Genomic DNA, 56,620 nt, shown 5'->3' on the forward strand with positions numbered 1-56,620 from the left:
TAAGAGTCAACAGGATAAAAAAATTGCCGTATATGATCTGGGTGGGGGAACCTTTGATATTTCAATTTTAGAACTTGGCGAAGGGGTGTTCGAGGTACTTTCTACCAACGGAGATACCAAACTTGGCGGAGATGACTTTGATGATATTCTCGTTAACTTCTTAGCCGAAGGTTTTCAATCCGAAGAAGGAATTAATCTTAGGAAAGATCCTATGGCTCATCAACGCCTGAGAGAAGCAGCGGAAAAAGCCAAGATAGAACTCTCTTCAAGTGCGCAAACTGAGGTAAACCTCCCTTATATCACAGCTATAGATTCAGTTCCCAAACATTTGGTAAAAACCATTACACGCACAAAATTTGAGCAACTTTCAAGTGAGCTCATTCGTCGTTCTATGGAACCCTGTAGAAAAGCGCTGGAAGCTGCCGGGTTAAGCGCCAAAGACATCGATGAAGTAATTTTAGTAGGAGGCTCTACACGTATTCCTAAGATACAGGAAGAAGTAGAAAAATTCTTCGGAAAGAAGCCCTCCAAAGGAGTAAATCCTGATGAAGTTGTTGCCATAGGTGCAGCTATTCAAGGAGGTGTACTCACCGGTGATATCAAAGATGTGCTTTTACTCGATGTTACCCCTTTATCTTTAGGTATAGAAACCTTAGGTGGAGTTTTCACTAAACTCATTGAATCGAACACCACCATTCCAACTAAAAAATCTGAAACTTTTTCTACCGCTGCAGATAATCAGCCTGCCGTAACCATACGCGTAGGACAGGGCGAACGCCCCATGTTTAACGACAATAAAGAAATCGGACGTTTTGATTTAATCGATATCCCACCTTCTCCCAGAGGCACACCGCAAATCGAAGTGACCTTTGATATTGATGCTAATGGTATTTTAAGCGTATCTGCCAAAGATAAAGACACGGGTAAGGAACAATCTATTCGCATCGAAGCTTCTTCAGGTTTAAGTTCAGAAGAAATCGAAAAGATGAAACGCGAAGCGCAAGAAAATGCTGATAAAGATCAAAAATCTAAGGAGGAAATTAATAAACTCAATGCAGCGGATGCCCTTATATTCCAGACTGAAAAACAGCTTAAGGATTATGGAGATAAACTCTCTGAAGGCAACAAGACAAAAATAGAAGGTGCTTTAAAAGAGTTAAAATCTGCGCATGCTTCCAAGAATTTTATAGAAATTGATCGTGGTACAAAATCGCTTAATGAGGTTTGGGCTGGCGCTTCGCAAGAACTATATAGCGCTCAGCGAAGTAGCGGAAATGTTCCAAATATGGAAAATCCATCTGGAAAAGGATCTAAAAACACGAGCGGAGCTGATCAGAGTGGCGAAAATGTACAAGATGTAGATTTTGAGGAAGTGAAATAAAATACTTTTGGCAAAAGATTAAAAATCCGTCCAATTACAATAGACGGATTTTTTTATAACTTAAGTCAAGTTTTAAGTTTTTTATATGCAAAAATAACTAGATTCGTCATTCGTTGTTTTATATGCATAGCTATTGAATCTAAAAATCACCTGCAATAGCTGACTTTACAAAGTCTGTATTTATCAAAAAAGCAAAAATTCTGCTCTAAGACATCCTCCGAGAGAAAACCTTAAAGGAGAATTGGCCCAATTGATGAAACTATCAGAAAAGCTGGCACAAGAAAACTGGCAACAAAATCAAGTCTGGACTACTGCTTCCTCAGAAGGGAAAATGGAAAGTTGCCATATCAATCAACGGCGAAGTTTACAAAGGACTTCAGGCGGAAACACTTGAGAAGAATGCTCAAAATTATTTACAAAAGCATATGTATATTCTATCGGGACTCTATGACTTACTAAGGCCTTATAACCTGATCATGCCCTACCGACTGATGATAAGCACTCCTTTTTTTAGTGAATTAACAGCAAAATCTTTATGAATACTGGCAAGAGCTCATTACAGAACATCTTAACGGAGCAACTCGAAACCAATAAAATACTAATCGATCTAGCTAGTGAAGAATATATAGAAGTTATTAATCATAAAAAGTTTAAGGGAAAGATCATACGTTATTTTTTTAAAGATTATAAAAATGATACACTAAAAAGTATTATGATATATGCGAAAAAAGCACGAGGACTTATGGCGCGTTTTACGGCAGTAAATGACATCCGTACTATAGAAAATCTTAAAATTTTTGACAAAGAAGATCATCGTTTCGATGGTCAAATCTCTGACAAGTGTACTCTTATTTTTACATACTAAGTTTTACATAAAAGTTAGGTAAAATTCCTTTTACGTATAAAAAATTAAATCTTATTTTCCTAAAAAAAAACTCTTAATTCTGTCATTAGCATGCTAAAAAAATAACTGAAAAAGCTTTTGAAAATGAAGAAAATGTACTTGAAAATACAACTGCAGAACAAAAATGGTAAGGATATTCAATTGCTTTATAAATTGAATCTTACACGCAGTTATCCTCTAATAAATAAGTAATGTTCAAAAACATAAGCAAACGATAAACAATAAAAAAGAAATTATAAAACAAAGCATAAGATTTGAATTATTTTTACACCTAAAAAAGAAAAACCTAATCACTTATATTTGTCAAATGCAGTACAAAAACATCCACACCAAAGCAAGTAAATGGAAAGGATACATGTTATCGTAAATACTGCCGATAAAAATCCTGATGATTAAAGAGGGCTCTTTCGGGATATGATGAGAGCTATCCTTGGTAAGAACCTGAAAGTACAGTTGGATAAAAACGGAGAAGTATTGATCGTAAAAGGATTTGATCAAATCATACAGTCATAAAAAAAGAGTTGATAGCTAAAAAAATGCCTTCACAATCTATAGAAGGTATTACAAATGTATTGCAGCAAAATTTTAGCGATCAGTTCTTTAAGAAAACCTACGAACAGCTTCCCCTGCGTTTTCCATCGAAAAAAATCACTATAGGAAAATCTTGGCAAGAAAAAATAGATAGCTTCTCCCAAAGAGAAGAAAAAAAGTCGGATGTTAAAAATTATACCCTTATATTGATTAAAGATAATAATGCTCAAATAAAGATAGACGTTATAATAGATAGGATCAGTAGTTCTATAAAAAACGCGCAAGGCAGCGAGCGTTTTTCTTTAAGCGGCAAAGGTGAAGCCAACATAGACCTTGAAATCGGATGGCTTAAAGAAGCCAAAATTACACAAGATATGAAGGGGAGGAAGCATTAAAGAAAATTACGGAAAAAATCATTTGACAATTCCGATTAGTATTCATGGGGAATTATCAAGAAAAGATCTGTGGCGCCCGGAGAAAAAATCTATTTATTCAATATTTCCTCTAAAGGATAATTTCCCTTGTTACCGCCGGGATTTTGAGTGCAAGAAAGGAACAGGAGCGCAAGGCTGAACAAGATGAGAATCCACTGGTTTTTCATGATCTTTTGTGGTTTATTTTATCGGTTTATCTGAAAGAGTAGCTAGAATGGTTTGTCCCCCTATGACTTTATCCTCAAGCGCTGCCTTAACTTTAGTGCCCAGGGGTAAAAAAACATCCAAACGTGAACCAAATTTAATAAATCCGAATTCTTTTCCTGCCTCAGCCTGTGCTCCTATGCGCGCATAGAGCACAATTCGCCGGGCTAGAAAGCCTGCAATCTGCCGAAATAGCACTTGTTGTTTAGAAACTGTTTCTACCACCACACTGGTGCGTTCATTTTTAGTAGAGGACTTGGGGTGCCAGGCTACGAGATATTTTCCCGAATGGTATTTAGAATAGATTATCTTTCCCGATACCGGATAACGCGTTACGTGCACATTTAAAGGAGACATAAAGATAGAAAGCTGCAAAACGCATTGCTTTAGAAATTCAGGTTCGAAAATCTCCTCTAAGACTACTATCTTGCCGTCCACGGGAGCCACCACCTCATTGAGCTTCACATTAGATTTCCGCTGAGGATTTCTAAAGAACCACAGCAGAAAAACATAGAGGAGAAAAACAGGTAAAACCACTAAAGCAGCTGCCCTGGCAGAGAAAAAATAAGACACTCCTACAATAATAATGACAAATAACGCCAAAGCGCTCAATAAAATTGTATATCCTTCTTTGTGAATCATCATAAATTTTAATAAAATAAAGTGATGTAAATCATTACAACAGGCATAACAAATATAAAACTGTCCAGCCGATCAAGAAATCCACCGTGTCCGGGAAACCAGTTGCTTGAATCTTTTACCCGACAGGCACGTTTAATGAGTGATTCCACCAGATCCCCTAGTGTACCAAAAATTCCTACAATGAGTCCTATGCCGAGCCAATAGCTTTGTGACCATACATAGTAAAAAACGACCGCAGTGACCATACAAAATGTTACTCCCCCTAAAAAGCCTTCCATGGTTTTTCCAGGAGAAATATCTGAGGTCAACTTACGCTTACCCCAGCACTTTCCTGTCAGATAAGCGAAGGTATCATTAATCCATATAAGTAAAAATATCCCCAAAAGCAACTTCTTGCCTTTCAGCAAATAAAGCTGACAGGCCAATGTAAAGGGAATGAAAATATAAAACAACGCGAAAATAACATACGCTATACGACGAAGTTTCTCTTCGGAGGAAGCATCAGAAAAAAATTCAAAAGCGATAAGCGCAGGGAAAAGAAACATCAATAAAATCACCGGATTCCTTATAATACCGCCATGAGGTAAGAAAAAATCAATGAGCATCCCTATAATGAGAGTGCTCAAAAGAATACCTGATAATTGCACACTCAAAGTTGTAATAATAAAAAACTCTCTTAAGCATAAAAGCGAGAAGATAAGCATAAGTGCTTTAAAGAAAGCAAAACCTAAAATGATGCAAATTAGCACCGTCATTACATATAAAGCTCCCCAAAGAGCTCTCAGAGAAGATTCGCTTTTAAGCATCATCAGTAAGTAGTAAATAAATATTTTTCTTCTGAGATTCTGAATAAAAAACCCCTGGCTCATTACCCCTTATAGTGGTAATGTTGGTGGGGATACGATTGCCCTTAAAAGCTTTTATACGTCGCAGGGCATCATCAATAGTACTCACGATCTGACGACTCGAAGCTAATATTATAAAATGACTGGAAAGCTCAAAAAGCTTCCAACCGCCCATCTGATCTGACGAGAGCATTACACTCCCGTCCTTAGCGATAAGGTATTCGCAGAATATCAGATTAAAATATTCTTTCTCAGGAGTTTTATCAAAAGCTGTAGAAAGAGATCTAAGGTAGATTTGCAAACGAGTATCGGGACACCAAAATCGTTCAATGCTATTTTCTTTAATGATTTCTTTCAAAAAATTCAGTGCTTGCTCTGAAGATTCACAATACAAAAAACGCCCTCCACAAAAGGAAAATTTTCTGGCAAAGTGCACCTCCTGGCTCTCTTCTTTTATACGTGAGAGAGAATGTGGGATATAGGTCTTTTGATCAGGTACTTTCCTCGGAAAAATAGAAGATATTTTCTTTAAAAAATCAAGCACAGAATGTAAATTAATAAAACCCCTTCAAAAGAAGGTTATTCTCTATGAGTGCTCTTTTTCAAGAGGTGGATTCAAAACTTTTAGTATATCACCTACTTCATCAGCAAAGGCTCTTTTTCCAAATATTTTTTCGAGATCTTCTCCGAAGATAACCTCTTTTTCAAGTAATTTACTGGCTAATTCTATAAGCTTAATATTATTATCTCTAAGCAATTGACAAGCGCGCTGGTATTGTTCCTCGATAATTTTAGATATTTCCTCGTCGATGATGCGCGCGGTATTTTCACTATAAGGCTTGTTAAAAGCATACTCACTCTGCCCTGTGGAATCGTAGTACGAAATATTTCCGATACGCTTGTTCAATCCAAAAATAGCCACCATAGATTGCGCTTGCTTTGTCACTCGTTCCAGATCATTTAATGCCCCTGTAGAGACATTTCCAAATATGACTTGTTCAGCAGCACGCCCTCCCAAAAGGGCGCAGATTTCGTCGAGCATCTGCTCAAAGGTAGTTAATTGACGCTCTTCCGGAAGATACCAAGCAGCTCCCAAAGAGCGTCCACGCGGCACTATGGTAACCTTTATGAGCGGAGCAGCGTGTTCTATAAGCCAGCTCACCGTAGCATGTCCCGCTTCATGATAAGCGATACGCTTTTTTTCATTCGGCTTAATAATCTTATTCTTCTTTTCCAGACCTCCTATGATACGGTCTATAGCATCCAAAAAATCCTGATGCTCTATTTCGGTTTTGTCTTTACGCGCTGCTATAAGCGCCGATTCGTTACAAACATTCGCAATATCCGCACCGCTAAATCCGGGGGTCTGACGAGCGAGAAAATCAATATCTACTTTCTTTGCAAGCGTAAGTTTCTGAAGATGGACTCGAAAAATTTCTTTTCTCTCATTCAATTCAGGTAAATCAACGAAAATAGTGCGATCAAAACGTCCAGGACGTAATAAAGCTTTATCGAGAATATCCGAACGATTGGTAGCCGCCATAACGATGACATTCGTATTCGTTCCAAAACCATCCATTTCAGTAAGAAGCTGATTTAGGGTATTTTCACGTTCATCATTAGCCCCGGTAATATTATTTTTTCCACGGGCGCGACCTATAGCATCGATTTCATCGATAAAAATTATGGAAGGAGATTTGTCTTTGGCCTGTTTAAAGAGATCTCTTACCCGCGAAGCGCCTACGCCTACAAACATTTCAACGAAATCAGAGCCGGAAAGAGAGAAGAAAGGTACTTTTGCCTCACCTGCAACCGCCCTGGCTAAAAGTGTTTTTCCGGTTCCCGGAGGACCTACCAAAAGAGCACCTTTAGGAATTTTTCCTCCAAGCTTGGTGTACTTATCCGGACTTCTAAGAAACTCTACGATTTCCTGCACTTCCTCTTTAGCTCCCTCAAGGCCCGCCACATCCTGAAAGGTAGTTTTCACATTATCATTTTCATCAAATAACTTAGCTCTGGATTTTCCAATATTAAAGATTTGACCTCCAGGGCCCCCACCTGCTCCGATACGACGGAAAATAAATACCCAAAATACGATAAGCAACAAAAAGAATAATCCGTATTCAGCAAAAAATTTTCCAATACTATATTCTTGTTCATTTTTAAAATCGATGACCGCATCTAACTGATAGAGTTGTTTGTGCTCCTGAAATTTTTGCTGGAAAAGCTGAAGGTCTCCTATTTCAAACTCGTATTGGGCCACATTAGCTAAAGGAAGGTTCTTTCCAGAGAGATAAGAATTATTATTTTCTTCAGTGGACTTTTTAAGAAATTCTTTTTTCACCCAGACACTCGCAGACTCACGATGTCTGATCAATACCTTCTGAACTTCACCCTTAGAGAGCATTTCAAAAAACACTTCCTGATTGATTCGCTTAACTCCCGAAAAAGAAGATTGAAAGAAAAATATACCCAGAAAAACGAGCAATATAAATGTATATACCCAAAAAAAGTTGTTTTTATTTTTTAATTTTTTATCCATTATCTTGTTTTCTTCATTTGATCATTTTCTCTCCATAAAGGTTTTCTATATCGTAATATTCTCTTATCGATCTTTGAAAGATATGTACAATCACAACATCATAATCTATTAACACCCAATGCACATTGGTAAGTCCATCAGTTCTCGAGTATTTCTAAATACCTGCTCTTCCAGTGAAGCGGCGATAGCAGAAATTTGTGTCGAAGAGCTTCCACTGTAAACGGAAGAATAACCAAAAATAATGTTTTCTATTTGTGTAAGATCTAAGATAGTACTATCCTCACCTTTGATTTGCCGAATTCCTTTGATAATCGTTTCAAGCAGAGTAGAAATTATTACCTCTAATAACATAAATATTTCAGGCATATATCTTTACCAAGTGCAAAAGTAAATAAATAAGATTTTCTTACGTCAGCTGATAATAGATATATTTCAAATATGCATTCATTTTTATATCCAGTATACCTAACTGAATTAGATACGATTGATTCTACTCAGGACTATCTGAAAAAATCACAACTTCATAACTCCCCATATGAATGGACCGTTGCATGGGCACTCAAGCAGACTAAAGGCCGTGGGACCTATGGCAACCACTGGCAAGGAGAAAAAGCTAAAAATCTAACTTTCAGTTTTTCATTCCGAACTCATCTCTCGGCGAGAAAAAATTTTCTACTAAATATATGTATCTCTAACGGGCTTCATAAAAGACTCTCTCTTGAAGGAGAGGGCTTTTCGATCAAATGGCCCAATGACTTACTTTTAAATGGACGGAAAATAGCAGGTATTCTCATCGAGAATCAAATAAGTAAAGGGTATATTCAGCACTCGGTCATAGGTACCGGGTTAAACGTTCATCAGGAAAAATTTGAAACGCTCAGCAAGGCTTCTTCACTAAAAAATATATTGAATAAAACCTTTATTCTTAAAGAACTTCTTATAAGCTTATTGAAGAATCTACAAAAAGAATACCGGAAGCTCATTCAAGGAGAAGAGCAAAGTCTTAAAAATTACTACCTGTTGCATCTTTTTGGAAAAAATCAAAAAAACTACTTTAAGATAGATCACTCAATTTATGAGGGCGAAATTCAAGGAATTGATAAAGACGGCCGTTTAGTGGTTTCCTTAGCAAAAGGGACGCAAGAGTATTTCTTTCCTAAAGAAATCGATATGATATATTAAAGATTAATTCTTACTTTGATTTTTCTTTAAAGATTGTTGTTTTTGAGCTTCTTTCATCATTTTTTGCAGTCGCTCCTGCCATAGACTCTTTTTTTTAGGCTTAGATTTATTCTCCTGTATTCTCTTATGAATGCTCTTTTCGTCAAGTATGTAGCGCTTAATAATAAAGATAAGCGCGATATTAAGGGTGTTTGATACAAAGTAATATAATGAAAGACCTGAGGCGTAACTGTTGATAAACAAAAGCATCATAAGGGGCATTAAATATATCATAAATCTTATATCAGGCATCCCTTCTTGTCCAGGCTGGCTCATATTGCCGCTTCCGCTTATTTTAGTGTAGACTAACAAAGCTCCGGCATAGAGCAAGGTGAATAAACTCACATGATCTCCGTAAAGAGGCACAGAAAAAGGCAGATGGTAAATCGAATCATAAGAGGTCAGATCATCAGCCCAAAGGAAAGGTCGCCCGCGCAAATTAATAACGGTCGGGAAAAATTTAAAAAGCGCGTAAAAAATAGGAATCTGTAAAAGCGCCGGTAAACAGCCCGACATGGGATTGACGCCAGTTTTTCGATAAAGTTCTATGGTGGCCTGTTGTTTTTTTAACGGGTTCGCTCCCTTAAGTTTTGCATTGAGCTCCTCTATCTCGGGACGGATGACTTTCATCATCGCACTAAGCCTATACTGCCGATATGTAATGGGCGAGAGAATAAGTTTCACCACAATAGTCATCAGAATTATGATAATACCGTAGTTAAGTTGTGTTTTTTCGAGAAGCTGGAAGATCACCAGGAAAAAATACTTGTTTAACCATTTGAGAATACCCCAGCCAAAGGGAATGACATCTTCAAAATTCTGACCGTAAGCCTTGAGTAAATCGTAATTAAGAGGGGCAAAATACCACTCTCCTTTATAATCAAGCTCATTAGAAACTAACTCTAGAGGAGCCGATACCTGAAACCATTTAAGATCGGATTTAGAATGAAGTGTTTTTGATTGGATTTTCACCTCTTTAAAAGCTTGCTCTGAAGAAAGTATGCTGGTGAAAAATTGCTGTTTATTGGCGAGCCAGTTAGCTCCTCGCACCTCTTCCTCATCCTGACCGGTTTCACTTAGATATTTTACTTTTTCTCTGTTTCTATAGGCATAATACATCTGAGTGTAATTATTTTCCCAATTAGAGCTCTTTTCAAAGCTCATTGCCTTTTGTTTCCAGTTTAGGGAAACAGAATCGGCCAGAGCAAAAGAAAGAATACCGCGAGTCCTTATGTTAAAATCTAATTTATAAGCTTCTTTTTTAGGCAATACATAAGTATAATTCAATTCTCCTCCGGAAGGCAAGAGCGCTCTCATCGTCAATTTGTAATGAGTATAGGTTTCCTTCAAATCAGGTGTAAAAAACAAAGACCGGCTTGATATCTTTTCCTTTTGCAAATTTTGCAAGTTCAGCCCAAAAGAAAAAGTACCCGGTTTTACCAAATAAAGATCCGTGGGGTGATCAGCATTTTTATGATCATAAGCATTATACTGCTTCAGTAATACTTCGTTGATTTCTCCACCTAAGTTAGAGACCTTTACACGTAAGACATCATTTTCCAGAATGCTCTCGCCAGTTTTACCCGTATTAAGAGGATGAGCAAGAGGTTTTTCAAGAGCTTCCACTGGAGTGAAAGATTTGCTTAAAGAAGATGTCTTATCATTAATTGTCTGCTGCTCAAAAGGCTTATTAAAATAGATAAATCCAATCAAAATAAGAGAGATCAAAACGGAACCTATTAAAGAGTTGTAATCGATTTTTCTAACTTGCATATATGGTGATTTATTTAGATAAAAAAGCTTCCGCAGCTTTTACAAAATGTATAAATAGTGGATGTGGGTTAGCTACCATACTTTTATATTCAGGATGGTATTGAACTCCTATAAAAAAAGGATGTCCTTTAAGTTCTATCGCTTCAATCAGACCTGTTTCGGGATTGACACCTGAAAACTTCATGCCTGCTCTAGAAAAGACCTCTAGATAATCGGAATTAAATTCATAACGATGCCTGTGACGCTCACTTATTTCTTCCTTGGCATAAATATCCCAGAGAAGAGAATTCTTTTCAACACTACAACTCCAGGCGCCTAAACGCATGGTTCCGCCCTTTTGGGTCAATACTTTCTGAGCTTCCATCAGATCGATAACAGGATGTTCTGCATTTGGATAAATTTCCGCGCTTTGCGCATCTATACCTAAAACATTTCTTGCAAATTCAACAGCTGCTATTTGCATACCTAAACAAATACCCAAGAATGGAATTTTATGATTCCTGGCATACTCTACAGCTAGTATTTTTCCGTTAATCCCACGTTTTCCAAAACCAGGAGCTACAATAATACCTAAGGTATCTTTGAAAGATTTAGATATATTTTTTTCATTAATACCGCCGGAGTATATCCAACGAATTTTTACACGTACTTCATTATAAGCTCCTGCATGTATTAGCGCTTCATTAATAGATTTATAAGCGTCATGAAGGTTTATATATTTACCAACAAGCGCAATAGTGATCTCTTTTTTGGGATTTTTATACTTTCTTAGAAAATTTTGCCAGATTGATAAATCAGGTAAGACAGCATGAGAAAGGTCTAAATCGCTCAACACTGACTGGTCAAAGCCTTGCGCAAATAATAACTCTGGAACATCATAGATCGTATCGGCGTCTATAGACTCGAATACCCTTCCGGACCTGACGTTACAAAAAAGAGCCAGCTTATCACGAAGCTCTCCAGAAACAGCTTCCTGGCTACGGCATACCAAAAGATCCGCCTGTATGCCGCTCTCCATGAGATAACGCACTGAATGCTGGGTAGGCTTGGTTTTAAGCTCACCGGTAGTATTTAGAAAGGGTAATAAGGTTAAATGAATAACCAAACTATTGGCAGGGCCAAGCTCCCATTTGAGCTGACGCACCGCTTCTATATAAGGCAGGCATTCGATGTCTCCGACGGTTCCGCCGATTTCGGTGATAATAATGTCGTATTGATTCGAACTACCCAGTAATTGAATTCGTCGTTTGATCTCATCGGTAATATGTGGTATGACCTGTACGGTTTTTCCTAAATATTCCCCACGGCGTTCTTTTTCGATAACGGTTTGATAAATGCCTCCTGAGGTCACATTATTGGCCTGCGAAGTAAAATCATTAAGGAAACGCTCGTAGTGTCCTAAATCCATATCGGTTTCAGCGCCATCTTCCGTGACAAAGCACTCGCCATGCTCATAAGGATTGAGTGTACCCGGATCTATATTGATATATGGATCGAGTTTTTGAATAGTTACCTTATAGCCACGCGCTTGTAGTAACATTCCTAAAGAGGCCGAAACGATGCCCTTACCTAAGGAAGAAGTTACCCCTCCAGTGACGAAAATATATTTGACCTGTGACATAGTAAAAAATCCTGAGATCGCTGCAAAACTACAAACAAAATTTCAAGGAATCCTTTTAGTAGTAATGAGAAAGCTTTTTCAATGAGTAAGAGCCATTGCCTTTATTGATTGTTTTCTTTGCTCAGAATATTCAGATCTGTTGCTTTATACTCAGGTTATTCTCTCATGGCTTTAAGCAATACCATTCTATAGCTGAGAGAAGATTTAGCTTTTACTCATCGCTGAGAAGTAGGGAACTCTTGTGTTCTAAATATGTATTTAGCTTATCGATCCTTATCTTGAGCTTCTCTTTAGCTAAGGATCTATATACCTTCCCTTGACATTATGCTTGATTAAGAACTTTAGCATCTATTACGCTGATCGATACAGAAAAAGGGTAGCTCAATTCCAGAGATTGAGCCAAGCGGTATTTATATTTCTTCTCTATAGTGAGCTTTTTAAAAGCTACGCTCATTTCTATGGCTTCCGTAAGTTTTTCAAGAATATACGATACTATCTATTAGAGCTTTAAACTCTCGCTTTCTTTCATGATGTTTGTATGGTTTTAGCTAAAAGGCTCGACAAGAGCCTTGAGGGCTTTTGAAACCTTTGGTTTATATTGTTTAAATAAGAGATTTTGAAATAAGAGACGTCAACATTTATGTGTCGCTAAGCGAAGCTATCCTTAGATTACTATGGGAATAGCCAGACCGGATAACTTATGCTAAGTATATAGCTATGATCTGAAAACGCTAAGTTTTTTCTTTATAGATTATAAGGGTTGATGGTCTCATGGAAATAAATGTATGATACTATTATTCAAATAAGCAATACAATGAAGATTATATTGCATAATACTATATACAGACTTAAACAATTTATTGATTATAATTCTATTAGTATTCGTGAATTTCTCAAAAGAGCTGGTATATCTCATGGCTTGCTTCGACAAGTGAGAACTATAGGTTCAGATAAGTTGAAAAACATATTGTCCACATATACTGAACTTAACCCCGAATGGTTCCTGACGGGTCATGGCGAAATGCTTAAAAACGAAACTGCAGAAACTACTTCCGATAAAGCCTCCGTATCCTCAACTGAAATGAATCGTGATTGCAAAATCAAAATACTCAAAAAAAGACTTGACGATAAAATTACTCAAGATTTAGAAAATCAATTAACCTTAAAAGGACGCATTATAGAAACGAAAGATGAGTTTATCAAAAGAACTTAAAAACAAGAAAAATATTTCTTATTAAGCAGGTTTACTACTTATTTTTTACTTTATTTACATAAATAAATCTTCTGTTTATTAAATTTCTTTTCTCTAGTTTATAATGAAGCGTTTTAAGCCTTCACTTTGTTAAGAAAGCAGAGAAGTTTTGTGAAGGGGATTATATACTTGCTCTTGAGAGGATTCTAAACACATATAATTAAAGTATTCTATAATTATTTTTATTTGTTCATTAGACTATATTTAAAAAAAGTTTTTATGTGGTAAGCAACCAGGGTGGTTAAGCTAAAAAAAGTGCATATAATTAACATAAAAGACTTCTCTAAGAAAAACGCATTTCTAAAACACAAAGCTTTATATGATAATATTCCTACTAACAATAAATGAAAAGATGATCTCTACCTTAGTAGGTATACACATGTGGAAATATATATTTTCAGTCCTGTTGTTGATTTTCATAGAGCGAAACGGGCAATAAATAGCGATAATGGGAGTGGAAAATTGGACCTTCCCGCGCCCTTTCCACAATACGGAACCTCGAGAAGGCTAGTAAGGGGCTCGATAAGAAAATATTTAAGATCCTTCTATCGCATGATCCCAGCTATTTCAATGCGAAGGTAAAGAAATTCCCTAAAAACATTCACCTTATTCTTGCGTGCCACACCCACGGTATACAATTCGAAATTGAAATACCAAGCTAGATCAAATGGAGCCCCATAAAATATCGTTATCCTAAATGGGAAGGGCTTTATGAAGAAAACGATCGGTACTTATATGTCAATAGCGTATTCGGTTATTTGACCTTTCCGGGCAGAGTAGGAATATGGCTGGTAATCACGGTTTGACGCTCAAAAGTCAATTAAGCGTTTAGTAAGGGTTTTGTGTAAGAAATTAACTTTTAAAGTTTCAATTCATCAATAATATCTTGAATTTTATCATTAAGCTTTTTTTTCACCCGAGGGTAATCTTCCACACTGGACAAGGGGGATTTTACACAGAAATAAAATTTGATTTTAGGTTCCGTTCCTGACGGTCGCAAAGCAATCTTTGTATCGTCCTGAGTATAATAGATCAACATATTAGAAGGGGGAAAACGCAAAGCAATCTCTTGCTTATCGGGAAATATTTTTCTTGTAGAATTTTGATAATCTTCAACGGCGATCACTCGAGAGCCTCCGATGCTTTGCAGCGGGTTTATACGCCAGCTTTTCATGATCTCAGCGATTTCCTTAGCTCCCGAGGCGCCTTTACGCGTGAGCGTAATAAGTTTTTCTTCATGGCAATCCAGATGTACGTAAATTTCTAGTAATTTTCGATAAGCACTGGATCCTTCGGCTTTGGCAGCGGAAGCTAAATCAGCCATAAGCAACATAGAGGTAATAGAGTCTTTATCACGCACAAAATCTCCTACCATGAAACCGTAACTCTCTTCCCCTCCCCCTATAAATAAGGCTTGTCCTTCACGTTCACGAATTAATTTTGAGATCCATTTAAATCCTGTAAACACTTTCTCATAATCGACACCGTATTTACCGGCCAATGCTGAAAAAATATCTGAACTTACCAAAGTAGAGGCTATAAACGAAGGTTGATTCAGACGGCCTTTGATTTTCAATTGTTTTAACAGGTAGTCTATCAACAGAGTGTTGGTTTGATTGCCGCTAAGCAATACAAACTCTCCCTGTTCATCGCGAAGAGCTACTCCCAGACGATCGGCATCCGGATCCGTAGTAAAAACAAGATCTGCCTGCTGCGCCCTTGCTTGCTCAATGGCCATAAAAAAGGCAGAGGGTTCTTCGGGATTAGGTGAGCTTAACGTAGAGAAATTCCCATCGGGAATTGCTTGCTTCTCTACCACAGAAAAGCTTTCAAAGCCGGCGCGACGAAAGGCCTCCGGGGCTATGGCGATAGCAGTTCCATGTAATGGACTAAGCACAATGCGCAAATCTTTCTTTCCCAAAGCACTGAATGAGGAGTTATTTATAGCCGTTTTTATAAAAGCTTCATCCATAGCAGTACCTAGACTATGAATAAGAGAAGAATTGCCTTTAAAATCGATATCTTCAACAGAGATTTCTTGAATTTCCTTTAAAATATATTGATCATAAGGAGATACCAGCTGCGCCCCGTCTTCGCCATACACTTTATAACCATTATATTCAGGTGGATTGTGCGAGGCGGTAATCATAATGCCGGCAAAGCACTGTAATTGCCGAACTGCATAAGACAACTCCGGAGTAGGGCGAAATCCTTCGAATAAAAAAACTTTTACTCCCTGAGCTGAAAGAACCGAAGCGGCGCTTTGGGCAAAAAAATCACTGTTTTTGCGCACATCGCACGCAATAGCCACACGGAGTTCCTTTTTGTCGGAAAAACGTTTTTTAAGATACCGAAACAAACCCAGGGCAGTGGCTCCTACCGTGTAACAATTTATACGATTAGTACCCACTCCCATAATGCCTCTTATGCCACCGGTACCAAATTCCAGGTCTTTATAAAAAGCTTCCACAAGTTCTTGAGGTTGACTTTCAATAAGTTCCCTTACCCTCTGGCGTGTAGTTGAATCATAAGATTGTGAAAGCCACCTCCGGGCCCTTTTAAGTATATCTGGGTTCATAAATATGCTATTATATTTTTCAAATAACTTTCAATGCAATAAATTGAATTTTATATAGTAAAATTTACTTTTTAGAGGCTCTTAAAAAGTAAAGCACTTCATCAAACTTACTAATGGTTTCTTTATCAGTTTTTTTTACTTAAAGGACTTACTGTAATAATTACTAAAGAAGCCGATAAAATCCGGGAATAATCTCATAAAGCATATCCTTAAAAAGACGGAATATTAAGCCAAAATAAAACGGTGAGGACTCCCGTGACCATTCCGAATAAAATGCCTAAACCGCTTGTTCTCTTCCAATATAAAGAAAACAACACCACAAAAGGTCCGAACGTCACGATAAAACCTACCCAAGCATGGGCCACCAAACTTAAAAAATTCTCATTGGTGCGCAGGGAAAGTAAAATAGCGATGATCGCCACAAGCAGAACTGCCATACGACCTATTAACACAAGTTCTTTATCAGAGGTCTCTCAACGAAAAAAGGATTTGTAAAAATCTTCCGTGATAACCTTTAGGTTACCAATAGTTGCGAGGAAATTCTGCTCATAACCGCTGCCAAAATAGCTGAGAGTAGAAAACCTCCGATAAACGGCTGAAACAGCCATTGTGAAAAATGAATAAATAATCTCCGGATTGTTCAGGGTAAATTTATATCTATCCACGTAGGCAATTCCTATAAGTCGGACACATACTTCCAACTACAGAAAATATCATCCAAGAAATACCGATTCTACGGGCTGAGGTCATTTGCTTAACAAAGTGAATGGCCGTAAAACGCACAAACAATGATATAAGGTTGTCCAAAATAACACAATCTCCAGGGTTGTCAAAGAAACAATAGCCAAAAGATTTTTTTACCTAAAAAACTGAGCAGATCAGCATTGAACTCTTTTATAATTTGCATTGAAGGGACAATACCTCCGATATCCGTAAGGGCAATGATGGGAACAATAACCACTGCAAGAACCAATAAGAGATCCCTGAATAACATCAGTTAAGCTAACAGCAAGAAAACCCCCTAAGAAAGTGTAAAAAAACTACCACACCTGCTGTTAAAAACAAACCCATATGGTAGCTCAATCCAAAGACTGATTCGAAGAGGATGTCTCCCGCTACCATACCGGAAGAGGTATAAAGAGTAAAAAAAAAGAAAATAATAGAAGCCGATGTCAAACGCAACCATCGACCGTAGTTTTGAAAGCGATTTTTGGAAAAAATCTGGTATAGTAATGGAATTACTGGCTAACTCTGTATATACAAGAAGTCTGAGTACTACAAGAAGATAGTTAAAATAGGTACCTATAAGTCCTACGGAAATCCACATAGCCGGGAGACCCGATACGTATATCGCACCGGGAAAATCCATTAACAACCAGTTGCTCATATCGGAAACCCCTACTGAAATCTTCGTTACCAGTAGACTCAAAGAGCGCCCGCCCAACATATCTTCTGAAAGATTAGCTGTAGATTTTTTATAAGTGTAGTAACCTACCGAGATCATAATCATGTAAAGACTTATAGAGAGGGATTCATAAGACATTTGTTAAAATATTTTTAGATGAATTATACGGATAATTTGTTCTGCTTGAGCTTTTTCAAAGCTATAGCTCTTATTAAAAAATTTGATATCGCTCGCTTTTGTGTACTAGTAAGAAAAATATCATGAGATTTTAAAATTAATTATGTTAATTCTCGAGGCTATCGGGCACGTAAGGTAGAAGAAAATTCAGATAGAATATCAATAAATATCTCTCTCTAATTTACTTGGCTTAATAAAATGAAAATAACCTCTATTTAAATTGCATGGAAAAGCATTCTTATATTTGCAAAAACTCTCAATGAGAAAACATCTGTCCAATTTGCTTACACTAGCGAACCTATTTTGTGGATGTATAGCTGTAGTTCTTTTGTTGCGAAGACCTGATTATGAGAAAGTTGCCTTATTAAGTTTTGTATCATTAATTCTAGATTTTTTTGACGGATTCTTGGCGCGCTTGCTCAATGAAAAAAGCCAACTTGGAGGAGAACTCGATTCACTGGCAGATCTGGTTTCTTTCGGATTAGTGCCCGCGCTTATCGTTTTTAATTTTTTAGAAGAATCCACTTTTATATATCCTTCCTTTTCGTTGTGTAAATGGAGCGCTTTCGCTATTGTATTATGCTCGGCGTGGCGTCTGGCGAATTTTAATCTAGATAAGACTCAGAGGCATGATTTTAAAGGATTAGCTACTCCTGCTAATGCGCTTTTTTTTACCGGAATATCTATAGTAACACCTGAACACATAGGTTATAACTGCTGGAAATTTATTCTCAGCTCACCTGTCTTGTTATTTCTCATGTTATTTTTCTCATGCATACTTCTCGTTTCAAAATTTCCGATGTTTTCTTTAAAGTTTTCATCTACTCTCTGGAGCGAAAATTTCCCACGTTATATATTTTTAACATTAGCTTCTTTGCTTTTTATCAGCCTTCGCCTAGCAGCGATTCCCTGGGTGATAGTTCTATATATATTATTATCATTACTTTATAAAAAACATTTGTTTACTCACTTATGAATCTGCATCTGCATCGCCCTATTTGTTTTTTTGACATAGAAGCAACAGGCATCAATTTGGTCAAAGACCGTATTGTAGAGATATCTATTATTAAAATCTACCGGGAAGGTGTACAAGAGGAAAAAACTTGGCGCATCAATCCCGAATACCCTATTTCAGCCGAAGCGAAATCTATTCATGGTATTACAAATGAAGATTTAGCCGATAAGCCAATTTTTAAGGACATTGCTCCACAAATCTGCAAAATGATTGAAGGAGCTGATTTGGCTGGATACAATTCGAATCGGTTTGACATTCCTCTCCTGGCTGAAGAGCTTTTACGGGCAAGCTACCCCTTTGAGAGCGAAAAACATAAGAGTATCGATGTGCAAGTGATCTTTCATAAGATGGAACCGCGTACTTTATCAGCCGCCTATAAATACTACTGTGATAAAGACTTAAAGAACGCACATAATGCCAGTGCTGATGCCTTAGCTACCTATGAAATTCTGGAAGCACAGCTGAAAAAATATTCTGAACTTGATAAAGACGTAAAAAAGCTGAGTGAGTTTTCCCGTCAGAAAAATACAGCTGACCTGGCTGGGTTCATCGGCTTCAGTCAAGATGGGAAAGAAATCTTTACTTTCGGTAAATATAAAGGGCAAAAAGTGCTTGAAGTGTTTAAAAAAGACCCTCATTACTATAACTGGCTCCAAAAATCAGACTTTCCCCTATATACTAAAAAAGTCCTGACTCTTTTAAAGCTCAAGGATTTCTAAATATAGAGTTTGTCTTTTTTATACAACTATATAATAAAAGTTGTCAACATACTATTCAATGGTTGACCTGCAGTGAGCGATATTTATTTTCTTTGTCAGGAGTAAAGAAAATCCTTCATACATCCCTTAAGTTATTCAACAGAGTAAAATTCTGTGCTACCGTTATTGTGAACATTCTTATCAGTCTCGAAATACTAGGATAATAAAAAGCAAGACGTGAGAAATATAGCTCAGGTTTTTTGATAAGGATATGATCAACGCTAATTTTGAAAAACTTTCAGCTTATCTTTTTTAAGTTCGTGAATGAGGGTCATATAAAAAGATATGTTATCAATCTGGATAATAGGTAAAAGAACGTTAGCCGAACTATACGATGGATCTTGAGAGGAACAAAATCATCTCTATGAAAAGGTAGATATAAGAATTTATAGAGAAAACTCTCAATTTAATTGAAGAATTATAACGAAATTCTCATTTCTCAAAGCTATAGAAAGCTATAAAACAACTACCTTGGACGAGCTTAAAACTTTTTAAGGATATGAGACACCAGGTCGAAAATCACTGATATAAACCTTTCCTTTCATAAATAATTTATAGAACAAAGGCTTTATAAGAAAAGTTTATATAAAGCTATTATTATATTATATCACTTAGTAAAACCTCAAATTCTTTACCATCATATATTTACTAAAAAAGAGTGATTAAAAAAATCAAGCAAAAAATGTCTGGTTTTTAATTTGCACCTCTTTATCTTTTAAAGATATCAAATCGAGCACTTGAAAAAAAATAAAGCAGACTTAAACTTATTTAAGAAAGCAGGTGGAACCTGACAAAGAATTATCACTTAAAAACCCTGTATGTTTAAAAAGAAAAGTCCTATATATTAAGCCAAAAAATGATCTTATAGAAAAAATATAAGCGACATTTATATAAATTGCATTAAGTCATGACACTTAATTATGTTTGAATCTTAAAAAGAAACATATACCTTTTTGGTATATTCTTATTGTTTTTTTACACCTCCTCAATGGCTGACAAAAGTAAACCAATTAGTGATTACCAAGCTGTTTTTATACCCATGTATAAAATGAGCTTCATTACTTGCTGGTTGATCCGAAAACTTTTTTGACAGAAACAGATAAAGCAATAAAATTCAGATCCCGAAGGTTATCGAAACCTAAGACCCCAGAGTATTTTACTCCCAAAGAACTGAAAATACACCGTATTTAATAGCGTTAAAATATTTTTCTTCTCCTTATATTCTACAGAATTATCGATTGACTCAGGCTGAGCATGATATTGACGGGATGTTTCTTATCGTAGATTTATTCCCTTCTGTCAAAAAAATTGAAACCAACTTTTTTGATAAGATAGCTATGCAGTCCAATAAAAAAGAACAACCTCTTCCCGTAGCGATATACATAAGTGGTTTATGGCTAGGTAATCACCCACGAGAATTTAGCTTACTGGGGGATCAGAAAAACAAATTAAATATTACTTGGTTAAACCATTCTTTTAGTCATCCTTATTACAAAGGACGTCCACTTGAACATAACTTTTTAAACTCCTGGGACGATGATGAAAAATGAAGTTTTCATGACGGAAAAACTTTTATTGAAAAGAAATGAAATTTCTTCAGTTCTTTTTCGATTTCCTGGGTTGGTTTTGAATGAAAAGACAGTGAAAGAATTAAATGAATTGGGATTGATCTCTGTTGGTAGCAACGCCTGGCTTGCAAAGGGAGAAAAAGCCAAAACAGGAAGCATAGTTTTGATTCACGGTAACAGTAATGAACCTAAAGGTGTAGAAGAAACCTTGAGGCTAATAAAAAATGATATTCGCTGGCTACCGTTAAATAAAGCGCTCCAATTCATGAATCTCAGAGTTTGTATTTAGGCAACAACAGAGTAAATATACTTTTTTTAGTTGCTACTCGGCCGTTTGCTGACATTCATCCAGCAATACAATCGCCCCTATCGGGTCGACACAAATGTTTGTTTAATTTCTTGCCTCAGTTCGCTGCTTGCCAGGTTAATTACCTTGGTTGTTGAATCCTCATGTTAAATTCTTTCTCCGGGTCTTTAATACAATACCGTCTATTAATCCCACTGGGAATGAAAACAAGGTTGTGAAAATTTCTCTGACCGTTGTGAGTCAGATCAAAAATTTTCACGTCCGTGTCCCCCGGCATGATTTCTGACCTTGTGAGAAGATACGAAACGGGAAGAGAGCTCTTTAGTACTTAAATAAAAAGACTTTAACTAAAAAAGTCTCGCCACAAAGCCAAAGCTACCAAATAAAATGGTCTCTGTTCAATTCTTGCTGGAGGTAGGCATAAAGAACTCGTATAAACCCGTACCTATTAATCATATAAGATTATAAATGGAAAGACCAATAAAAGATAAACTCTTACAGAAATAGATTAAAAGTTTCTAAAGAGACTCAAAAGAAGTTATGTAAAGAGATCATAGATAAAAATAACAGTAGAACAGAATAAGTTTTTATTTATTGGGCTAATTTTATGTTTAATTTAACAAGGAGTTAAAAAAGAAATATTGAGTTCTGTACTGTACAGATATCTGTATATATTTATTTTTAAAATTTTATAAATAAATCTGATACAATTAACATATTTCTATTCATGAAAATTCTTTGCGTTGCAAAAAAATTATATTGGCCATATGCAGGAAACAGATAAAAGGATTTAAAAAAAGAAGTACCTGAAGAACCTATATTCTTTCTCAAACCTGATACAGCTTTACCCCGCAAAGGGGAAGAATTTATCATTCCAAGATTTACCAATGAAATAGATCACGAAATAGAAATCGCCCTAAAAATGAGCAAATCGGGTAAATATATTTAGAAAACCTTTGTTCATCGTTATTACAACGAGATAAGTGTAAGAATAGATTTTACTGCTTGTGATCTTCAAAAGACGTTCAAGGAAAAAGGCTTTCCCTGGAAAAATTAAAGACTTTTGATCAATCAGCTGTCGTAGGAAAATGGGTTCCTAAGGAAAAATTTGATGATAATATTTTTGATTTTTCCCTGAAAAAAAACGATGAAGTCGTACAAAGAAGTAAAACCAAGGACATCATTTTTTCATTCGATGTATTGATTCCAGAGTTCTCAAAGTATTTCTAACTAAAAATAGGTAATTTAATTTTTACCGGCCCGCTTTTGGGCGTAGGAGTTGTAAAAGAAAATGATGTATTAAAAGGTTTTTTTAGAAAAAATTCTGCATCTACAAATCGCATAAATTTTAGAAGAAGGCATTTGCCAAAGAGAAAAAATATACGTTAATTCGCCTTTCCATTTGTTAAAACGGAAAAATGTCAAGAATATGCCAAATCACAGGCAAAAGACCTATGGTAGGAAACAAAGTTTCTCATGCGAATAACAAAACCAAGCGCCGTTTTCATATTAATCTGATGAAAAAGCGTTTCTATCTTCCCAAAGAAGATCGCTGGATTACGCTAAAAATAACTGCAGCGGGTATTAAAACCGTGAATTCTATAGGAATCGAAAAAGCGCTTAAGCAAGCTCAGAAAAAAGGCCTGATTAAATAGTGGGAGAAAATGGCAAAGAAAGGAAATAGAGTACAGGTCATTTTAGAATGTACTGAGCATAAAGAAAGTGGCAAACCAGGTACCTCTCGTTACATAAGTACAAAAAACAAAAGAAATACACCTGATAGAATAGAATTAAGAAAATACAACCCGATTCTCAGGAGATATACTCTTCACAAAGAGATTAAGTAAAAACTTATCACATGGCAAAAAAAACTGTAGCAACTTTACAGACAGGTGCTTCAAAAAAGACAACCAAGGTAATACGCATGGTTAAATCACAAAAATCCAAGGCTTACGTTTTTGAAGAGAAAATCGTAAACGCCGAAGAGGTAAATGATTTTTTAACGAGACGTTAAACGATCTTCACATATCATTTTTCGATGCTACCGCCTGTGGAATGGTAGCTTTTTATTTTTTACCCGATGAGTTGGTTTAAAAAAATATTTTCCAGCGAAAAAAAAGAAATCCTCGACAAAGGCCTGCAAAGAACCAAAAACTCTTTTTTCTCAAAAATCGGACGGGCTATTGCAGGGAAAACAAAAGTGGATGAAGAAGTTCTCGATCGACTTGAAGAGGTGCTTATCTCTTCTGATGTTGGAGTGAATACTACCTTAAAAATTATTAATCAAATTGAGGAACGAGTAGCACGGGATAAGTACATGAACGTGCAAGAGCTTCATTCTATACTTCGTGAGGAAATTGGGGTGCTCCTAAAGGAACCAAAGGAAGAAATGCAATCGGTACAACCCTGGGTGATCATGGTCGTGGGTGTTAATGGTGTGGGAAAAACAACCACTATAGGTAAACTAGCTCATCGATTCGAAAACTCTGGGAAAAAAGTCACCATCGGAGCAGCCGATACTTTTCGCGCAGCAGCAGTAGAGCAGCTCAGTCGTTGGGCTGAAAAATCCAATGCAGAACTTATAAAACAAGGTCAGGGGGCAGATCCGGCTTCTGTAGCTTTTGATGCATTACAAGCTGCTATTGCCAGACAATCCGACGTGGTATTAATAGATACTGCCGGACGTTTGCACAATAAAATTAATTTGATGAATGAGCTCTCAAAAATTCAACGGGTTATGAAAAAGCTCATCCCTGAAGCTCCTCATGAGGTTCTTCTGATATTGGACGGTTCTACAGGACAGAATGCTTTTGAACAAGCCCGGGCCTTTAAATTCGCTACACGAATTAGCGGACTTACCGTTACAAAACTCGATGGCACAGCCAAAGGTGGTATGGTGATAGGTATTTCGGATCAGTTTCAAATTCCAGTCAAATATATTGGTTTAGGAGAAGGTATTGAGGATTTACTACCCTTTGATAAAGATGCTTTTATAGCATCTTTCTTCGACAATTCCTCTATAGCATAATAAATAATCTATAGTTCTTGCTATCATCTTATATGATAAAAAATTCATTAAATCACTTACTTAGTTAAATTTATTGTGTGCATATAAGTAGAATTATAGGCATATTGCGTTGTGCAAAGCAAGTTGTTCACAAACAAAGACAATTTCTTTTTATTTTCTGTAGCAAATTCATTCTTTCATCTATCTCAGGTCTTGTAAAAGTAGAATCCCAGATGTTACTTTAAAGATAAAATCCTATGTCAATCCTAAACACTCTGACCAACGTATTAGCTTAAGGGGAATATTTAAAATATGACCTATCAAATATTTTGAGATGAATATATGTATAAGCAAATAAAAATATATACATTGTGTATAACAATTTATAATTATATTATTAATATAAATAATTACAAATTATCTAAACATAGATATTTATAATTAATGTATTTTTATTTGTAATAAAAATGTAGAGATCTCTATGAACTCTATATCCTCTGAAGGAAATGCGTAAAAAAGAAGAGTATATTTTTATATAAATAAGATTTACCTAAAAAGCATATCCTATACGAAAAGACCCCCACTGGTGTTTTTTTGCCCAGCTCTCCAACTCCTTGGTATTAAAAACCATCGTGACTTCAAATGTCCAGGGACCGTAAGAAGAGCCGAGGCCATAATTCTGAGAAAAAACAAAAGGTTTCGCTTCGAATACTACAGGTCCTTTATCTTTTCTAAACAAGCCCCCTTGTATAGTGGCGTCATAAGCTACATACTTAAGTATAGGTTTAACAAAAAAATAAAACTCTTGCTTTCCAGGCGATACCTCAAGTGAGTTGAAATAACCTATTCTGCTAGCGTTAATCAAGGAATTGTATAAAGGAGAGAGCCATCCTACACGGATTAAACAGGCCAGGTCAGCCCCTGAAAACGTAGTACCCAGATTTAAAACACCTACTGCTGCAAAGTCAACAAGTTTTTTTCTAAAAATCAGCTTGGTACAAGCGGCTGAAAGATTAAGGCCCCACTCGCTTTTTAACTGGTATTTCCAGCCATTAACGTCGTAGAATTGAAAAAACCGATGAAAACTGCTCTGTACCTCTTCACCCAATGCATCGGGGCCTATGGCACCTACCTCGGAGGAATACTTTACAAAAGCTTCATCTTTATAAAATATTGAAATAGAAGTCTGAGCGTATAAATAAGCTGTGAAGGGCCTGTCTACATATTTCTGTGCAGGTATAGCCCCCGATTGAGGGGTATAAAGACGTTGCCCTATTTCAAAAGCAAGGATTTTTTTTACAATTGAGGAACTTTTTAAGTTTTTGTGGTCAAGCGTATACCGAAATGCTAAAAAAAAGCCATTAGTGTAATAACGATCCGAATACTTCCATAAATAAGAATCATTATCTGTTCGTAATTCAAATTCATAGAGACGTATTTTTTTTTGAGCAAAAAGCTGTGAAAAACAGCCAAATATCATTAAAAAAAATATCGACCGGATATGCATAAATTACACATTAAAGCGAAAATACATAATGTCTCCATCTTGCACTAAGTATCCCTTACCTTCCACAGACATATGTCCAGCTTCACGAGCTTTACTCTCAGAGCCAAAATTAATAAAATCATTATAGTGTATAACTTCAGCCCGAATAAAGCCCTTCTCAAAATCACTATGGATGACCGAAGCCGCCTGAAGAGCTGTCCAACCTCTTTGAATAGTCCAGGAACGTACTTCTTTCACGTCTGCTGTGAAATAGGTTTGAAGATTAAGCAAATGATATACTTTACGAATCAATTTGTTTACGCCAGGTTGTTGTAAGCCTAAATCTTTCAGAAACAGCGCTCGTTCTTCATAAGTAGTTAACTCAGCAATATCAGCCTCAGTTTGCGCGGAAAGCATTAAAATTTCAGCCTTCTCCGCAGCTGCCATGGATTTTACCTTATCAGTATAAATGTTTCCATCTTTTAAGCTTTTTTCATCGACATTACATAGATAAATTACGGGTTTAGCGGTCAGGAGTTGTAAATTTTTCAGTTGTACTTCTTCTTCTGTAGAAAAAGAAAGGCCTCGTATATTTTCTCCATTATTAAGCGTTTTAGAAACACGCTCAAGGAATGCTAAGGATTTCATTGCCTGTTTATTTCCAGATTTGGTTAACTTTTTTGCTTTTTCCAGATACCTGGTAATGGTGTCCAAATCTTTAAGTTGCAATTCAGTATCTACAATCTCTTTATCACGAAAAGGATCAATACCTCCCTCTACATGTATAATATTAGAATTTTCAAAACAGCGCAACACATGGACAATTGCATGAGTCTCACGAATATTAGCTAGAAATTTATTTCCCAGACCTTCACCTTTATGAGCTCCTTTAACAAGACCGGCAATATCCAGAATTTCTACCTCAGCAGGTATTATGCGCTTCGATAGAAGTAATTCCTGAAGTTTTGTAAGACGCTCATCCGGGACTTGAACAGAGCCTACATTGGGCTCTATAGTGCAAAAGGGAAAATTGGCCGACTGAGCCTTAGCGCTTGATAGACAATTAAAAAGAGTAGACTTGCCCACATTAGGTAATCCAACAATACCACACTTCATAAAATTCCTGCTTATCTAAATTAATATCTTTATAATGGATGAAAAAACACGGTAATGAAAAATAGACCTAATTGGCTATTTCACTAATAAAATGTATGCGCAAAAGACGCATTTCTTCTTCTGTATATTCTTGATCAAAAGCAGCTAATGCATCGCTTATTTTATCTGATCGGGCATTCATAAAATATTCAAAAATTTCATCAATATGTTCCTGATCAAAATTTTCATCGAGTTGGTACGCAATATTCAAACGCGTTCCCTGATAAACAATGCTTTCCATCTCGGAGATAAGCTCTTGCATATTTAACCCTCTAGCCTTAGCAATATCTTCTAAATGCAGTTTTCGATCTACATTTTGAATGATAAAAACTTTATGTGTAGATTTATTAGGCAATTGTTTCACCACAAGGTCTTCTGGACGAATGATCTGATTTTCTTCTACATACTTGGAGATAAGATCGAGAAATTCCTTACCCCATTTCCTGACTTTTCCCTTGCCCACCCCATAGATTTGCTGTAGCTCTGAGAGAGTGATAGGATATTGCGTAACCATATCGTTAAGGCTTGATTCCTGAAAAACGGCAAAAGGAGGAATTTTATTTCTACGTGCAATTTCTTGTGTAAGCTCTTTTAAAAGTCTTAAAAGTTCCACATCGAAAACCTGGTTAGCCGTTGCAGGATTTGTTTCAATTATTTTCTGAGTCTTGCTATAATCATGATCTTTAAATATCTCAAAAAAACAAGGAGAACTAAGGAATTCTTGACCTTTAAGTGTCATTTTTAAAACGCCATAACTCTCTATCTCTTTCTTTAAAAAATTATGTACAATAGCTTGTCGAATCAATGCTTTCCAAAAAACCTCACCTTTATTTGCGCCTGCACCAAAAAAATCTCTTTCAAATAACTTATGCGTCTTAATCATCACATTAGATTTTCCGAGAAGCACTTGAATTAAATCTTTTGTTTTAAGTCTTTGGTGAGTTTTTTCAACTATATCGAGCAATTGGGAAAGTTCTTTAGTGGCCTGGATCTTTTCGTTTGGATAACGAACGTTGTCATCCATATCTGAGCATACACCTGTGCTCATATCAAAATCTTCACCAAAATAATGCAATAAATATTTGCGCCTGGAAATGCCTGTCTCAGCATAAGCTACCACCTCTTCAAGCAGTTGCATTCCGATTTCGCGTTCAGCCATATTTTTATTGGACATAAATTTTTTTAGCCTTTCAATATCTTTATAATCATAAAAGGCAACACACTCACCTATACCTCCATCCCTGCCGGAACGACCTGTTTCTTGATAGTAACTTTCAAGACTTTTAGACATATCATAATGAATTACAAAACGTACGTTGGACTTATCAATACCCATTCCAAAGGCTATAGTAGCTACTATAATCTGCGCTTCTTCAGCTAAGAATATATCCTGACGCTTAGCACGAAGTTTTGCATCTAAACCAGCGTGGTAAGAAAGCGCATTGATTCCGTTGATGCACAAAAGCTGAGTGAATTCTTCTACTTTTTTTCGGCTAAGGCAATAAATAATACCTGAAGCCCCTGGACGATCTTTGATATACTTAATAATTTGTTTATCTACATCTATCTTAGATCGTACTTCATAGTAAAGGTTTGGACGATTGAAAGAGCTTCTGTATACTTTTGCCTGACCCATTCCTAAATTTTTCTGTATATCTTCCTGAACCTTCGGTGTAGCAGTAGCTGTAAGTCCTATAATAGGCGCTCTTCCCACTCGTTCAATTATAGCGCGTAAATTACGATACTCGGGACGAAAGTCATGTCCCCATTCAGAAATACAATGAGATTCGTCTATAGCAAAAAAAGAAACACAAATATCTTTAAGAAGATGCAGATATTCTTCTTTAGCGAGGGTTTCAGGCGCCATATAGAGTAACTTGGTAGTTCCAGAACGCACATCGCCAACGACTTCCTTAATTTCAGATTTGTTTAAAGAAGAATTTAGTACATGTGCCACACCCTTGTCAATAGAGATGCCTCGTATAGCATCCACCTGATTTTTCATCAGTGCAATCAATGGAGAAATTACAATAGCCGTTCCCTTGCTAATAAGCGCAGGCAATTGATAACATAAAGATTTTCCTGCCCCTGTAGGCATGATGACAAATACATTTTCTCCCTGCAATAAACTATTAATGATTTTCTCTTGATCACCTTTAAAATTTTCAAAGCCAAAATATTGTTTAAGGGCTGATCTTAAATCTCTTTTATCAGACATGCATACAAATGTACTTATAAAACTATCTTTAAATTTGTTGAAAGCAAAAATAATGTCACAGTATTTAAAAATACTATACTCAGCAAAAAAAAACCTTGAAAAGGAAGTAAATGCACTGAAAATCACGGCAGAAAACTTAAATGATCAATTTACTCAGGCAGTACTAAATATTAATAAATGTGAAGGAAAAATCATATGGACTACTATAGGAAAAAGTGCTTATATCGCTCAAAAATGGTAATCTCTTTTCATTCAATAGGTCTGGCTTCACAATTTCTGCACGCTTCCGAAGCTCTGCATGGTGATATAGGAATGCTCAATCAAAAAGACATCGTAATCTGCCTTTCCAAAAATGGAAGCTCGACAGAAATACATGCTTTGATTCCTCCTGTCAGAAAAAAAGAAGCTTACTTTATCGCAATTACCGCAGAGAAACAAAGTGAACTGGCCAAAAAATACGATAGTATTTTACTTATTTCTGAAAAAAACGAAGCTGATAAACAAAATCTAATCCCTACAATAAGTACTACTTCTCAACTGGCCTTAGGAGATGCACTTTTAATTGCCCTTACAGAGCTCAAAAAAAATTCCAGAGAGGATTTTTCGCACGCTATCATCCCGGAGGAGCTTTAGGGAAAAAATTACTTTGGACAGTAGATGATATTATGAAATGTAGCGAAAAACCTTCGGTAAATCCTGAGGTTCCTATTAAAAAAGTTATTATATATCTCAAAAGGACAATTGGGAATGACGACAGTAATAAAATAAAATCACGTTATCCGGAGTAATTACCGACGGTGATTTGCGTAGAATGCTTGAAAAAAATATCGATTTTTCTCATTTGAGCGCCCAGGATATCATGTCACAAGAGCCTAAATCTGTTCAAAGGAAATCCTTAGTCATAAAGGCAGCCGAACTTATACAATTGCATAATATTGAACATCTCATTGTTATGGAACGAAAAAATTATTATGGAATCATTAATTTTCATGACTTGCTAAAAGCAGGAATACATTTATGAATAACCTATCCTCAAAAAAGGAAATGCCTTTTTTAGCGCATCTCGAAGAACTTCGAAATCATCTTTTACGAGCTTTTCTCAGTATTGCTATAGGAACTGGACTTATGATGATCAATCGAACGCTGGTATTCGATTATATCTTATTTGCACCAGCCAAATCGGATTTTATTACCTATCGTTTATTCAACTTTTTTGGACATTTTTTTCATCGAGAAGATTTAATCATTTTGCCTAGTGATCTGCATATTCAAAATCGACAACTTTTGGGTCAGTTCAACACTTACATATGGGTAAGTTTACTAGGAGGAATTATACTAGCATTCCCTTATATATTTTATGAATTATGGAGCTTTATCCGTCCGGGACTTTCGGCAAAAGAACGAAATTATTCGCGAGGCGTTGTATTAGGAGCCACCGTTTTATTTACCTGTGGACTCCTTTTCGGATATTTTGTGTTATGCCCTATGGCCATACAATTCAGTTATAGCTTTCGCATCAGCGATTTGCCCGAAAATATATTTGATTTAACTGACTATATATCTATAGTAACGCACTCTACATTGTCCATGGGTTTGGTCTTTCTATTTCCGTTGGCAGTATTTTTTCTAACCAAGATAGGTCTAATTAGCCCTAAATTTTTATGCACCTATAGAAAGCATGCCTTATTAATTATGCTGGTAGTAGCAGCGGCTATCACACCCTCAGACTTATTAAGCATGATCATCGCTACTATTCCGCTCATTGCTCTTTATGAACTTAGTATAGTAACCTGCATCATTGTTTCAAAAAAAAGAGTACATAGATGAAGTAGATTTATGAAAACCACCACTTTTAAAATTGGGGAACGTGTATCAGTAATCGATGAAAATCTTACAGGTTTAGTGGTTAAAATTTTAGGATCAAAAGTTTGGATATCAACTAATTTTGGATTTGAATACTGCTATGAAGCCAAAGAATTAATACGGGTTTACGGCAATTTTTTTAACGATAAATCTGTCGATCTACTTCTAGAAGCTAAAGAGAGAAAAAAAAGAAAAGAATTGCTTATCAAGAAAGTTAAAAAACTTAAGCATAAGGGGATTTTGGAGATAGATCTGCATATAGAAAAACTGCTTGACTTTCGCGGAAAATATACTCAAAGAGAGTGGTTATCTATTCAGCTAATTGAAGCGCACAAAGCAATCAGAAGTTGTATGAAAAAAAATCGAAAACAACTGATTTTTATCCACGGACAAGGAGAGGGTATTCTTAAAAAAGCATTACATGAATTACTAGATGAATATCCTAATATAGAATATTTTGATGCATCTTATAGGAAATATGGAACAGGCGCTACGGAAATTTATATTCATTATCGCTTATAAACAATATAATAGTATATAATTAAAAGGCCTCAAAAATGAGGCCTTTTAATTATAAAGTTAAGCTTATTTTATTTTTTTGATAACTTCCTTTTTAGGAAATACCTTAGCTTTATCAACTCTCTTCTTTGAATAATGCTTTACTTTAGATTTCTTCGGACGATAAGTAGTCACCTTGGTGGCATTACTTGGGGTTCTGCAATCACCATCACGAATTTGAATCTCAACACGTCTGTTTTTCTCCTGACCTTCTTTAGTATTGTTAGGAGCAACAGGATTTTCAGGTCCTAGTCCCTCAACTGCCAAACGACTCACATCAACACCTTTGTTAATTAAAGCCACTCTGACCGCATGAGCACGCCGTTTAGAGAGTTCATAATTGTAGGCAGGCGTTCCTGTTGCGCTGTCTGTATAACCATATATACAGAAGTTATGAGATTTCATTCCTTCTTGATTCATAAGCTCAACAGCATGCTCTATATGCTTATCGGATTGAGGACAAATTGTAGCTTTATTTAAGTCAAAGAAGACATCTTTAAAGTCATGGTTCACCTTAGCCACCACTTCTTTTTGAGGTTCAACCACAGGAGGAGGCGTAGGTTCAACCACAGGAGGAGGCGTAGGTTCAACCATAGGAGGTTCAACAATTAGGGGAAGAGGTATGACAACAGGCTCTTTTTTCTTACCAAATCGGAATACCAAACCAGCGCTATGTTGGAAAAAGTTCAAATAGTCTTTTTTCCCTTGTGGAATCCAGTTGTAATTACTCTCTATGTTAAGGCCAAAATTTTCAGCAAGCCATATATTAAAACCTAATCCACCATCAGCCACAAAGAAATCTTTCTTTTTAGTTCTGTATACACCATCTTTTTTAGTGGTAAGAGTTTTACCATTATAACTGAATTTATTGTAATTGGTGCCTGCGCGCAAATATGGATCAAACCAAGCATTTCGGGCGAAAGGATAAAATCGAAGCCCCAAACCGGTCTTCAGAAAAAATTCATCCTTGAAATTCCATCTGGAATTATCGATTGCACCAACGCTGGCTGTCATATCTACTGCCAGATTATCTGAAATACTGTGCCCAACTGTTAATTTGGATAAAGGCGGTACAACGCTCCAGTTTTTAGTTTTAAAGAATTTATTAAACGATAATTTATTAAACGAAAATTTATTAAACGCGGGATTTACAGAAGAATGATCAACAGCGTGAGCTCCCACACCTATGAACCATCTATTCTGTTGATTCTGAGCATCCAGGGCACCCGAAGCAAGGACGACGAGCCCAGCAACAAGAAGCTTAACTTGTTTCATAATAAACTACTATTTTTTTCTTAATTTCCAGTGGAGTCAAAGGTATATAAAAATTATCTATACTTCAAAGCGCTAGCGCTTTGTATTTTCATTTCTCTTTTCCGTATAACATCACGTTTATCGTATATTTTTTTTCCTTTTGCTAAAAATATTTGAAGCTTGGCAAGTCCTTTTTCATTGATAAATAGCCTTTTGGGAATCACAGTAAGTGCAGATTCTTTGAGTTTGCGCTTGAGTTTTCTCAACTCAGAATTTTTTAATAGAAGCTTTCTTTCTCTTCGAGAGTTATGATTGGCATGAGTGCCGAATTGATATTCGGCTATATACATATTAATAACATACAACTCCCCATCTTTAATTTGACAAAAGCTCTCGGCAATGGAGGCCTTGCTGCCTCTGATAGATTTAATTTCAGTACCTAATAATGCCAAACCGGCAGTGTATTCGTCCAAAAGCTCATACTCAAAATGAGCCTTTCGATTCTGGATATTTATCGATGTTTTCTTCACAGCTTATGGATGGTTTTTATTAGCTAATTTTGGATAAATTTAAAAAATCACTGAATATGCTAACGGTATCGAAGCTTTCCTTGCAATTTGGCAAAAGAATACTTTTTGATGATGTGAATATTAAATTTACAAAGGGGAACTGTTATGGTATTATCAGCGCTAATGGCGCGGGAAAATCTACATTTTTGAAAATTCTATCAGATCAGATAGATCAAACTTCTGGTCAGATACACATCGAAGCCGGTAAACGCATGTCTGTACTCAATCAAGACCATCATGCCTTTGATCATCATAGTGTGCTTGAAACGGTGATTATGGGCAATAAAAAACTCTACGAGGTCAAACGAGAGATGGACGCGCTCTACAGCAAAGCAGATTTTTCAGAGCAAGACGGTATTAAAGCAGGAGAACTGGGACTTATTTATGAAGAAATGGATGGGTGGAATTCAGAAACCGATGCGGCCACCCTGCTTTCCAATCTAGGAATTAAAGAAGACGATCATCAAAAAAAATTAAATGAGCTCGATGGCAAGATAAAAGTACGCGTATTACTAGCGCAGGCCTTGTTTGGAAATCCCGATATATTAGTACTTGATGAACCTACAAACGATCTCGATACAGAAACCATCAGCTGGCTGGAAGATTTTCTCGGAGGTTATGAAAATACCGTTATCGTCGTTTCCCATGATCGTCATTTTCTTAATGCGGTATGTACACATATCTGCGATCTAGATTTTTCGAAAATCCAGCTTTTTACGGGAAATTACGATTTTTGGTACCAGACCAGTCAGCTCGCCGCACAACAGCGATCTCAGCAAAATAAGAAGACTGAAGAAAAACGCAAAGAACTCCAGGAATTCATTCGAAGGTTTAGCTCGAATGTGGCTAAGGCTAAACAAGCCACAGCCCGAAAAAAAATGCTTGATAAGCTAAATATCGATGATATTAAACCTTCCTCAAGGCGTTATCCTGCCATCATCTTTGAACAAGAACGCGAAGCAGGAGACCAAATTCTTGAGATTGAAAAACTTTCTCAATCTTCTGAAAAAGAAGATTTTTTTCAGAATGTCTCCTTAAAAGTAAACCGCGGAGATAAAATTGCCGTTATTTCAAGAAATAGCAAAGCAACTTCGGCTTTTTATGAGATTCTTTCGGGTGTTAAACAGCCCAAAAGTGGAAGTTTTTCATGGGGTGTTACAACAAAGCAATCGTATTTGCCCGCAAATTACGAGGAGTTTTTCGAAAGCGATCTCGATTTGGTCAACTGGCTACGGCAGTATACACAAAAGGAAGAAGAGCGACATGAAGAATATATACGTGGATTTTTAGGGAAGATGCTTTTTAGCGGAGACGAAGCCCTTAAAAAAGCCCGTGTACTCTCAGGAGGCGAGAAAATGCGCTGTATGTTTTCGCGGATGATGTTGTTAAAAGCCAATGTGCTGATGTTTGATGAACCTACTAATCATCTTGACCTGGAGTCCATCACGGCTTTAAACAACTCGCTGAGCAATTTTAAGGGGACCATTGTAATCAGTTCACAAGATCATGAACTGCTTCAAACGGTTTGTAATCGAGTTGTTGAGTTAGGCCCTCAAGGGAGTATTGATCGTCAAATGAAGTACGATGAATATCTCAATGATATAAAAGTAAAAGAACTTAGGAAAAAAATTTATGCATCAGCTGATGTAAGCGAAGGATAAAAAGTATATTTGTACAAACAAGTCCACCCATGAGCAATATTGAATCCTTAAAAAGGATTTGCACACAGACCCGAAGGGATATTTTACGTATGGTGCATGGCGCAAAATCAGGACATCCCGGGGGCGCCTTAGGAGCTACAGAATATTTTGTGGCCCTTTTTCATGAAATTCTTCATTATGACTCAAAAAATTTTCAAATGCAGGGAAAAAATGAGGATCTTTTTTTTCTTTCCAATGGACATCTCTCTGCTGTTTTATATAGTACGCTGGCACGCGTAGGTTATTTTTCCATCGATGAATTGAAGACCTTCAGAAGACTAAATTCGAGATTGCAAGGCCACCCCAGTCCGCATGAGGGATTACCTGGAATACGCATTGCTTCAGGATCCTTAGGACAAGGGATGTCTGTAGCTATAGGAAGCGCACAAGCCAAAAAACTCTCTAAAGATCCTTTTTTAATTTATAGTCTGCATGGTGATGGCGAACTTAATGAAGGGCAAAACTGGGAAGCTATTCTCTATGCCGGTGCTAAAAAAGTAGACAATTATATCACTACGATAGATTATAATAGCCAGCAAATAGATGGATCTACCGAATCGGTTATGCCTTTAGGAGATCTTAAAGCAAAATTTGAGGCTTTTGGATGGTATGTACTTCAGGAAAGGCAGGGCAACAAACTTGAACAGGTAATTCATAGCCTGAAAGTAGCCAAAACGCAGAGTGGAAAGGGCAAACCCATAGTTTTGATTCTACATACTGACATGGGCCACGGGGTAGATTTTATGAGTGGTACACATCACTGGCATGGCAAGGCGCCAAATGATGAGCAGCTTGAAAAAGCCCTATTCCAATTACCAGAAACCCTAGGAGACTATTCTCTATGATAGCATCGAAAAACATTCATGCCATGAAAAACATTATATATAAGTTAATATATTTTATAAATACTCATGAAGATCTATAAAGGCGAAGAACTAAAAGAAACCCGTGCAGGCTTCGGAGCTGCCTTACTGGAGCTGGGGAAAAAACAGGAAAACATAGTAGCGCTTTGTGCTGATTTGACAGGATCTCTTTCGATGACAAAATTTTCTGAGACTTTTCCTGAGCGTTTTTTTCAGATAGGCATTGCTGAGGCTCATATGATGGGAATGGCCGCGGGTTTGGCTATTGGAGGTTATATCCCTTTTACAGGTACTTTTGCTAATTTTTCTACAGCACGTGTTTACGATCAGATACGTCAATGTATTGCATACTCAGAAAAAAATGTAAAAATATGTGCCTCACATGCCGGTCTTACCTTGGGAGAGGATGGGGCAACGCATCAAAGTCTTGAAGATATCGGAATGATGAAAATGCTACCTGGCATGATGGTGATCAATACCTGTGATTTCAATCAAACTTATGCCGCTACATTAGCTATAGCTAAGTATAAGGGCCCCGTATACTTGCGCTTTGGAAGACCTGCAGTACCTAATTTTACCAATAAAGATCAAGATTTCCATCTTGGAAAAGGTTTATTACTTGTAGAAGGAAAAGATGTGACGATTGTATGCACAGGTCATCTGGTATGGGAATCTTTAAAAGCAGCTAAAGGACTTCTGCGAGAAGGTGTATCTTGTGAGGTGATCAATATTCACACCATCAAACCCTTAGATGAGGAACTTATACTTAAATCCGTATCCAAAACCGGATGCGTAGTGAGCGCTGAAGAACACAACTTATGGGGAGGTTTAGGTGAGAGCATTGCACGATTACTAAGTACAAAATTACCCAGAGCGCAAGAATTCGTTGCAGTATGTGATACTTTTGGAGAAAGCGGAAAGCACATGGAACTCATGAACAAGTATAATATCGATCAAAAGACTTTAATTGAGAAGGTCCGGAAAGTTATAAAAAGAAAATAAAATTTTCATTGATCAAAAAATAGCACCGGTTCAGTAAAATGAATCCTACTTTGACTTCTTGTAAAGCTAGTAAACAAGCGTGGAAATCAGGTAGGTAATATCAGAATTTTTATCAAAGAGCACTTATATAAGACTACATATGTGGCATTTACTCCCACTTCTAGTTTTAATATCTTTATTGTCTTAAGTAAAAATAACATAAGAAAAGCAGGCCTGTAAGCCGGATTCTGTACCTAAAAAAGGTCTTTATCATTTATCTGGGCTGAGCGTTACCGCTAAGCTCAAGCTGCCTACCCCCCGGCTACGATCGAGCCGATCTTAGCTACCGGTATACATGACATTTCACCGCATAGAGTTTACCTGATTTCACTACAGCCGAACTGTACTTGCTTTCTGTTGCACTGGTCCTCGTCTCACGACGGACGGGCGTTACCCGCTATGCTGCCCTAAGGTGTCCGGACTTTCCTCATCTCATCTATGATGAAACGCGATAAAGCAGCCTGCTTTAATTGTTTTACAAATTTACTCCTTTTCTAAAAAACCATAGTGATAATCCTTAACTGGAAGAAAGCTTTCCTTAATAGTGCGTGGCGATACCCAACGAAGTAGATTCATAGCTGAACCCGCCTTATCATTAGTTCCAGAAGCCCTGGAACCTCCAAAGGGTTGCTGTTCCCAACGACAGCGCCCGTAGGTTTATCGTTGATATAAAAATTACCTGCCGCATCACTCAAAGACCGAGTAACCTTTTGAATAACATATTGATCTTTAGAAAAGATCGCTCCTGTAAGTGCATAAGGAGAAGTGCTGTCAACTAATTTTAAACTCTCTTGCCATTTTCATCCTCGTATACATATACACTCAAAACAGGTCCAAAAATTTCCTGAGTCATACTCTCGTAATAAGGATCTGTAGTTTGAATAATCATAGGATAGATAAAATAACTTATTAAATCATTATAACCACCGCCAGTATAATCTTGGAAACATTGCTTTTTTAGCCCTCTCTATATACCCCTTGATACGATCAAAAGCTTTGCGATCAATGACTGCATTGAATAAAATTACCGAAATCACGAGGGCTGCCTGTTTTCATGGAATTCACCTCCTGAATTGATATAAGGACAGATATGAACCTATAAACTATCAGGAATATAAGCCCTTGAAGCTGCCAACATTTTTGTCTTTGATATTCAAAGGCCTCACGCAGTAAAGCTGTGGTGACCTCTTTGAAACAAGCACTCGAGTGCGCCCAGATGAAATCTTTACCTCCTGTCTCTCCAACAATGCGCGGATAGCTTTTATAGCGATCAATATATTGCCCAATATTTTGCCATATAGATCGAAAACCTCAGTAGATTCGGTAAAATATACACCAGAAAAATCCGAATGGCTAAAAATTGTCTGGGCTGTAGCAGCGCCATCGGTTAACACCATATTGATCACTCCGAAAGGCAATCCCTCCGGCCTTCTGAAATATTTCCATCAGTACTTGCGCAGAATAAAGCTGCTTATCTGAGGGCTTTCCAGATCACTACATTTCCCATCATGGCCATACAAAGAGGTAGATTAGCGGCAATAGCCATAAAATTGAATGGGGTAATAGCAAAAACAAATCCCTCTAAAGGGCGATACTCCATACGATTCCATACGCCATCTGAAGAAATCGGCTGACTGGGTATAGATTTCGTGAATATATTCTACGTTAAATCGCAAAAAATCAACTAACTCACAGGCAGCATCGATCTCAGCCTGAAAAGCGTTTTTAGACTGCCCTATCATAGTAGCGGCGTTGATTTTAGACCGATAATGGACCAGCGATCAAATCAGCTGCCTTTAAAAATATGGAGGCGCGATGTTCTCAGGAAAAAGCCATCCACTCTTCCCTGCCCTGGCTTCCAAGGCTACTTCTATAGATTTCGAAACATCTTTCTGTGTTCCTTCATACCAGTAACCGAGGATCTTTTGGTGATCATGTGGCGGCCGTATTTCATTTTTTTGATGACTAAAAATTTTTTCACTGCCTATGTATTGAGGGATCTCGATAACTTGCTCGTACATATGGTCATACATGCGCTGTAGTTCAGAACGCTCAAGGCTTCCCGGAAGATATTCCTTTACAGGTTCATTGATAGCTTGTGGTACATAAAAAACTCCTTTGAAAATAATATTATTCTTTAATTAAGTTGCGGAAACTTAATTCCTTAGTATACAGGCTCTCGAGAATTCAGTTAAGATTTAATAAAATCATCCATAAGCTTTGATAACTTTTTTAACCAATGGATGGCGGATGAAATCTGATTCTTTAAGAAAAATAAAAGATATGCCTTTTGAATATTCAAAGCCTCGGAAAGTCCTGAAAGTTCTTTAGGGGGCAAATCCACCTGACTTGGATCTCCAATAACAATAAATTTAACATTTTTCCCCATACGAGTAAAGAACATTTTCATTTGGGCATGAGTAGCGTTTTGGGCTTCATCAAGTATTATAAAAGCATCATTTAGTGTAGGACCCCCGCGCATAAAAGCCAAAGGCGTAATTTCAATGATTCTTTTATCGATAAAATCAGCAAGTTTTCAGAGGGAATCATCTCGCGCAAAGCATCATAAAGAGGCTGCAAATAAGAATCAAGCTTTTCTTTAAGATCTCCAGGAAGAAAACCTAAATTTTCACCTGCTTCTACTGTACTCAACTGCTTGTCCTTAAGTGCTTTCACAGCCAAAGCCACGCTTGTATAGATCTTACGAGTTCCAGCTGGTCCAACGGTAAAAATCAGATCTTTTTTAGCCTCCTCCACCAGCTGGGCCTGGACCATACGTTTTGGCGCGTACAAAATGTCCTTAAGGTCCCATGTACAAGGACAGATTCAGACTTCTCGAAAGAGATCTTTTTTAGTAAAAAATTTTTTCAACAATGCTCTCATCTAAATGTTGATAATTCCAGAGATATTCCTTTAAAAATTGTATTTTATATTAAAAGTTTTCAAGAAACTGATCATCACCTGATGCCTTAAGCTGATTTCCACGGGCGATAATTTTAAGTCCAGAAAAATAATTACGGATACGCTTTAAGTTTTTGTTTTTTTTGGCCATAAAATTCATGAAGCAAAACATCTGAAAGATCTATATTTAGGTCATTCAAAATAGTGTTTTTTTGAATTACTATTGTCTCTGTACAAGATTAGGAATAAATCTCTTCATTGTTTTGCTCTCGATGGCCGTCATTACACTTACCACAGACTGGGGATATAAAGACCCTGCGGTAGCTTTAATCAAAGGAGCTATCTATAATGAATTGCCTAAAGCAGCGATAGTAGATATCTCACATGAAATCGACCCTTTCGATATGGAAGAAGCTGCTTATATTTTAAAGAATTCTTATAAAGCTTTCCCAAAGGAAAGCATTCATATCATAGGTATAGACAACGATACTCGTTTGCATACAAGATATCTTGCCGCAATGATTCAAGGACATTACTTTCTGTGTAGCGATAACGGGATTATTTCACTTATAACTGAGGATTACCATCCGGTAAAAAAATTCGAAATCAATATCCGTCACCCTAATGATTTATCGTTATTTCCTGAAAAAGAACTACTTGTAAAAGTAGCCTGCCATTTGCTTAGAGGGGGAAAAATTGAACTAATTGGCCGAAGGATAGAAAAATTAAAATCTTATAGAAAGCTCAACCCAAAGATAAAAGAAAATGGATTGATCACAGGTAATATAATCTATATAGACCATTTTGGAAATGCAGTAACTAATATTACAAGAGCACTCTTTGATAAAATTGGAAAAAAACACACTTTTGAAATAAAGATCCGACAACATATTTTTAAACAAATCAATAACTCTTATTCTGGGGTAGTAAAAAACATAAAAAACGAATCTTTTTACCATGGAGATGGCCTGGCGCTCTTTAATTCGGCAAATCATCTGGAAATCGCTATTTATAAAAGCAACCCCAGAACGGTAGGAGATGCATGCTCACTACTAGGTCTGAGACGGGGCGATTCTATATACATTCAATTCAATGTATAATGACTTTATATTCTACAATTTTTAATATTATAAAAGCCTTGCACACCATTTTTATAGTGAGTTATTTCGCAGGTATTTTTTACATTGTTCGCTTATTAATTTATCACATAGAAACTTTAGAAAAAAAAGATTCGGAGCGATCTATATTACAAAATCAATATATATATATGGAAAAAAAACTCTGGAATATCATTATTTTACCAGCTTCCTGGATGGTTTTAATCACTGGATTAACAATGATTCTAACAGAAGTGAATTTTTATTTTAGCAGTACATGGATGCAAATAAAAATTGCCTTAGTTTTTCTATTGATCGTTTATCATCTATGCTGTTTAAAATTACTTCGGGATTTCAAAAAGAACTTATTCCAATACACCTCTCTGCAATTGCGCCTGTGGAACGAAATAGCTACGCTTTTACTCATCAGTATAGTACTTGCTGTTGTGTTAAAAACAGATTTTGTGCGTTTATGGCTAAATATTTTTGGGAGTTTGATTCTCTTGGGACTCTTAATAACGTATATTGTGAAAAGGATTAAAAATTTGAAAAAATAAAAAACCATTGACTCCTTTTTAAAAAAGAACTCTTAGTTAGTCTAAATTGATCTTTTGGACGTTTAGTTCTGATCTTTTTTTATTTGATCAGAAGACTTTTTGTGTAGATTATCAACAATAATTATCATATTTTTGATATATACCTAGATTTTCCGAACGTTTTTTTAAACTGAATCCATGGATATTTGTTTTTCTGATACCAGCTCTAACAATGAGATATGAAGCCGAGGAACTGAGTGCATAACATATAGCTTCTCTAAACGTATCTCTAAAGAAGATTAGCTTTACAGGGGTAAATTTATGTATGTATTTATTCTTTCCTATTACTCTGTTTAATTGCCAAAATTGCTTTACTCTTATACGATTTGTTAATCTTAAACATGAAGATCTCATTTCATATAGAAAGAGACGCAGTATCCTATTTCTATTTTTTTACAAACCTGAAGACCTGACTTATTATTAATAGCTAGGTGAAGTAGATTATTATAAGAAAAGATGAAGTGCTTATAATCATCATTTTCCTTTTACAGAAGGAATAGTGGATACTAGAGTAATGAATTTATTCTCTGCTGGTCATATTTCTAACGTTGAGTGGGTCTATTCCTTACTTAAAAGGCAGAAAATTTTACTAAAGACTTATTATTTACTGCTGGCTTCACTATCATTATACACCTTATTCGATTCAGTCTACTAATCCCATAAATACACTATAGATAATAGATATTCGGAATTTTTTTCGAGTCAGAGCCGTCTAGAAGCTTCCATGAATCAGATAAATCTTTATTATATGGTCGATAAAACCCAGACGAATAAAAATACTCATACATTAGCTGTATTACTCAAGAACAGAATATCAAGGATCAGAATGAAAAATTTTAAAGAAAAAAGTGAACTAAGTAGGATAGTTGTAATTGACAATAGCGACATAGCTCTTAACGATATAAAACAAGTCCAGCTACTGACTTTAAATTATAGATAAATGGACAGGCGATACTATGAAAATGAAATCTTTATGCTCAATTTCATGGAATATTTTTCTGGATGAAAATGGATTGAGGGGATATAAAGAAAATACATCATCGAAAAAAAACTATGGAAATTCGCACATCTACTTTCATCTTTAATTTTATCAAGCTTACTAAGCGTAGTTAATGTTTTATTGAGAAAAAGAAAATATGGACGTCCATTAAGAAAATTAAATATCTAAAAAATTTTCTTAAAAGCATTTTCTTTATAAAAATCCTCTATATGCTCCAGAACTTCTTGCGGGGTATCTACTATGTGAAACAACTTCAAATCTTCTTCACTTACGTTTTTCATCGAAAGTAAGCTTTCTCGAATCCATTGAAAAAGCCCGCTCCAAAAGTCAGTGCCAACCAAAAGAATAGGAAAACGAGCAACTTTATGCGTTTGAATGAGTGTGATCGCTTCAAAAAGTTCATCAAGTGTTCCAAAACCTCCGGGCATGACGATAAATCCTTGAGAGTACCTCACAAACATAACCTTACGAACAAAAAAGTGATCAAATAAAAGACATCGATCTGGATCGATGTAAGCGTTTCCATGAGCTTCAAAAGGCAGCCGAATATTGACTCCCACCGAGGTTCCGGAACCTTTACGAGCACCTTTATTAGCCGCTTCCATAATACCTGGGCCGCCTCCGGTGATAATTCCGAATCCTTTTTTAGAGAGCAAAAAAGCAATCTTCTCGGCAAGGCAATAATATTTTTCATGTGACGGGATGCGCGCAGAGCCAAAAATAGATACGCAAGGACCTATATGAGACATTTTTTCATAACCCTGCACAAATTCAGCCATAATCTTAAGCAAAGACCAGGCATCGCGAGCTTTAATATCGTAAGGATTGTTTTGTGAAGATTTTATTCCTTCATCAAGAGATATATTTTCTTCCATAGATCTTGCTTTTAAACTCCCAGAAATGTAATATTTTTTAAAAAGAAATAACAATAACTTTTTGAAGTTAAAAAATAATAAAAAACTCTATTATTGAAAATCTCTTTATAACCATCAAATCAAATCCAGATAATATACTAATTTTTTGTTCCATGACACATGTCTTAAAAGGCTGATTTTAAAATTAAAAGAGTTTTAGATTTATAAAATCTAAATAAAAGAAACTACTTAAAATTGAGTACAACTCAAAATTATAAGTAACCTTATAAGGAAGTGAGTAGGTTTTTTTGGTTATATCGCATGGTTTATAAAATTATATAAACTTGTCATCTGAGGTCTTTTAAATTTTGAAATGACCATTTAAAGCATATTTATACCCATTTAAAAATATAGCTACAATCTTTCAGTGGATTTTTTTATCGTTACGATTGAAGTTGAACAAAAATGAAACAGACTTATTTATTTAACAGATCCTCATATAGGTAAAAGTATAGCACATATAGAGATTTCGTTTTTTTAGATCCAGGTATTTATTTTAAAATAAATAATATTTCAAGGTAAATCAATATCCATAAGTATATATTTATGAATATACTGATCAAATTTGACCCTCTTTCCTGAAGAGAAGAGAAATTCATCTTTTATAAAATTATCTTCATAAGTACTTTTTTGAAAAGTAATCAACAAACGTTGAAATTTTTCACGATCGGGAAGCATTCATGAAGAGTAATAACTATATAGCTCTTGATTTCTTTTCCTTTTATCCATACAAAATGATTTTTCTCTTTCTGAACGTCCTTTATCTAGCAACAAAAGATCTTTATCAGAAATGAAATTCTGAATATTTCTTATAAGTTTTTCTTGGGAAATTTCTCTAACTGACTCTACAGACAAAAATTTAGAAAACATCGGTTTGAGAGAATATTTTTCTTTTTTTCCATCACAAAAAGTCGATAAGAGCTGTTCCGGTAAACTCTACATTAATTATGTAACTTTGTACAAGGAGACCTTTTACATGCGAAAGCCTCAGAAACCTGAAGATTTCCCAACGAAGATTTCTGGCTGCGCCCATATAAATCAACCGTCCTTTAATATTATAAAAATAAAAAAGACCGATACCTTCAGGTAAATGATCTGTAAGAATCTGTATTCGCTTTGCATTTTTTATCATCGTCTCTTCAGAGAATTCCTTTATAAGAAAATAAGGCAATTCTTTAGAGAGATCTTTTTGAAGAAGCAATTGAAAAAGTTCGAGGGTAGCGCGAGCATCTCCCAGAGCTCGATGTCTATCAGTTATTGAAATACCAAGAGCAGACGCCAATTTTCCCAAAGAATAAGACTTTTCCTCAGGCAAGAATCTTCGGCTTAAAGCTAATGTTTCTATCCTGCTTTTCTTATAATCGAAACCTAGTCGACTAAATTCTAGTCTTAGTATATAATAATCAAAAGATACGTTATGACCTACAAGCACTGCTCCATTAGTGATCTCAATGATGCGTCGTGCTATTTCATAAAACTTAGGCGCTGAATGCAATGATTTGGGAAATATACCAGTGGAGTCTCTGCACATAAGGAAGTACTTCTCTTTCGGGGTTGACTAAAGAAGCAAAACAATCGATAATATCACGACCGTCATATTGAAAAATAGCAATATCCATGATGCCTTCTTCACCTCTTTTTCCTCCTGTGCTCTCAATATCAAGAATCGCATATCGCACACTAAAAATATTTAACGACAATGTTCATTTTTAAATAGTACAAATAATAGACACCAGACCTATAGGATAATTGCCCAGATAATATCTTTAGCTGATGGCTTTTCAAAGGTCTATAGATTCGATTTGCTTTTTCTTTTAAATTTATAAGAAAAGTCCTTTAGGGTTTCCCCTGTAAAAACGCTTATACTAATTACAGAAATGCTCTGGCATTTTAATACCAGTAAAATCGCATATCCAGGGTAGCCCATTCTGATTCGAATAATACTTTCCTATTGAAAGAAGGCACTACAAAATAAATGTGTGCTAAGCGCACAGGAATCCTTCTTTCATTCAAAACAGCGATCAATGTTTTTCCTACATCAAGCAATTCAATAAGCTCAGGGATATTATAAAATGTGCTAATAGAATACTTTTCAACAGCTTTGCAGATCCCTCTCCAATATTTAGCTCTCGAGCAACGAAAAGCATGTTGTATTTTAATAATCAATTGATTAAACACTCCTTAGCGCCGGGAAGCTGAGTGCGGAAATAGATGCTTATTCCTCTAGAGCGAATCAACTGAACTATGGTTTCTATTTTATAGAAAAACATCTTTGAAGTATTGTTAAAAACCAAATGCACTAGATCAATAAATAATTCCATATCAGGGCATGCCTTATAATGAATTTTCGGAAAGTGACTATAAATTTTCGTAAGAAGGTTTTGACATAAAAATAGAAAACAATTATGACATATTTTGAATGTCAATAAGCTGAAAAATATTGATAACACCATAAGCTAATGAATTGACACTTTAAATAAAAGTTCTATTCAAAGAAGTGTCGGCTCCTGAAAAATTGTAAGCCTTACAAGTAGACTTTATGAACAAGGAATCATTTGACATATTTTATCACTGATGAATTTAAAAATGATTACTTTATCTCGAAAAAGAGATACTTTGAATCTTTTCACGAAGATTTTTTTCGTTTAGACTTAAACCATCGTATCCTGAATAAGAAATCTTTTCAAGAATTCGGTCAATTTTCTGAACAGAGTTGCTAAATCTGCTAAATTTATCTTTCTTTTAAAGAAATAGCCAACTACCGAAAGGATCTTTTCCCAGCTCAAAAAACTTCATATAGAAAAAGCCAACTATTTCCCCTCAATATGAGAATGATGACCTCCAGTATTAGAACTGTTCAATAATAGAAAAAATCTATACAAAAAAAACAAAGCGATATGTTTTAAAAGAATTTTCCCAAGAACAGGAATAAGAAAAGAACGTTCAATTTTATAGGAAACTAAAGTAAAAAAAAGCGACACAGTAGCTGCTAAAGAACTATACAAATAAATATAAGTTTGACCTGTCAAGTAACATGCCTAATAAATAGACTAAGGCTGCGCCAAGAACGCCTGTTAAATAAAATTTAAAAAAGGTAAACCTGAGAGACTGTAAAACTGCACGTCCTACAGTCCATAAAAACAAAGAATTGAATAATAAATGAAATACATGTATAGTGTACAAACGAATAAGTAAGAATACTCTAGAAATGCCTTAAGATATAATTCCAATGAACTGAGAGCGCAAAATCCAAACGAAGAAAATCTAAATGAAGGAAGGTAGATATCAAATATATCAGAATATTGATTGCAAGAATTTTTTCACTATATCAGTAGATAAAAAGCGAGTTTTTTCTTAAAAAATCATTTTCAAGGATTTTTAAAGCGCCCCGCGTAAGTAATAACCTGCAATACTATAGCCAGCTATAGTACCACCAATATGCGCAAAATGAGCCACTCCGGAAGAGAGATTAAAAAGTGCTAATACCAAACTTATAACGACAAAAAACATAAGCGCTTTACGGACCGCTATCGGAAAAGGAAAAGGCATAATGAAAATCTTATTGTCAGGAAAAAAACGAGCAAAGGCGCCTACTACACCAGCTACCGCACCAGAAGCACCCATCATGGGAGCGTACATAGCTAGTTGCAAAGCTGCACGCTGTTTATCGCTTAGGGCATTATAGAGAATTTCGTCATGGCTAATTTGAGAGAAATCCAGAGTTCCGGCATAGTTATAAATAATACCCATATTAAAAAAAATTTGAAAAAGACCTGCCGCGATTCCAGAAATAAAATAAAGGACTAAAAACTTACGACTTCCCAGAATTTGCTCCATCTTTGCCCCAAACATCCAAAGAGCTAGCATATTGAAAAGAATATGTACGAACAGCTCTCTTGAGTGCACAAACATATGTGTTAAGGGCTGATAAAATTCAAAACTCACATCGAAAGGATTGTACAAGGCCAGTAACATATCAAGGCCATAACGCGAAAACACAAAAATTCCTGCGTATACTACAATATTAATGCTTATGAGATGCTTAACCGCATCAGAAGATGAACGTGAAGAAATAGTATTCATTTAAATTGTTTTTCAATAAAATCGGAACTTACAGTAATAAAAACTGCTTTTCCTGAAGGTGTACAATTAGGTTGACTGCAAGCAAAAAGTTCATGAATTAAATGAGTCATCTCATCTAATCCTAGTGCCAGTCCATGTTTGATGGCCATAGTACGGGCCATAGTACGGGCCATAGTACGGACCAATAACTTCATATGATTCGACACATCGGGAGTATCACCTGAGAGTATTTCCTGAAAAAAATCATTAATTTGATTCTGATCCATGTTGCCAGGAGCAGCCTTTATTAAAAGCGTATCCCTCTGAAAACTCAATACAAAGCCCATGAGGTGTAAATCTTTCTCAAATGATTGAATAAAAATCAATTCAGTGTTTAAAAAAGAAAGAACTACCGGGAATAAAAACCTTTGACTAACCACATTTTTTTTATCAGGCAAACGCATAAAATATTCATATAATATTCGCTCGTGGGCGCGATGCTGATCGATAATAATAAGTCCTGAGTGTAGGGTACTCAGAATATACTTTTTATGCAATTGAAAGGCTAGGATGTCTCCATCTATCTCTTTATCGAAAAGCATTTGGACCTCCAAATCCGACGTTTCCTGCTCCCAGGCTATAGATGACTGACGGATTTGCTCGTAAAGGTTCTGGGTGGAAACAATTTTCTTCGCTTTAACAGGCATCTTTTTCAGTATATGATCACCAGATTTAAAAGGATTGTACCCAGAATCGACAGTGATTTTAGGTGTCTTGATAAGAGCTTTATCTTTAGAAAGAGTGGGTTCCCAGACCATATTTTTTTCAAAATCCAAAGTAGATGTTATCTGGTATTGGCCCAATGCACGTTTTACAGCAGCACGAAGAATTACATATATCGTTCCTTCATCATCAAATTTGACCTCGGTTTTGGTGGGATGTATGTTAATATCAATATGCTCGGGATCGAGTTTTAAAAAAATAAAATAGGAAGGATGATAAGCTGCAGGCAAGAGTCCTTCAAAAGCATCCAAAATAGCCTTATGCAGATAAGGACTTCTAATAAAACGGTGATTAACAAAAAAAAATTGCTCACCACGATATTTTTTTGAATGAGAAGGTCTGGCTACAAAGCCTTCCAGACCAATTTTTCCAGCCTGCTCACTCACCGGAATAAGTTGTTCATTGATTTTATGTCCAAAAATTCCTGTGATACGTTGCCTAAGTGATACGGGGGAGAGATCGAAAAAACGTTGCTGGTTATTATACATCCGAAAACGAATCTTCGGATGTGCCAGAGCCAATCTATGAAATTCATCCAAAATATGACGAAGCTCTGCTTGAGGTGACTTAAGAAAATTTCTTCGCGCCGGAACATTGTAGAAAATATTTTTTACCGAAACAGAGGTACCTTTGTTAGATTGTACAAATGACTCCTGTTTAAGTTCATTTCCTTCAATAAGCAAACAAATTCCTAGCTCGTCACTTTCCCTACGGGTACAAATCTCTACTTGTGCAATAGCGGCTATGGAAGCTAAGGCTTCTCCACGAAAACCCATCGTTTGGATCTTAAAAAGATCCTCTGCGCTCTGTATTTTAGAGGTAGTATGCCGATCAAAACTCCTGTGAGCATCAGCAGGACTCATACCCTTGCCATCATCGATTACACGAATGAGAGATTTTCCCGACTCTGTGACGATGAGCTCAATTAATTTTGCATCAGCATCTAATGCATTCTCAATCAATTCTTTTACAGCCGAAGCCGGTCTCTGTACTACCTCTCCGGCGGCAATTTGATTAGCTACATGTTTAGGTAACAGTCGTATAATATCTGACATAGGTAATCTGCAGCAAAAGAGACTTTAAAGATTATAAAAAAAGGGATCTTCTAAAAAGCGCCATCTCTATAGCCGTATCGGCGCACTCAACTCCTTTATTTCCTTTCTTTCCTCCAGAGCGATCAAGAGATTGTCGCTTATTTTCGTCAGTAAGCACGCAAAAGATAACAGGCACATCATAGCGAAGGTTAATGTCCTTAATTCCTTGTGATACAGCTTGAGAAATATATTCAAAATGATGAGTTTCTCCCTTAATGACAGCACCTATTACTATAAGTGCATCTATAGAGTGTGTTTTACATATCTTATCTGCTGCATAAACAAGCTCAAAACTACCGGGCACTTTCCAATGAAAAATATTTCCCTCACGAACACCCCGGGTGATGAATTTCTCATAAGCACCTTTTTTAAGATTTTCAGTTATATCGTAATTCCATGAAGCAGTAATGATACCAAATCTGAAATGGACTATATCAAGAGGTTCTTTATGTGTATAAGAGGGAGAAAACTTCAAAGGATAAAATTATTTTTGTGATTCAGCATCCATCAAAGATAAATATTTATCTGTTTCTTCGGCAAAAGCACTTTTAGGATATCTCTCGTTGAGATAAATAAAATACTTCCTTGCTTGATCATATTTCCCCATACTAAAGGATATCATAGCGGCCCTATGAAAATAAAGCGGGGTAGTAAAATCATTATCTCTAGCTTCAGCGGCTTTTATATAATACGTAAGAGCCTGGTTATTCTTATCAAGCTGAACATAAGTATCTGCCATAATGCCGTATTTCATAGGAAAAAGAAATTCATCTTTAGCAGAAAAACCTTTCCACAATTCTAGAGCTTTTTCATAATTTCCCAAATTATAATTTGAGAGACCTGCATAGAAGTGAGCAATATTAGCTGCCGGAGTAGAAGAGAAATTCTCAATAATGTCAGCAAAACCCATATACCCTCCTTTTGTTAAAGAAGGATCTCCACCTAAAGCTTTTTTTATTTCGTTACGCGAAAAATATTGCCGCGCATAAAAAAGATGATTTAGCGCTTTTTCCTGACGGACCTCTACATAAAACTTACTGTAGGCGAAATATCCTATGATAATTAACAACAAAACACCTAATACAAAAAAAAGTTTTTTAGAATTTTGCAGCAAAAAGACCTCAGAGTTATAGGTCACCTGATTGATTTTTTTTAAAACTTCCTGAGAGACCCGGTTGCTTTCAGATGATTTTTTATTAAACATCTTATTAGATTGAAACCGGGTAAATTTAGCTTTTTCATCTAAAACAATGGAACTATTTGATAAGTTGCTGGTGATTTTATCACTAAATTTGCTTGAGATGATCAATAAAAACAGTTGTTTCTTAAAAATATACATACGCTTCATTTCAAAAATTTAAAAGAAAAAACCTTTAAATTTTCATCTAAGCTCAATTTCGTTTCTTTTAGATAGCATTCATTATTTAGCCTTTGGAAAAAGATTTTTTAGCTTAAATAATCAGAAAAATATAAATTTTAGAGAAGATTTTTTTTCTGATTAAAGGATTTTTTAATAGAAAAGAGCAAGAAGAATCGGTAAGTTGTGCTCTGAAAAGAGAAAAAAAAGATCTTAAAAAAAGATGACAAGATCTACGAACGCCTGGCAGAACATATAGGAAAATATCCTTTGGTAGTGGTTTCACATTATGATCGAAGCATTATTAACGAGAGTAGCGATATGCGCAGACGATTCATGGATAATTTCATCTCATAATCCGACAAAACTTATCTTCAATTTTTTTTAAGCTATTATAAAATCTTTCTTCAGCGCAATAGCTTGCTTAAGCAAATTCGCAGGAAAAATTTCACGAGAAACCATCAGATTCTCGATATATATAACTACCAGATGGAAGAGACGGGAAGTGAAATTTATCAAAAGAGAAAAAATCATTCAATACTTTGCCATATTTTCAAAAGCATTATGAAAAAATTTCTACCAAAGACGAAAAGGTGTCTTTAAAATATAAAAGCACATTAAGCAGTCGAAATCTGTACGAGTCATTACAAGAAGATCTTCAAAAAGATCTTACACTAGAATATACCTCAGTGGGTATTCATAAATATGATCTGGAATTATTAATTGAAGATTCATCTATAAAATGTGGCTCACAGGGACAACAAAAATCTTTTTTAATTTGTTTAAAACTGGTGCAATTTGACTTTATAAAAAAACAATTAAATACCTCCCGAATTCTTCTGCTGGATAATATTTTCGACAAACTCGATGAAATACGCATTAATCATCTCGTAACATTTGTGAATGAAGAATACTTTGGATAGATTTTCATTTCCGATACTCACCTTGAGTGCATGCGCGAAGTCATGGGAAGAATGAACAACGTAAATAAAATTTTTGAGATGAAGAGATGAAAAAAAACGGACAGACTCTCAAAGAGGTTTTGCGTCTTTTTCTCGCTAAACAAGGCTTACAAGAAGGTTTTATGGCAGCTAAAGCAAAATTTTCATGGGGAGAAATTATGGGAGAGCTTATCGAACGTTATACTGAAAAAATTTCGATAAAAGATCAAGTGTTATATATAAAGTTAAAATCCCCTGAACTTCGAGAAGATCTTTCTTATCAAAAGAAAGAGATCACAGGTAAGATCAATAAAAATTTGGGACAAGATTTCATCAGAGACATCTTTTTTTATTAAATATAGTACTGTAAAAAGTTACTACCTTACGTTACTTTCAAAGTCAAATTATAGCACGTATTAATTGTTGCAGTAAAACACAAATCATAGTGATGATTACGCTTCTAGTAACTGGTTTAAGAATCTTAGCAAGATATTTTATAAAAAATATATACGGGGAAAATATTAATCACTTAAAAAGTGTAAGATACAGATTAAGAAAAGCCACTTTTTTAGTAAGTGGCTCTAGTTTTAAGACGATGATTTTTATTCTTTTAAACGGAAAGTAATCATCTGTATTCTATAGGTCTTTACCTTTTTTCCGATTTGTTCAGAGGGAATCCATTTTCCACTTTTTTTTATGGCGCGTTCAGTTTCTTTTCTTAACTCTTTAGGTCCGGAGACAACCGCTACATTATTAACTGTTCCATCTATATCTACTAAGAAACGAAGGATGATAGAACCCTGGATTCCTTCATCTTGAGCTTCTTCAGAATATTCAAGTGTATTACATAAAATCCTCTCCAGTCTCCGTGATATCTGGCTTCGACTTCAACATTTGACAAAGGGTTTTCTTCACCTTTAGAAGTCTGAGAGTCTCCAACGTTAGGAACCGGAGGTGATGGTAGATCAACACCCTTTATTCCTTCAATTTTCTTTATTCCGATAGCTTGATCTCTAACATCTTCCTGCCTTGGACGAATCTCTTGAGGCTTGACTTCATTATCCGGTACTATTTTAGGAGGTGTGAATTTTTCTACAGCCTGCTTACAAAGCTATTTAACCTCACGAGGTTAATGTGGTAAAGGTGGAAGTTTAGATCCTTCTATTTTGATATCCTCAAGTTTCACTTCTCTTATGTGAATGGAGGTTTTATTGTATAACTCTTTTTTATTGGAGCTGAATAAAAAATAAAATACCTAAAACCGGAATAGTGCTGAAATTAAAAAGGATAATCTAAGTCTCGTGCCTTTCTCACAACAAAGGGTATTCGAACAGGAGCTAACTGAGATTTCTTAAAGATGAGCTGTCCTTTTTCATAACGCATAAAATTGGCAAAGCCTCGGGCAATACCAGCACAATTTTCTTTAACGACATAATATATGCGGCGTATCCAAGGATATCTACCAGAGATAATATTGGCTTAGTAAGGTTGCAGAAAAACCTCTTCTCGGGAGAATCTATATGTTTCAAGGCAGCTACACTGATCGTTTTTAAAATTCAAGGATTGAGAATTTTTCTCGTTCATCAGTCAGCTTAACCCAACGAAACCTATAGCTTTAAGGTGAATCGCTACGTAATCTATTACCGATTTGCTACTTTTGGCTCCCAAAACCTCTTTAGAAAAAAAAGCCTTGACTACCTCATCAAGCAAATAGCGTACCGTTGCGGTAGCTTTAGTCTCATCCATGACAGCCTGCTATCTTTTCTTGTTATTACCCTTCAACAAAGAACGAAGCTCTTCTATTTTAAATCGCTTTTTAAGAGCTTTTGGATGAACAATAACGGCCAATGCATCATAAGATATTAGCTCAAATTTAGGCACGTAATAAGAATTTTTCGCTTGCATGAAAGTTTCCTCTTTAGGAGTCAATCCCCTTGAAATAATCATCATCTGTATGCAATTATCTAAAAGATCTCGAATGCATTTGGATTCACGTTTGTATATAACCTTGATTTTAACATCAGGATTCTGAGATAAAAAAACTTTGATTTGTTCTTGAATGACAGGTTGAAAAGATTCATCTGCGCCCAGTCTTAAAACACCTCTTGGAAGTTCCGCCGGAGGGAAAGGTATTTTTTATAACAAGAGAAAAGTACAAGGAAACTTTCTATAAAAAGGCTATAAATGAAATAAACTAATACAGGTTTTGCTTGATAAATACGAACAGAGAAATAATTTTTAAATTAAACGAATTACCCCTCAACCTTTTCTGGAACCGGAGGCGCCAGTGGGTTGAGTAGTAAAATCATCCTGTTTTTCATGTATAATAACAGATTTTCCTACAATATTTTTTCCGGATCATTACATTTTATACACCATCTATCAGTCACTAGAGCATAAAAAACCTTTACCCTTCGTGTTGATATAGAGGTTGCCAATATCACCATTATGAAACTGCCCACTCCCCCATTTTCCATGGGGGGGTGATGTTGTGGAATTCCAGTGGCCACCGGAAGAGATTCCATCTGCTGCGCTGCAATCACCTTTTTCATGAATATGCATAGCCCGAGTTCCCCGACCGGAGCCGCTCACGAAAGCACTCATGAAGACTTTTCCATTTTTTTCTTGTACAAACTTTACCTCTCCTGAAATTCCATATTTGCCTAATGGGCACAAAAGTGCAATAGCAACAGGTTTACAACTAAAAAACAAGGCTATAAAAAATACAAATAAAAGCCTCTGAAAACATTTCATGCTTAAAAAATTAGTTGATATAAAGTTTAAGATACCAAATTACTGGTAATAATTTGGTGCTTCCTTGGTGATGATCACATCATGCGGATGACTTTCCTGCAAACCTGAATTAGTGATCCTTATAAAACGTCCTTTTAACATAAGATCGGCAATAGTAGGTGTTCCACAATAGCCCATACCAGAGCGCAAACCGCCACATAACTGATAAATAACATCAGAGAGTTTTCCCTTATAAGGTACACGTGCTTCAATACCTTCAGGAACAAGCTTTTTATTTCCAGATTGAAAATAACGGTCTTTACTTCCGCGTTTCATAGCGGCCAATGAGCCCATACCCACGTAGGTTTTAAACTTTCGGCCCTGATAGATAATTTCTTCACCCGGGGCCTCATCAGCGCCTGCCAGCAAGCCACCGATCATCACACATCCCGCACCTGCGGCAATGGCTTTAACAATATCTCCTGATAGCTTTATGCCCCCATCAGCAATTACAGTGACCTTTTTGATTTTAGCATATTCATATACCTCGTTAATAGCCGTAACCTGGGGCATGCCTGTGCCAGCTACTACCCGCGTTGTACATATAGAACCTGGACCCACTCCTACTTTTAGAATATTGGCACCGGCCTCTATAAGATCCTTAGCGGCCTCGGCTGTAACAATATTTCCACCTACCAGGGCAATTTTAGGATAAGCCAAACGTATCTCTTTAATTTTTTTTAATACCCCAATGGAATGGCCATGAGCAGAGTCCAGGGTAATAACATCTACACCCGCTTTTATAAGGGCTTTGACACGTTCCATAGTATCATCGGCTATACCTACGGCTGCACCCACACGCAGTCTTCCACGATGATCTTTACAAGCTTGAGGATACTCTACAAGACTGTCAATATCTCGTATTGTGATCAGGCCAAAAAGACGCCCCAGTTCATCGACAATAGGTAATTTTTCAATACGATTTTGCAATAAAATTTCCTTAGCTTGCTCCAGAGTAGTATGCTTTCCTGAAGTAATCAGATTTTTTTTGGTCATGACCACTTCCACATAGGTGTCAAGATCTGTGCGATACTTAATGTCTCTGTTGGTAATAATCCCTACCAAAGTCCGGTCGGATTTTATGACGGGTAGACCCGATATGCGATAGTGCGTCATAATTCGATGCGCATCCCCAAGGGTAGACTCAGGCGAAAGGGTGACAGGATCATCAATCATACCGTTTTCGCTACGTTTTACACGATCCACCTTAGCTGCTTGCTCTGCAATAGTCATGTTCTTATGAATAAACCCCAAGCCACCTTCTCTGGCAAGAGCAGCTGCAAGCGAAGCCTCGGTAACTGTGTCCATAGCTGCACTTACAATGGGGATATTCAGTACAATATCAGAAGTAAGAGGGCTTTGCAGGCAAGCTTCAGAGGGTAAAATCTTAGAAAATGAAGGAACGAGCAGTACGTCATCGAAGGTAAGGCCTTCTTTAATGATTTTATTGTATAATGACATGAAGATTTTTACCAAGCAAATTATACAAAATCAATTATATTTTCCGTTAAGAAAATGTCTAAAAATCAGCATTGTGCCAAAAGGTTTATTTTAGCCTTTGCTAAAGAACCTGATATGCATACTCTAAGAAACATCGGTCAATATTTTCTGCTTTTGGGAAAAGTGTTCAAAAAACCTGAAAAAAGGAAAATTTACCTACAAATGACCCTGCGTGAGATCGACAATCTAGGTTCCAGCTCGCTGGGTATTGTCGCATTCATCTCTTTATTCATGGGATCCGTAGTAGCCATACAGATGTACAATAACCTTAAGCAAGCCACTATTCCTATCCCCAACGACTACATAGGACATGCCACAAAAATGATCTTGATTCTTGAGTTCTGCCCTACTATAATATCAATCATCTTAGCTGGTAAGGTAGGCTCATTCATCGCCTCTAGTATTGGAACTATGCGTACTACTGAGCAAATCGATGCTTTGGAAGTTATGGGGGTAAATTCTGTTTCATTTTTAATCCTGCCTAAGGTTACGGCCTGTGTACTTTTTAATCCGATATTAATTCTAATCAGCCTTTCACTGGGAATTTTTGGAGGCTGGTTTACCGGTGAACTCACCGGTAAATGGGCCAGCGCTCAGTACATTACAGGTCTGCAAATGCAAGAAACTCCATGGTTTTACTGGTATTGCATTACAAAAACCATAGTCTTTGCCTTTGTTATCGCTACAGTACCTGCTTTTTTTGGATATTA

Annotated in this window: 66 protein-coding genes, 1 other RNA gene and 4 pseudogenes (2 of these 71 only partly in view); 32 read left to right on the forward strand and 39 right to left on the reverse strand. The window is 36.2% G+C overall.

Annotated features, from left to right (window positions below; genetic code table 11):
* The 6 genes from dnaK to CS842_RS03900 all read left to right on the forward strand — a co-directional run.
* On the forward strand, window positions 1–1,381 hold the 3' portion of the coding sequence (dnaK, locus tag CS842_RS03885; protein ID WP_103327568.1) for a molecular chaperone DnaK. 548 nt of this gene lie to the left of the window's left edge; only the last 1,381 of its 1,929 coding nucleotides appear in the window; its start codon lies beyond the left edge, outside the window; it ends in the stop codon at window positions 1,379–1,381.
* A gap of 253 nt (window positions 1,382–1,634) precedes the next feature.
* Window positions 1,635–1,775, forward strand: a complete 141-nt coding sequence (locus tag CS842_RS07170; RefSeq protein ID WP_241518435.1) for a hypothetical protein — start codon at window positions 1,635–1,637, stop codon at window positions 1,773–1,775.
* On the forward strand, window positions 1,732–1,920 hold the full coding sequence (yaaA, locus tag CS842_RS07895; protein ID WP_430537315.1) for a peroxide stress protein YaaA: 189 nt from the start codon (window positions 1,732–1,734) through the stop codon (window positions 1,918–1,920). The genes CS842_RS07170 and yaaA (CS842_RS07895) overlap by 44 nt, the downstream gene beginning before the upstream one ends.
* Window positions 1,917–2,246, forward strand: coding sequence for a peroxide stress protein YaaA (gene yaaA, locus CS842_RS07450; RefSeq protein ID WP_103327570.1), 330 nt, complete (start codon window positions 1,917–1,919; stop codon window positions 2,244–2,246). Before yaaA (CS842_RS07895) ends, yaaA (CS842_RS07450) begins: the two co-directional genes overlap by 4 nt.
* 456 nt (window positions 2,247–2,702) lie before the next feature.
* The gene (locus CS842_RS07900) at window positions 2,703–2,798 is read left to right on the forward strand and encodes a hypothetical protein (protein WP_430537316.1); all 96 of its coding nucleotides are present in this window, start codon (window positions 2,703–2,705) and stop codon (window positions 2,796–2,798) included.
* 8 nt (window positions 2,799–2,806) lie between these two features.
* Window positions 2,807–3,211 carry a DUF6263 family protein gene (locus CS842_RS03900; RefSeq protein ID WP_146037446.1) on the forward strand — a complete coding sequence of 135 codons (405 nt, stop codon included), beginning with the start codon at window positions 2,807–2,809 and terminating at the stop codon, window positions 3,209–3,211.
* 219 nt (window positions 3,212–3,430) lie between these two features.
* Here CS842_RS03900 and CS842_RS03905 read toward each other — a convergent pair whose 3' ends face one another.
* The 6 genes from CS842_RS03905 to CS842_RS03925 are packed head-to-tail and all read right to left on the reverse strand — an operon-like array spanning window position 3,431 to window position 7,849.
* Window positions 3,431–4,099: a phosphatidylserine decarboxylase family protein gene (locus CS842_RS03905; RefSeq protein WP_103327572.1), complete on the reverse strand. Its 669-nt coding sequence runs from the start codon at window positions 4,097–4,099 to the stop codon at window positions 3,431–3,433.
* Between the two features lie 5 nt (window positions 4,100–4,104).
* Window positions 4,105–4,965: a phosphatidate cytidylyltransferase gene (locus CS842_RS03910; protein ID WP_103327573.1), complete on the reverse strand. Its 861-nt coding sequence runs from the start codon at window positions 4,963–4,965 to the stop codon at window positions 4,105–4,107.
* Complete coding sequence (locus CS842_RS03915) at window positions 4,895–5,485, reverse strand: LUD domain-containing protein (protein WP_103327574.1); 591 nt, start codon at window positions 5,483–5,485, stop codon at window positions 4,895–4,897. Before CS842_RS03915 ends, CS842_RS03910 begins: the two co-directional genes overlap by 71 nt.
* Before the next feature lie 42 nt (window positions 5,486–5,527).
* Entirely contained in the window at window positions 5,528–7,483 is a 1,956-nt protein-coding gene (gene ftsH / locus CS842_RS03920) for an ATP-dependent zinc metalloprotease FtsH (RefSeq protein WP_410468502.1), read from the reverse strand.
* Window positions 7,484–7,496: 13 nt separating this feature from the next.
* Window positions 7,497–7,607 carry an RsfS/YbeB/iojap family protein gene (locus tag CS842_RS08145; protein ID WP_488192422.1) on the reverse strand — a complete coding sequence of 37 codons (111 nt, stop codon included), beginning with the start codon at window positions 7,605–7,607 and terminating at the stop codon, window positions 7,497–7,499.
* Complete coding sequence (locus CS842_RS03925; RefSeq protein WP_241518436.1) at window positions 7,592–7,849, reverse strand: RsfS/YbeB/iojap family protein; 258 nt, start codon at window positions 7,847–7,849, stop codon at window positions 7,592–7,594. The genes CS842_RS08145 and CS842_RS03925 overlap by 16 nt, the downstream gene beginning before the upstream one ends.
* A gap of 72 nt (window positions 7,850–7,921) precedes the next feature.
* Between CS842_RS03925 and CS842_RS03930 the strand changes: the two genes are divergently transcribed.
* Window positions 7,922–8,665: a biotin--[acetyl-CoA-carboxylase] ligase gene (locus CS842_RS03930; RefSeq protein WP_103327576.1), complete on the forward strand. Its 744-nt coding sequence runs from the start codon at window positions 7,922–7,924 to the stop codon at window positions 8,663–8,665.
* A gap of 3 nt (window positions 8,666–8,668) precedes the next feature.
* On the opposite strand, the gene yidC is transcribed toward CS842_RS03930, so the two are convergent.
* The 3 genes from yidC to CS842_RS07455 form a co-directional block, all read right to left on the reverse strand.
* Window positions 8,669–10,477, reverse strand: a complete 1,809-nt coding sequence (gene yidC / locus CS842_RS03935) for a membrane protein insertase YidC (RefSeq protein WP_103327577.1) — start codon at window positions 10,475–10,477, stop codon at window positions 8,669–8,671.
* Window positions 10,478–10,487: 10 nt separating this feature from the next.
* Window positions 10,488–12,098, reverse strand: a complete 1,611-nt coding sequence (pyrG, locus tag CS842_RS03940) for a CTP synthase (protein WP_103327578.1) — start codon at window positions 12,096–12,098, stop codon at window positions 10,488–10,490.
* Between the two features lie 322 nt (window positions 12,099–12,420).
* The gene (locus CS842_RS07455) at window positions 12,421–12,552 is read right to left on the reverse strand and encodes a hypothetical protein (protein WP_265614157.1); all 132 of its coding nucleotides are present in this window, start codon (window positions 12,550–12,552) and stop codon (window positions 12,421–12,423) included.
* Window positions 12,553–12,912: 360 nt separating this feature from the next.
* Here CS842_RS07455 and CS842_RS03945 point away from each other — a divergent pair, with 360 nt between their 5' ends.
* Complete coding sequence (locus tag CS842_RS03945) at window positions 12,913–13,311, forward strand: hypothetical protein (protein ID WP_146037447.1); 399 nt, start codon at window positions 12,913–12,915, stop codon at window positions 13,309–13,311.
* 898 nt (window positions 13,312–14,209) lie between these two features.
* Here CS842_RS03945 and CS842_RS03950 read toward each other — a convergent pair.
* From CS842_RS03950 to CS842_RS07590, 6 genes and pseudogenes are all read right to left on the reverse strand, one after another.
* The gene (locus CS842_RS03950) at window positions 14,210–15,928 is read right to left on the reverse strand and encodes a phospho-sugar mutase (RefSeq protein ID WP_103327580.1); all 1,719 of its coding nucleotides are present in this window, start codon (window positions 15,926–15,928) and stop codon (window positions 14,210–14,212) included.
* Between the two features lie 209 nt (window positions 15,929–16,137).
* Window positions 16,138–16,365, reverse strand: a complete 228-nt coding sequence (locus CS842_RS07905) for a sodium:solute symporter family transporter (protein WP_103327581.1) — start codon at window positions 16,363–16,365, stop codon at window positions 16,138–16,140.
* Between the two features lie 77 nt (window positions 16,366–16,442).
* Window positions 16,443–16,565 carry a sodium:solute symporter family transporter gene (locus CS842_RS07910; RefSeq protein WP_146037491.1) on the reverse strand — a complete coding sequence of 41 codons (123 nt, stop codon included), beginning with the start codon at window positions 16,563–16,565 and terminating at the stop codon, window positions 16,443–16,445.
* A gap of 192 nt (window positions 16,566–16,757) precedes the next feature.
* Complete coding sequence (locus CS842_RS07190) at window positions 16,758–16,922, reverse strand: hypothetical protein (protein ID WP_241518441.1); 165 nt, start codon at window positions 16,920–16,922, stop codon at window positions 16,758–16,760.
* Window positions 16,923–16,930: 8 nt separating this feature from the next.
* Window positions 16,931–17,110, reverse strand: coding sequence for a sodium:solute symporter family transporter (locus tag CS842_RS07195; RefSeq protein WP_346962750.1), 180 nt, complete (start codon window positions 17,108–17,110; stop codon window positions 16,931–16,933).
* A gap of 67 nt (window positions 17,111–17,177) precedes the next feature.
* A pseudogene (locus CS842_RS07590) lies at window positions 17,178–17,471 on the reverse strand (sodium:solute symporter family transporter); the annotation flags it as partial.
* A gap of 298 nt (window positions 17,472–17,769) precedes the next feature.
* Between CS842_RS07590 and CS842_RS03965 the strand changes: the two are divergent.
* The 11 genes from CS842_RS03965 (at window position 17,770) to ftsY (ending at window position 24,186) form a co-directional block, all read left to right on the forward strand.
* Entirely contained in the window at window positions 17,770–18,486 is a 717-nt protein-coding gene (locus CS842_RS03965) for a CDP-alcohol phosphatidyltransferase family protein (protein ID WP_103327582.1), read from the forward strand.
* A complete protein-coding gene (locus tag CS842_RS03970; RefSeq protein WP_103327583.1) occupies window positions 18,483–19,244 on the forward strand; it encodes a 3'-5' exonuclease in 762 nt (253 codons plus the stop codon). Before CS842_RS03965 ends, CS842_RS03970 begins: the two co-directional genes overlap by 4 nt.
* 1,101 nt (window positions 19,245–20,345) lie before the next feature.
* The gene (locus CS842_RS08150; RefSeq protein WP_488192423.1) at window positions 20,346–20,474 is read left to right on the forward strand and encodes a hypothetical protein; all 129 of its coding nucleotides are present in this window, start codon (window positions 20,346–20,348) and stop codon (window positions 20,472–20,474) included.
* Window positions 20,475–20,521: 47 nt separating this feature from the next.
* Window positions 20,522–20,833, forward strand: a complete 312-nt coding sequence (locus tag CS842_RS03975; protein ID WP_103327584.1) for a polysaccharide deacetylase family protein — start codon at window positions 20,522–20,524, stop codon at window positions 20,831–20,833.
* 7 nt (window positions 20,834–20,840) lie between these two features.
* Window positions 20,841–21,140, forward strand: coding sequence for a polysaccharide deacetylase family protein (locus tag CS842_RS03980; protein WP_103327585.1), 300 nt, complete (start codon window positions 20,841–20,843; stop codon window positions 21,138–21,140).
* 835 nt (window positions 21,141–21,975) lie between these two features.
* A complete protein-coding gene (locus CS842_RS07915; protein WP_410468521.1) occupies window positions 21,976–22,107 on the forward strand; it encodes a hypothetical protein in 132 nt (43 codons plus the stop codon).
* Between the two features lie 95 nt (window positions 22,108–22,202).
* Window positions 22,203–22,388: a fumarylacetoacetate hydrolase family protein gene (locus tag CS842_RS07920; protein ID WP_410468520.1), complete on the forward strand. Its 186-nt coding sequence runs from the start codon at window positions 22,203–22,205 to the stop codon at window positions 22,386–22,388.
* Between the two features lie 188 nt (window positions 22,389–22,576).
* Window positions 22,577–22,813 carry a 50S ribosomal protein L28 gene (gene rpmB, locus CS842_RS03990; RefSeq protein ID WP_103327586.1) on the forward strand — a complete coding sequence of 79 codons (237 nt, stop codon included), beginning with the start codon at window positions 22,577–22,579 and terminating at the stop codon, window positions 22,811–22,813.
* A 9-nt stretch (window positions 22,814–22,822) separates the two neighbouring features.
* Entirely contained in the window at window positions 22,823–23,005 is a 183-nt protein-coding gene (gene rpmG / locus CS842_RS03995) for a 50S ribosomal protein L33 (protein ID WP_103327587.1), read from the forward strand.
* Between the two features lie 11 nt (window positions 23,006–23,016).
* A complete protein-coding gene (locus tag CS842_RS04000) occupies window positions 23,017–23,172 on the forward strand; it encodes a DUF4295 domain-containing protein (protein WP_103327588.1) in 156 nt (51 codons plus the stop codon).
* Window positions 23,173–23,238: 66 nt separating this feature from the next.
* Window positions 23,239–24,186 (forward strand): signal recognition particle-docking protein FtsY, encoded by a 948-nt coding sequence (ftsY, locus tag CS842_RS04005; RefSeq protein WP_103327589.1) that lies wholly within the window; start codon window positions 23,239–23,241, stop codon window positions 24,184–24,186.
* Between the two features lie 529 nt (window positions 24,187–24,715).
* Here ftsY and CS842_RS04010 read toward each other — a convergent pair.
* The 3 genes from CS842_RS04010 to CS842_RS04020 form a co-directional block, all read right to left on the reverse strand.
* Window positions 24,716–25,645, reverse strand: coding sequence for a lipid A deacylase LpxR family protein (locus CS842_RS04010; RefSeq protein ID WP_195909864.1), 930 nt, complete (start codon window positions 25,643–25,645; stop codon window positions 24,716–24,718).
* 30 nt (window positions 25,646–25,675) lie between these two features.
* Window positions 25,676–26,767: a redox-regulated ATPase YchF gene (gene ychF, locus CS842_RS04015; protein ID WP_103327591.1), complete on the reverse strand. Its 1,092-nt coding sequence runs from the start codon at window positions 26,765–26,767 to the stop codon at window positions 25,676–25,678.
* Between the two features lie 67 nt (window positions 26,768–26,834).
* A complete protein-coding gene (locus tag CS842_RS04020; protein ID WP_103327592.1) occupies window positions 26,835–29,024 on the reverse strand; it encodes a RecQ family ATP-dependent DNA helicase in 2,190 nt (729 codons plus the stop codon).
* A 52-nt stretch (window positions 29,025–29,076) separates the two neighbouring features.
* Here CS842_RS04020 and CS842_RS04025 point away from each other — a divergent pair, with 52 nt between their 5' ends.
* From CS842_RS04025 to CS842_RS04045, 5 genes are all read left to right on the forward strand, one after another.
* Entirely contained in the window at window positions 29,077–29,265 is a 189-nt protein-coding gene (locus CS842_RS04025) for a hypothetical protein (RefSeq protein ID WP_146037449.1), read from the forward strand.
* Window positions 29,259–29,657, forward strand: a complete 399-nt coding sequence (locus CS842_RS04030) for an SIS domain-containing protein (protein ID WP_195909865.1) — start codon at window positions 29,259–29,261, stop codon at window positions 29,655–29,657. Before CS842_RS04025 ends, CS842_RS04030 begins: the two co-directional genes overlap by 7 nt.
* Window positions 29,658–29,835: 178 nt before the next feature.
* Window positions 29,836–30,045, forward strand: coding sequence for a CBS domain-containing protein (locus tag CS842_RS04035; protein WP_103327595.1), 210 nt, complete (start codon window positions 29,836–29,838; stop codon window positions 30,043–30,045).
* A complete protein-coding gene (tatC, locus tag CS842_RS04040) occupies window positions 30,042–30,851 on the forward strand; it encodes a twin-arginine translocase subunit TatC (protein WP_103327596.1) in 810 nt (269 codons plus the stop codon). The genes CS842_RS04035 and tatC overlap by 4 nt, the downstream gene beginning before the upstream one ends.
* 9 nt (window positions 30,852–30,860) lie before the next feature.
* The gene (locus tag CS842_RS04045) at window positions 30,861–31,409 is read left to right on the forward strand and encodes a Smr/MutS family protein (RefSeq protein WP_103327597.1); all 549 of its coding nucleotides are present in this window, start codon (window positions 30,861–30,863) and stop codon (window positions 31,407–31,409) included.
* Between the two features lie 63 nt (window positions 31,410–31,472).
* On the opposite strand, the gene CS842_RS04050 is transcribed toward CS842_RS04045, so the two are convergent.
* A complete protein-coding gene (locus tag CS842_RS04050) occupies window positions 31,473–32,720 on the reverse strand; it encodes an OmpA family protein (RefSeq protein ID WP_103327598.1) in 1,248 nt (415 codons plus the stop codon).
* Window positions 32,721–32,773: 53 nt separating this feature from the next.
* A complete protein-coding gene (gene smpB, locus CS842_RS04055) occupies window positions 32,774–33,229 on the reverse strand; it encodes an SsrA-binding protein SmpB (RefSeq protein ID WP_241518447.1) in 456 nt (151 codons plus the stop codon).
* Window positions 33,230–33,285: 56 nt separating this feature from the next.
* Here smpB and CS842_RS04060 point away from each other — a divergent pair, with 56 nt between their 5' ends.
* From CS842_RS04060 to CS842_RS04070, 3 genes are all read left to right on the forward strand, one after another.
* A complete protein-coding gene (locus tag CS842_RS04060; protein ID WP_103327599.1) occupies window positions 33,286–34,929 on the forward strand; it encodes an ABC-F family ATP-binding cassette domain-containing protein in 1,644 nt (547 codons plus the stop codon).
* A 29-nt stretch (window positions 34,930–34,958) separates the two neighbouring features.
* Window positions 34,959–35,813, forward strand: coding sequence for a transketolase (locus CS842_RS04065; protein WP_103327600.1), 855 nt, complete (start codon window positions 34,959–34,961; stop codon window positions 35,811–35,813).
* A gap of 66 nt (window positions 35,814–35,879) precedes the next feature.
* Entirely contained in the window at window positions 35,880–36,833 is a 954-nt protein-coding gene (locus tag CS842_RS04070; protein ID WP_103327601.1) for a transketolase family protein, read from the forward strand.
* A 200-nt stretch (window positions 36,834–37,033) separates the two neighbouring features.
* On the opposite strand, the gene rnpB is transcribed toward CS842_RS04070, so the two are convergent.
* The 3 genes and pseudogenes from rnpB to CS842_RS07925 all read right to left on the reverse strand — a co-directional run bounded on the left by rnpB (window position 37,034) and on the right by CS842_RS07925 (window position 39,973).
* Window positions 37,034–37,340, reverse strand: an RNA gene (gene rnpB / locus CS842_RS04075) — RNase P RNA component class A.
* A 15-nt stretch (window positions 37,341–37,355) separates the two neighbouring features.
* A pseudogene (gene pruA / locus CS842_RS04080) lies at window positions 37,356–38,998 on the reverse strand (L-glutamate gamma-semialdehyde dehydrogenase).
* Window positions 38,999–39,079: 81 nt separating this feature from the next.
* Window positions 39,080–39,973: pseudogene (locus tag CS842_RS07925) on the reverse strand (PhoH family protein).
* A 72-nt stretch (window positions 39,974–40,045) separates the two neighbouring features.
* On the opposite strand from CS842_RS07925, the gene CS842_RS04090 reads away from it, so the two are divergent.
* Window positions 40,046–40,873: an SAM hydrolase/SAM-dependent halogenase family protein gene (locus tag CS842_RS04090; RefSeq protein ID WP_103327602.1), complete on the forward strand. Its 828-nt coding sequence runs from the start codon at window positions 40,046–40,048 to the stop codon at window positions 40,871–40,873.
* A complete protein-coding gene (locus CS842_RS04095) occupies window positions 40,873–41,427 on the forward strand; it encodes a CopD family protein (protein WP_195909866.1) in 555 nt (184 codons plus the stop codon). The genes CS842_RS04090 and CS842_RS04095 overlap by 1 nt, the downstream gene beginning before the upstream one ends.
* Window positions 41,428–42,630: 1,203 nt before the next feature.
* Here CS842_RS04095 and CS842_RS04105 read toward each other — a convergent pair.
* From CS842_RS04105 to CS842_RS04150, 11 genes are all read right to left on the reverse strand, one after another.
* The gene (locus CS842_RS04105; protein WP_103327605.1) at window positions 42,631–43,341 is read right to left on the reverse strand and encodes an LOG family protein; all 711 of its coding nucleotides are present in this window, start codon (window positions 43,339–43,341) and stop codon (window positions 42,631–42,633) included.
* 717 nt (window positions 43,342–44,058) lie between these two features.
* On the reverse strand, window positions 44,059–44,250 hold the full coding sequence (locus tag CS842_RS04110; protein WP_103327606.1) for a hypothetical protein: 192 nt from the start codon (window positions 44,248–44,250) through the stop codon (window positions 44,059–44,061).
* Between the two features lie 31 nt (window positions 44,251–44,281).
* On the reverse strand, window positions 44,282–44,875 hold the full coding sequence (locus tag CS842_RS04115; RefSeq protein ID WP_195909867.1) for an exonuclease domain-containing protein: 594 nt from the start codon (window positions 44,873–44,875) through the stop codon (window positions 44,282–44,284).
* Window positions 44,859–45,059, reverse strand: coding sequence for a PolC-type DNA polymerase III domain-containing protein (locus tag CS842_RS06545; protein WP_146037450.1), 201 nt, complete (start codon window positions 45,057–45,059; stop codon window positions 44,859–44,861). Before CS842_RS06545 ends, CS842_RS04115 begins: the two co-directional genes overlap by 17 nt.
* A 211-nt stretch (window positions 45,060–45,270) precedes the next feature.
* Complete coding sequence (locus CS842_RS07460) at window positions 45,271–45,546, reverse strand: helicase HerA-like domain-containing protein (protein ID WP_103327608.1); 276 nt, start codon at window positions 45,544–45,546, stop codon at window positions 45,271–45,273.
* Complete coding sequence (locus CS842_RS07465) at window positions 45,543–45,833, reverse strand: helicase HerA-like domain-containing protein (RefSeq protein ID WP_103327609.1); 291 nt, start codon at window positions 45,831–45,833, stop codon at window positions 45,543–45,545. The genes CS842_RS07460 and CS842_RS07465 overlap by 4 nt, the downstream gene beginning before the upstream one ends.
* Window positions 45,834–46,377: 544 nt before the next feature.
* Window positions 46,378–46,563: a rhomboid family intramembrane serine protease gene (locus CS842_RS07930; protein WP_195909869.1), complete on the reverse strand. Its 186-nt coding sequence runs from the start codon at window positions 46,561–46,563 to the stop codon at window positions 46,378–46,380.
* A 195-nt stretch (window positions 46,564–46,758) separates the two neighbouring features.
* Window positions 46,759–47,463, reverse strand: coding sequence for a rhomboid family intramembrane serine protease (locus CS842_RS04135; RefSeq protein ID WP_103327611.1), 705 nt, complete (start codon window positions 47,461–47,463; stop codon window positions 46,759–46,761).
* The gene (gene mutL, locus CS842_RS04140; protein ID WP_103327612.1) at window positions 47,460–49,280 is read right to left on the reverse strand and encodes a DNA mismatch repair endonuclease MutL; all 1,821 of its coding nucleotides are present in this window, start codon (window positions 49,278–49,280) and stop codon (window positions 47,460–47,462) included. The genes CS842_RS04135 and mutL overlap by 4 nt, the downstream gene beginning before the upstream one ends.
* 31 nt (window positions 49,281–49,311) lie before the next feature.
* Window positions 49,312–49,794: a 6,7-dimethyl-8-ribityllumazine synthase gene (gene ribH, locus CS842_RS04145; RefSeq protein ID WP_103327613.1), complete on the reverse strand. Its 483-nt coding sequence runs from the start codon at window positions 49,792–49,794 to the stop codon at window positions 49,312–49,314.
* Window positions 49,795–49,803: 9 nt separating this feature from the next.
* A complete protein-coding gene (locus CS842_RS04150; RefSeq protein ID WP_195909870.1) occupies window positions 49,804–50,658 on the reverse strand; it encodes a tetratricopeptide repeat protein in 855 nt (284 codons plus the stop codon).
* Between the two features lie 560 nt (window positions 50,659–51,218).
* On the opposite strand from CS842_RS04150, the gene CS842_RS04155 reads away from it, so the two are divergent.
* A complete protein-coding gene (locus CS842_RS04155) occupies window positions 51,219–51,599 on the forward strand; it encodes a DNA replication/repair protein RecF (protein WP_103327615.1) in 381 nt (126 codons plus the stop codon).
* A gap of 86 nt (window positions 51,600–51,685) precedes the next feature.
* Window positions 51,686–51,973 carry a DciA family protein gene (locus CS842_RS04160; protein ID WP_103327616.1) on the forward strand — a complete coding sequence of 96 codons (288 nt, stop codon included), beginning with the start codon at window positions 51,686–51,688 and terminating at the stop codon, window positions 51,971–51,973.
* A gap of 246 nt (window positions 51,974–52,219) precedes the next feature.
* Here the strand turns inward: CS842_RS04160 and CS842_RS07935 are convergent, their stop codons facing one another.
* The 5 genes and pseudogenes from CS842_RS07935 to guaB form a co-directional block, all read right to left on the reverse strand.
* On the reverse strand, window positions 52,220–52,492 hold the full coding sequence (locus tag CS842_RS07935; protein WP_103328029.1) for an energy transducer TonB: 273 nt from the start codon (window positions 52,490–52,492) through the stop codon (window positions 52,220–52,222).
* Between the two features lie 712 nt (window positions 52,493–53,204).
* Window positions 53,205–53,363: a hypothetical protein gene (locus tag CS842_RS06865; RefSeq protein ID WP_195909871.1), complete on the reverse strand. Its 159-nt coding sequence runs from the start codon at window positions 53,361–53,363 to the stop codon at window positions 53,205–53,207.
* 9 nt (window positions 53,364–53,372) lie between these two features.
* Window positions 53,373–53,750, reverse strand: a complete 378-nt coding sequence (locus CS842_RS04170; protein ID WP_103327617.1) for a substrate-binding domain-containing protein — start codon at window positions 53,748–53,750, stop codon at window positions 53,373–53,375.
* Window positions 53,751–53,876: 126 nt separating this feature from the next.
* Window positions 53,877–54,371: pseudogene (locus tag CS842_RS07210) on the reverse strand (superoxide dismutase family protein).
* A gap of 39 nt (window positions 54,372–54,410) precedes the next feature.
* Window positions 54,411–55,871: an IMP dehydrogenase gene (gene guaB / locus CS842_RS04185; RefSeq protein ID WP_103327619.1), complete on the reverse strand. Its 1,461-nt coding sequence runs from the start codon at window positions 55,869–55,871 to the stop codon at window positions 54,411–54,413.
* Between the two features lie 114 nt (window positions 55,872–55,985).
* Between guaB and CS842_RS04190 the strand changes: the two genes are divergently transcribed.
* Window positions 55,986–56,620, forward strand: partial view of an MlaE family ABC transporter permease gene (locus tag CS842_RS04190; RefSeq protein WP_103328031.1) — the 5' portion only. The gene runs 112 nt beyond the window's last position; the window shows 635 of its 747 coding nt (coding positions 1–635); the start codon lies at window positions 55,986–55,988; its stop codon lies beyond the right edge, outside the window.

Source organism: Bacteroidetes bacterium endosymbiont of Geopemphigus sp. (genome assembly GCF_002904345.1).
In the GTDB taxonomy this organism is placed as follows: domain Bacteria; phylum Bacteroidota; class Bacteroidia; order Flavobacteriales; family Blattabacteriaceae; genus GSPS2-BC2016.

Coding starts and splice junctions, on each gene's coding strand:
- CS842_RS07190 (WP_241518441.1), bottom strand. CDS start 16,922: ATGTTATTCAGGGATCTCTTATTGGTTCTTGCAGTGGTTATTGTTCCC.
- CS842_RS03980 (WP_103327585.1), top strand. CDS start 20,841: ATGACGGAAAAACTTTTATTGAAAAGAAATGAAATTTCTTCAGTTCTT.
- CS842_RS07465 (WP_103327609.1), bottom strand. CDS start 45,833: ATGGTGTTATCAATATTTTTCAGCTTATTGACATTCAAAATATGTCAT.
- CS842_RS04135 (WP_103327611.1), bottom strand. CDS start 47,463: ATGAATACTATTTCTTCACGTTCATCTTCTGATGCGGTTAAGCATCTC.
- yaaA (WP_103327570.1), top strand. CDS start 1,917: ATGAATACTGGCAAGAGCTCATTACAGAACATCTTAACGGAGCAACTC.
- CS842_RS07455 (WP_265614157.1), bottom strand. CDS start 12,552: ATGAGCGTAGCTTTTAAAAAGCTCACTATAGAGAAGAAATATAAATAC.
- CS842_RS04020 (WP_103327592.1), bottom strand. CDS start 29,024: ATGTCTGATAAAAGAGATTTAAGATCAGCCCTTAAACAATATTTTGGC.
- CS842_RS03945 (WP_146037447.1), top strand. CDS start 12,913: ATGAAGATTATATTGCATAATACTATATACAGACTTAAACAATTTATT.
- CS842_RS07900 (WP_430537316.1), top strand. CDS start 2,703: ATGAGAGCTATCCTTGGTAAGAACCTGAAAGTACAGTTGGATAAAAAC.
- pyrG (WP_103327578.1), bottom strand. CDS start 12,098: ATGTCACAGGTCAAATATATTTTCGTCACTGGAGGGGTAACTTCTTCC.
- CS842_RS04035 (WP_103327595.1), top strand. CDS start 29,836: ATGCTTGAAAAAAATATCGATTTTTCTCATTTGAGCGCCCAGGATATC.
- rpmG (WP_103327587.1), top strand. CDS start 22,823: ATGGCAAAGAAAGGAAATAGAGTACAGGTCATTTTAGAATGTACTGAG.
- yidC (WP_103327577.1), bottom strand. CDS start 10,477: ATGCAAGTTAGAAAAATCGATTACAACTCTTTAATAGGTTCCGTTTTG.
- CS842_RS04105 (WP_103327605.1), bottom strand. CDS start 43,341: ATGGAAGAAAATATATCTCTTGATGAAGGAATAAAATCTTCACAAAAC.
- CS842_RS04090 (WP_103327602.1), top strand. CDS start 40,046: ATGGCCGTCATTACACTTACCACAGACTGGGGATATAAAGACCCTGCG.
- CS842_RS04025 (WP_146037449.1), top strand. CDS start 29,077: ATGTCACAGTATTTAAAAATACTATACTCAGCAAAAAAAAACCTTGAA.
- CS842_RS03905 (WP_103327572.1), bottom strand. CDS start 4,099: ATGATGATTCACAAAGAAGGATATACAATTTTATTGAGCGCTTTGGCG.
- CS842_RS04060 (WP_103327599.1), top strand. CDS start 33,286: ATGCTAACGGTATCGAAGCTTTCCTTGCAATTTGGCAAAAGAATACTT.
- CS842_RS04050 (WP_103327598.1), bottom strand. CDS start 32,720: ATGAAACAAGTTAAGCTTCTTGTTGCTGGGCTCGTCGTCCTTGCTTCG.
- CS842_RS07905 (WP_103327581.1), bottom strand. CDS start 16,365: ATGGCAGTTCTGCTTGTGGCGATCATCGCTATTTTACTTTCCCTGCGC.
- ftsY (WP_103327589.1), top strand. CDS start 23,239: ATGAGTTGGTTTAAAAAAATATTTTCCAGCGAAAAAAAAGAAATCCTC.
- CS842_RS04010 (WP_195909864.1), bottom strand. CDS start 25,645: ATGATATTTGGCTGTTTTTCACAGCTTTTTGCTCAAAAAAAAATACGT.
- CS842_RS04000 (WP_103327588.1), top strand. CDS start 23,017: ATGGCAAAAAAAACTGTAGCAACTTTACAGACAGGTGCTTCAAAAAAG.
- guaB (WP_103327619.1), bottom strand. CDS start 55,871: ATGTCATTATACAATAAAATCATTAAAGAAGGCCTTACCTTCGATGAC.
- CS842_RS03965 (WP_103327582.1), top strand. CDS start 17,770: ATGAGAAAACATCTGTCCAATTTGCTTACACTAGCGAACCTATTTTGT.
- CS842_RS04030 (WP_195909865.1), top strand. CDS start 29,259: ATGGTAATCTCTTTTCATTCAATAGGTCTGGCTTCACAATTTCTGCAC.
- CS842_RS03925 (WP_241518436.1), bottom strand. CDS start 7,849: ATGCCTGAAATATTTATGTTATTAGAGGTAATAATTTCTACTCTGCTT.
- CS842_RS06865 (WP_195909871.1), bottom strand. CDS start 53,363: ATGGATGAGACTAAAGCTACCGCAACGGTACGCTATTTGCTTGATGAG.
- CS842_RS07170 (WP_241518435.1), top strand. CDS start 1,635: ATGAAACTATCAGAAAAGCTGGCACAAGAAAACTGGCAACAAAATCAA.
- CS842_RS04160 (WP_103327616.1), top strand. CDS start 51,686: ATGAAAAAAAACGGACAGACTCTCAAAGAGGTTTTGCGTCTTTTTCTC.
- rpmB (WP_103327586.1), top strand. CDS start 22,577: ATGTCAAGAATATGCCAAATCACAGGCAAAAGACCTATGGTAGGAAAC.
- CS842_RS04095 (WP_195909866.1), top strand. CDS start 40,873: ATGACTTTATATTCTACAATTTTTAATATTATAAAAGCCTTGCACACC.
- CS842_RS04065 (WP_103327600.1), top strand. CDS start 34,959: ATGAGCAATATTGAATCCTTAAAAAGGATTTGCACACAGACCCGAAGG.
- CS842_RS04070 (WP_103327601.1), top strand. CDS start 35,880: ATGAAGATCTATAAAGGCGAAGAACTAAAAGAAACCCGTGCAGGCTTC.
- CS842_RS04045 (WP_103327597.1), top strand. CDS start 30,861: ATGAAAACCACCACTTTTAAAATTGGGGAACGTGTATCAGTAATCGAT.
- ychF (WP_103327591.1), bottom strand. CDS start 26,767: ATGAAGTGTGGTATTGTTGGATTACCTAATGTGGGCAAGTCTACTCTT.
- ftsH (WP_410468502.1), bottom strand. CDS start 7,483: ATGGATAAAAAATTAAAAAATAAAAACAACTTTTTTTGGGTATATACA.
- CS842_RS03970 (WP_103327583.1), top strand. CDS start 18,483: ATGAATCTGCATCTGCATCGCCCTATTTGTTTTTTTGACATAGAAGCA.
- CS842_RS03910 (WP_103327573.1), bottom strand. CDS start 4,965: ATGAGCCAGGGGTTTTTTATTCAGAATCTCAGAAGAAAAATATTTATT.
- CS842_RS03930 (WP_103327576.1), top strand. CDS start 7,922: ATGCATTCATTTTTATATCCAGTATACCTAACTGAATTAGATACGATT.
- CS842_RS04110 (WP_103327606.1), bottom strand. CDS start 44,250: ATGTTTTCTAAATTTTTGTCTGTAGAGTCAGTTAGAGAAATTTCCCAA.
- mutL (WP_103327612.1), bottom strand. CDS start 49,280: ATGTCAGATATTATACGACTGTTACCTAAACATGTAGCTAATCAAATT.
- CS842_RS03950 (WP_103327580.1), bottom strand. CDS start 15,928: ATGAACCCAGATATACTTAAAAGGGCCCGGAGGTGGCTTTCACAATCT.
- CS842_RS04150 (WP_195909870.1), bottom strand. CDS start 50,658: ATGTATATTTTTAAGAAACAACTGTTTTTATTGATCATCTCAAGCAAA.
- tatC (WP_103327596.1), top strand. CDS start 30,042: ATGAATAACCTATCCTCAAAAAAGGAAATGCCTTTTTTAGCGCATCTC.